The following is a 57,671-nucleotide window of genomic DNA, read 5'->3' on the forward strand; positions in this document are numbered from 1 at the left end:
TAAGAACCAACAGTTGTTGCCATTGTGAGCACGTAGAAAAAATTATAATTCTTTTATAACCGAACTATATTTTGGTGAGTGACTTTCAGAAAAAAACTACATGACTCCGGGGAATCACCAACAGGAATGAAAGAGGTGGAAGACAACAGAAGGCATTTAAGAGAAGACTGAAGCTCGCTCGGAGCGGGACCGGCCTACTTTTTATCGATGGTGAGAGGTGAACCGGAAGCTTAGTGAATCCGGGAAGCTCTGCCGACAGTGGGAGATCACCCGGCTGAACTTAGCTTTCGGAAGCTGACACCTGAGGATAAAAATAAGCCTTGCGTTTTCTGTTTCGTCTTTGGGGCAAGCCAAAGATGAAAACCCGTCCGGTAGGACAAAAGATCCGAATTGCGCAAAAGTAGAAGCGAAAAACACCAAAGGTTGGGGAAAGGGTCACTAACAGGTTTGCTACAAAGTGAGTAGTGGCTCCTGATTCAAGCTCAATCGCAATTCAAGGCATCCCCGATGCGGTTGGAAACCACATCACCCAAAGAGACTTTCACAAAAAAAGCCGAAGAAATCAATCTTCGGCTTTTCTATATTATATCGTTATTGATTTATTTCACAACGAAAGTAGCTCTTCTTGCCAATTGGCGAGCTTGAGCCGAGCTCTTATCAACGGTAGTGTCTTTACCTTTACCTACTGCTGACAAACGAGAACCGTCGATTCCGGCTTCTGTCAACAATTTAACAACGGCATCGGCACGTTTTTGCGACAACTTATCGTTGTACTTGTCAGTACCCAGTTCGTCAGCGTAACCTTGAACTTCAACTTTAGCACCTGCATTTTTAGCCAGGTAAGCTTTCATGAAGTTAATTGCACTTGTTGAAGCACCTTGCACTTTAGAGCTATTGAAATCGAAATAAACATTGATGTAACCATCGTTAACCAATTGTTTCACGAAATCGTCGTAGCTAGCAGGCTCAACATTTTTTAAAGCGTCAACTTCTTTAGCCAATGTTTCAACGTCGCCTTGAGTTTTCTCTACGTCAGCTTTTGTAGCTGCTGAATCTTCCAGGTCTTTCACCCGCGATTCCAATCCGGCGATTTTTGAGTCAAGTGCGTTGAACTTTTGAACGTCTCTCAAGTACCAGTCAGCGTGTGTTTTGTTTTTACCTAAGTAAATTGAAAGACCAACAGTTCCGTTCAGAACCATGCCCGTGCTGTGTCTGTTACCTACGCCACCGTCGAAACCGCCTTGCTGACGGATTGTACCAATTGTTGTACCATCAAGATTCAGCGCAACACGGTCCGATAGTTTAACTTGAAGTGTCAAACCACCCAATACATTACCAACATAGTCATCAGACCAGCCAGTGCGCTTATAATCGAACCAACCGATACCGGCACCCGCGTGCGCCAACAGACCAAATGTGTTGGTCCAGGTTTCGAAGTTCATCACACGACCAAGATTCAATACACCTTCCAGGTTGAAACGGTAAAAACCAGTCTCGAATGGCATACTGTCATCGGCTTCCTGGAATTTGTTATACCCGAAGCCCAATTTCATACCTACGGTTTCACTCATCATGTAACGTACTCCAAGGTCTGTTGACAAGAATCCAACAGTTGGAGCCGAGTAACCGGCACTAAAGTTTTGCCAAGGTTTAGTCAAACCAACGCCTGCGTCGATTGACCATTTATTAAATTTTGCAGTTTCTGCATCTTGACCGTAAGCCCAAGAACATGCAAAACCAATAAGAGCAATTAGTAAAAACTTCTTTTTCATAAACTAATTTTTAGATATTAATTCGAATTAATTTTCCCAAATTATCAAATATCATACCAGCCTTATCAGCTGGTTGATCATTTAATTTTTTCACAAGCAAATTTTCGATATCGTAATGATGAATCATAAACACTCAACAACAGATTCGCTATCATTCCGACCTTGCGAAAATAAAAAATCTTTATTGAGTTTCATCTAAACATTCAATTATAACAATCGTCCAGCATATTTTAGCACTATTTTCGAGCCCTCTCCTCAATGCTTTACAAAAGTAAAAATACTGAATATCCAGAAATTCATTTCATAATTTTCAAAAGAAATTGGCAGAACGTCACATTTTTATTAACAAGATAATCTTAACTAATAACTTTCCAGTCGGTTAAGATTGATTAAACTTAAAAAAAAACATTTAATTCCAGCACATTAAGCGCTTTAAAAAATTCAAGATCTTTATGTTGTTATTTTAATCTTAACTTTTAATGTATGGATGCCACCCTGCGGAATAAAAAGTCGAAAGTTTCCAGTTCCTGCTTTCATGGCAGTCATTCGCTGTCGGCCTACCGAGTGTTCATCAACCAAAGCAGCTAATATTGTGTCACTTACCCCCTAAACGGCCTATACTACCTGCCCCCAAAGCGCCTTTATTCATCGACCCGAACGAGCTTCTCGGCCTTTCCGAATTTGCGTTCCGAAGCGGCAGCGAATCCTCCAATCAGCAGGATAGCCAGTATTGCGAGGTAAATTCCCGATGGCACCGGCGGCGGATCGCCCTGCCCATAGGAGTGCATTCCCGACAGGTAATAGTTGACACCAAAGAAAGTCATCAACACCGAACTAAAGCCAATCACCGCCAAAAAGCTAAGCACATAATTGCTGTATATACCGGGTACCTTTCTCAAGTGAATGATCAGGCTGTAGACCAGGATTGTGACCAGGGCCCATGTTTCCTTCGGGTCCCAGCCCCAGTAGCGTCCCCAGGATTCGTTTGCCCACACTCCCCCGATGAATGCACCGATGGTGAGCAGTATTAGCCCAACAATCAGCGACAGTTCAATAACAATAGCAATTTCGACAATGGTGTACGAAGCTGATTTTAGATTGCGTTGATTTCTAAAAATCATTAAAAGAAGGTTTAGGATCCCCAATAATGCGGCTATGCCCAGAAAGCCGTAACTGGCCGTGATGACTGCCACATGCACAATAAGCCAATAGGATTTAAGGACCGGAACCAGGTTTGTAATTTCCGGATTCAGCCAACTCATTCCGGCCACCATCAGAATCAATGCGGCAAGTATGGATGTTACGGCCAGCGTAATTTGTGACTTTTTCAAAAACACAAAGCCGGATAGCAACGTGGCCCAACCAACATACAAAAGAGTTTCGTAAGAGTTACTCCAGGGGGCATGGCCCGAAATATACCAGCGCACCGCGAGGCCAGCCGTATACACCAGGAAAACGAGAAATATCAACCAGTTCCCGGCTTTCAAAAGTCCGGTCACCCTATACCGACTGCTAAAAATTGTGGTCAGATGAACAAGTAGCAAGACCAGCCCGATCAGCGCACATATTTTTGACAACCAGCCAAAGACATTCAATTTATTATAGAGAATCTCCAGCTTCACCTTTGCAGCCGGTAAAATGAGCTCTGCCCCCTGCTCTCTCTGAAAGTCAATCAGCTTATGCAGCGCCTTGTCCGCAGCCTGAAAATGGCCGTTTTTCATGCCCTGCTGCAAATTTTCCAGGTATTGAGACATCAATGGCGGAGCGAAAGTTCCGGTTTGTGCCAATAGTTCAGCTTCGGTAAACCATGTTTTGTTCGCATCGGCGCTATCGGGAAACACTTTCATAAAAGCTCCGCTATAAACCTGATAGCAAATATTCACGCGCTCATCGACCTGAATGATTTCCTTATCGAATTTTGAACGGTTGTTGGGTGTCTTTTTATAGGCTTGGTCAACCAATGTACGAAGCAAATAGCTTCCCTTTCCCAGATCGACCAGTTGGTTGAAACTGGCATATTTTCCTTTGACATTCAGTTTTTTCGCCAATTCGCCATTGGATATTTTTATAATTGGTTCGTTTTTCCAGTATTCGGGCATCGCACTCATCCCCATAAATACTTCGGTTGCCGACAGGCCTTCAAACGTACTTTGGCGGGTAAGCTTCCTTAATACTTCCGAGGCCAGGGTATTGACAGGCTCTATCCGCCCTTGCCGATCCTGAACGAGTAGCTGATCGAAAAGCGAGAGATGGCTTTTATCGATTTTTAAATTGCCTGTCCCGGCATTTGCCACGTTGGGCACGAACATCAGAAGCATTAATGCGACGGGCAAGCTCTTTCGTTTCATTGCTTTTACCCGCGAGGCTGCCCGCAACAAAAAGCGAAAGCGGCTCTTGCCGTTAAAGAACGAAGCAAGCATACCAATGGTCATCAGGAGATAGCCCAAGTAAGTGATTCTTGTTCCCAAACGATCGAAACTAACCGACAAAATGGTTCCTTTTTCGTCCTGGTCGTAGGATGACTGGAAAAAGCGATAGCCGCCATAGTCCAGTATATTATTCATATAAATCCGAAAAGGCATTTCAACTTGGTTCGTTTTGTCGAGAACCGTCACCTCGCTGGCAAATGACGAGGGGCTCATCGACCCGGGATATCGTTCCAGCTGGAAATCATTCAGCTGCAACGAAAACGGCAGTTCAACAATTTTAGATCCATAGTTTATTTCGTAGCGAACATCGTTCATGATCAAGACATCCGCGGTATTGACAGCCCCTTGCTGACCTGTCAAGATAAAGTCGTTGCTTGTGGCTCCCTGCGTAATGCGACCGAGCAATCCATCCGGAAGATTTACGACATTTTCAGAACGAGATGCCACAAGGACCTTGCGAGCATTGGGCAGATAACGCCGTAGCACAAAAAGAACATCGCCCACTTGAAACATATTTTGTGTGCTCAGTGCGTAAGTATCGCCGGGAGCCACAAGATCGCCGACCGAACCATTCATATTCAAAACACTTAAACTGTCGTTTGCCTGAACAAGCAGGCCTGGGCCGGATCGTTTGACCAAAATGCTGTGCTCTCCCGGGGAGCCTTCAAAGGACAAATGAAAGTCGCTCAACGCTACCGTTTCATGTTGCGCAAGGGTGACTGTTTTGCGAATGCCCCCATCCAGCACGATCAATTCAACAGCCGGACTTCCTGTCTCATCAGCCACAATCTGAGCCTCCCCTCCCGGAATAAAATCCAACAACTCAAGCGTTAATTCACGGCTTCCGAGAGAAAAGGAATGATCGAAATTGAGATGGGCATAAGGAGAAAGCTCAACCGGCCATTCTTCGCGGCTCACTTGCCCCTGCTCATCGGTCGCCGTTAGCTGAATGTAGCTTTGGCGGGTCACCAGCTGATTACTGGCCTCTCCTTCGCGGATGTGCATTGTTCCTTCGTAACTGAAAAAACGGGTAATAGCTGCTCCCAGCAAAATGACCACAAAAGCCAGGTGAAAAAGCACCATGCTCCACCGCTTTAGTTTGAAGGCTTTGTAATAAAATAGCCCGCCAATTAAATTTACCGCGGTTAAAAGGAGCAAGATTTCGAACCAGGTAGCGCTGTAGATAAGAATTTGTGCTGTTTGTGTGCCATAGTCGTTCTCAATGAATGTTGCATAAGCGATGGCGATGGCAAACACCAGCAACAGGCAGGTACTGGTAAGCATGGAAAACAAGAATGTCGATAATTTTTTCATAGTTGTTTGGTTGGTTTCAATTGCTTCAAAAAGCTTGCTAAGCACTAAAAAAAACTCCTTTGCTTATTGGTCAAACAAAGGAATTTTTCAGCTTTTAAGTTCGCATGGACTACTGAAGTGTCGGATTCGGATGAGCAATTTTCTTGGAGTACTCCTCGTAGTTAAAACCTTTAAAGGTCGGGCTTTCAGCGTTGTGGCATTTTTTACACACTTCTTCGGTTGGCATAATCATCCCTTTTGACAGCGCCAGTTTCTGATTCTTCATAATTCCGGCCGACTTGTATATACTTCCGGGGCCATGACACGATTCGCAGGAGACGCCTTCTTCGACCTTAATGGTGGCGACCAAACTTTGATCGACACTCGCCGCTGTTGAGTGACATTTCAAACACTTTGGATTTTCCCGGTCGGCACCTTCCAGGCTTTTCAGCGCATTGGCGTGTGGTCCTGCAGCCCATTTATTGTACTGCTCGCCGGTTGCCGGTTTGTTATGACACATCTTACACTTATCGGCACCAATATATTTATAAGTCTGTGCCGAAGCAAACGAACCGATCATTAACATCAGTCCAAACAAGAACATCATTTTTTTGCAATTCATAACTTTAGATTTAATCGATTCATATTTCAATTCATTTCCTTCATAAACTATACCACGTGTTGATCTGCTGATCAGATCTCTTAAATTTAAAACTTAATGAAGAGCTCACAAAACTTTTTCGTCGGATTATTGATTGATTGATGTCATCAATAAAGCGCCGAATGGCAAGTCGAGCAATTCTCGGTTTTCCAATCTTCGCCAATATCCATCGGGTGAATGAACTCCAACGATTCAAAAGAGGAGGAATAAGTTATATCGCCGGCCATTCCCTGCGCCAGAATATCGTGACACAAGTTGCAATCTTTCGAGATTAACTTTCCGGCCGGGGTTGCATGCCGATCATTATGACATCGGAAACAGCCATCAGCCTCCATGTGCCCGATGTTATTGGCATAGGATTTCCAACTAACCTTCATTTCCGGGAAAATATTGTTTGCGTAGCCTTGCTGAATTGCAGCTATCGCTTGCTCCACTTCGTCTTTTCTACTTGCCAACACATCCGGATCGACCAGTTCGTAGTACTCCTTCACCTGTGCATCGATGGCTAAAAATGCACTATCCCGGCTTGAATAATCCTGATTCATCGCCGTCACGGCCAAGAGCTTTATGCTTGGCAGTGTCTTCGGAATTTTTCCTTCGGCCATCAACTTGTCGATAAAATTCTGCGGAACCTGATAGTCGTGCGATGGTCTGTTGTGGCAATCCAGGCAATCCATCACGCGGGTTTCCATTGAATCCAACAGGCTCTGGCTTACCGGATTTTCATGATCAGTATACACCTCACTCGCACCTGTTTTTGTGTTCGTGTATCTCACCCAGGGAATGACCTGACGTTTGTCATCCAGGGTTTTATATTCAATTTTAACATCGGGGCTAATGTGCTGATGAATTCCTTTTTGGATCCCGTGGGAATTGTTTTTGGAGCTGGTTTTGATCTGAAGATAAACGATATTTTCCGTATTTTGATCATCGGCCAGGAAGGAATGTTGGATACGCAGTTTCCAGTCGTAAAACTTCTCCGGCCAGTGACATTCTTCACAAGTTTCCTGCGCCGGACGCAGGTTCGCAATGGGAGTTGGTATGGGTTTGGGGTACTTGTTAGCCAGTACCGAATACACCTGGTAAAGACCCGACATTTTACTTTTAACATACCAGCTGGCTCCGGAGCCAACGTGACAGGCCACGCAAGCCACGCGTTCGTGCGACGAGCCGTGATATGTTGTATATTCGGGCTCCATCACCTGATGGCATAACTTGCCGCAAAATTCAACCGATTCGGTATAATGGAAGGCCTCGTAACTCCCCACCGACGATATAATTAAAAGAAAAACGGTTCCCACGATAAAGATGATCGATGCATTTCGGACAGCCACATTGTTAAAATCCATCACCGGCCAGGCCAAACGTTTGCCTTCCTGCTCTGCTTTCCGGGCCTTTTTCCGGTATAGTCGCATTCCCACCGGGATCAAGATTAAGCCCAGGATCATGAACACCGGCAGAACAATGTAGATAAACAGGCCGATGTACGAACCGCCGAATCCGAAGAAATAGCTCAACAACATCAGGGACAGTATGGAAGCCAAATTGAAAATTGCCAATACTGCGCCGGTAATCGAAATCCAATTCTTGATTGACGATGGAAGTTTCATAATATTTCGTTCATTGGTTCACGGGCAACAAGCCCACTCTATGCAAAACAGACAGCAGCTGGTCCGAAAACACAGGCTACAATTCAGAACTACCCCTCACTTCATTGGCTCCTTTTCGCCGTGCAAGCTAAACATGATGCCAGCCGGTAAGAATGCTTTTAAAATTATCCAGCGGATTCTTTCCTATTGAGGCGATATACAGGTGAATGATCAGGAAAATTGAAATAAAGAAACCTAAAGCTGAATGAAACACAGCTGTCAGAAAAATACCACTCACGTTGTAGACCTTTTCAATAATAATTTCGGGAAACAAAAGCCCAAAACCGGAAATAATCAGGCAAGGCATCACCAGGTACATCACTACGATGTAGGTATATTTTTGCAGCGGATTAAATTTTCGCTTCTCCGACAAGGGGTAAGGTGGTTTCATTCCCCGAAACATTCCCCAGGCATAATAATAGGCTTGCTTGACCGGTCGTTTAAAAAAAGCCCGGGGTTTCACAATGTAAAACTTGCCATTCGGAGTGACCAGGTTGCCGATAAAATAAACCAGGTAATTGATTGTTACGACAATACCTGCCACATTATGAAGGTCGACTGCCATATTGAATGCTAAAAACTTGCTTGAATAAACACCGGCATTCATACTAATACCGGTCAAAATCAGCAGCAAAATGCCAAGTGCATTGATGCCATGCCAAATACGCAACCAAAGTGGGTAGTAGTATAACTTATTTGCTGTCATCTGATTTTCGGTTTAAAATTCGGAATGCTAAATGAATAAAGATTACCACAAAGACCAGCGCCAGAATGATGTAGCTTAATGTTTGCAGCAACGGAACCTGATGGGTACCGATAACATAAGACTAGTTGGAAATGATATTCCCGAAAGCGCCATCCCGTTTTTGCAAATTCTGATATTTATACAAGGACGCTTTTAGCTTGGAATTGGCAGAGTGGCATTCGACACAATTTCGAACAGCCTGTTCTTTGGGCATAATATTATGCGAAACCATCAAACTATCGGCCACTTCGGTATGACACTCAATACACCGAACATTCTGAAAGTGCAGCTCTTGATTTGGCAGCCAGTTATGCACCTGAACCAGTTCCGGTTTTTCATGGCCGGCAACCATTTCGTAACGACTCATGTTGGCATGGCAGGCTAAACACATCTTATTGCTGTAATCAACAATTTCCTTCACATTGCTGGCCGTGCGGGCAATTGGCCGATAGGTATGCTGGTCGTGGCATTTTGAACAGCTAAAGCTTTCGCCGTACACCTGAAAGTGCACACTTTTTTGCACCTCTTCATCAATACGCTCAAACTGGTACGATGCAAAAGCCTCATCGCCACCATGGCAATCCAGACAAGTAGCCAGGGGCTCCATCTTCAGGTTTGCCTGATGCGGATAAGTGGAATACTCGTACGAGTGACAATCGGTACAGTCGAAAACCTGATGAACACCACGGCGCATAGCCACTGTATCCAATACGTAGTATGGATTCATCAACCTCTTCTCTTCGCGATCCATCAGATCGTTATGGAAGGAGTACGAAGTGGTTGAATGGCACTTTAAGCACTGGTGCTCCCGGGGACTGTCGTAATATTGCGCCTTGGCCGAAATCAAAAGTCCCGAACAAACAGTTAGTAATATCAGAAGTATAATCCTCATTAATTCAGCGTTTTTCAGTTGATACTGTTTTAGTCGTTGGTTTGGTGTCGATGCTGAATTTCAGCTAAAAGTGGTAATACCCGAGCTCCGGATATTACCACTTGTTATTTTCATTTTTAATTCATTTAATACATCCACAAACGGGTGATCGTAAAGCCAAAGGCTAAACCATCGAACGGTTTATTGTAATTGTTCATCATGTCGAATTGCGGCAAAATGGCATTGGCATTTCCCACATAAATTTGAAATGCGTGGGTAAACGTTGAAATTTCAACTCCAAATTTTAAACTCGGTTTCGGATTATAGGGTCCTTTCCAATCGGGATGAGGAGGATTCGCCGCAGTCCAATCGGGATGTTGTTCCGATATTTTGTCAATTCTCAACGGTGCCCCAAAATTGAAAATAAAGGACGATTGACCGGAGAATTTCAGTCGGCCGTCCAGGTGCAGGGCCACCCGATCGTGATCGTGCCAGGCATCCACCAAATTATCATGCGAGAAGCTCACTCCCCCTTGCACCGATAAGGCATTGGTAAATTTACGACCTACAAACACTTGGGCGAAATACGAAAACCGATCACTCAACCGATAATCGAAACGACTTGACGGATTGTCATAATCCATGAGGCTACCCAAATCATCTTTCGACTCGTAAGTAATTGCTGTATTGGCAAAAACAGTAACAAAGAAGGGAATCTTATTATTCTCGGTTTGTTCCAAAATCGTCCATTTTCCGTTAAAATCAACACAATCGCTCGATTTGGTAATCCCCATTCCAATTTGCACGTTACGAGCCGGCACATAGTTTAGTGCCAGCCGGATGTTCGCTCCGGGCGCATAGATGCCAAACAAATCGAAATCAGCATCGCCATTATCAATCGGCCCAAACTTGTGCTGAATAATAAACTCCAACGACTTTACATCCGGGATAAAGGACGTTTGCGCATCGATTAAGGTACCGTTTTCAAAGGCAGGCCCCACCGATACATTCTCTTCAGTGTCCTGAGCAAATACATTAGCGCAAACCAACAGACTTAAAAGGATATATATAATTTTCTTTTTCATATTATCTTTCTTTTGAGTTTACACTAATTGTTTTTCGCGCCCTGTTCAATCCAGAGTCGGATAAACTGTGCTTGTGAGCTTGTATAATGTTTCCAGCTATGCGTTGATGCATCAGGAGCCACAAAAGTGTAGATGAGACTTGCCGCAGGGTCATTGTTCTGCAAATCGATGTATTTGGATGTGTGTATGCTCTGATAAGCGTTCCCCAATGTCAGGTCTGGACTCTGTCCTCCGGAATTGTGGCAACTCGCACATTCAGACGTCAAAACAGGAAGTACATCGGTAGCGAAACTGATTTCTTGATCATCCGGTATTTCCGTCACAATTTCGGGTGCTACAAAATCATACACACAAGCATTCAATACAAAGCCCAGGAACACAACAATCAGATATAGGCTATATTTTTTCATAAGCGTATTATTTAGCTTTTCAATTGATAAGAAAAAAGCTTCCAGAATCAGAAGCTTTCTTCTTCGTAGAATCGTTTAGTCCTTTAGCACTTCAATAGAATTATGCAGCAAAGCTTCAGCATAGGGCGGATTGTGAACTCCGTGGCTCCGATCCTCATAGATTGTTATAAAGTTCCAGAAAGCAGAATATGCGTCGCGGCTAAACTGACCAACAACCGGATGGTAAGCGCCATCTTCTTCATGAATGATCCCTGTTACTGTTCCGGACTCAACAACCCATTGTTCTTCGCCGTCTATCTCAACCTCCTTAATAGGCTGCCCTACTTCATTTTCGAGCAATTCCGCCAACTCAGCCAACAAATCATTAATTATTTTTTGCTTTCCATTATAATCAAAATCATCCGTTTCGTGACATTCCTGACACGACTCCAATGACGGCCAGAAAGTATGACCTCCTTCGTCCCCTGCTTCGCCATCGTACATGTGGCATCCGACACAAGTTCCTTTCTCCGTGTTTGATCCGTGAGGTGAAGGTCCGATAACAGATGCATCGATTGAACCAATCCTGTGATCACCTCCAACTCCCATCATTAAAGAAGCCTGTGGTCCATGGTGCGGACCAGCGTGAGTACTGGTCACCATCACGGAATCCGGATGAGACAGGTCATCATAATCGTCCCAACCTCGACGAGGTTTATGACAGGTTGCACACAAATTACTATTGTTTCCAATATCATAACTTGTCCCAAGAATATCGACTGGCGCTGTTGTGCGAAGAGCAAAATCTTCCTGTTCAAAAGTAGCATGAATCCCATGACAGGTACTACACTGCCATGCGCTGGGATTTGCGATATCTCCATTAACCTTACCAAGTGTCATCGTTTGCACAAATTGTTCATGAGAGTGACAGGGAGCACAACTGGCCCGTCCTCCGGCATAATCGACAGCAATTGCACCTGCACTATGTTCAGATACTGCAAACTCACCTCGTATTTCATTGAGATTGTCACCGCCGTGACACACCAAACATGCAACTTCTCCGTCGGCACCATCCGAACCATTTGTACCATTTGAACCATCGGCACCTGCTAATCCGGGAGGGCCCTCTTTAACACATGAAGGAATAACAAACAGCACCAAGGCTGCAATCGTTAATAAGCGGAATAGTGTCTTGATTTTCATAATATTAGGTTTTAACACTTCAATTAATCAGGTTTCTCAATCATCGGATAAATCCAATGATTTAAAGTTATAAATGAAAATGTTAGAACTAATATACCGGCAAGTGATATAAGAAGGCCCTGAAATTGATATATATCAATCAGCCATTCTTGCTGATCATAACAAGATCTTCTTCGTTGAGAATTTCAATTTCGCGTCGGTTATGCCGCACAATACCCGAAAGCTCCAGTTCCTTCAAACTGCGAATGAAGCTTTCCTTGGTCATACCCGACATTTCGGCCAACTCTTGTTTGTTCAGGTTACACTCAAAAGGATTGGTTTGGTAGATCTTATTTTTGAGGTACAGCAAGGTATCTGCAACGCGCCCGGGCATATACTTTTGCGTGAGGCCAACCAAGCTTTCGAGCATCTGAATATTTTGGCTATTGTTATATTTTAACAACTCGTAGGCAAATTTGCTATTGCGCTCCAGAAGCTTGTGGAGTCGCTCCGAATCAATAAAACAACATTCAACCCGGGTGATTGCCGTTACGGTGAAATGGCGAATATCGTCGCTAACCACGCCCCCGGCCGTAATCAGGCTGTGGCCGGGAAGTATTTTCAGGATGATGTTTTTCCCTCGCGAACTTTCGGCCACCATCTTGGCCATCCCTTGCTTCAGGCAAACAAAATGGGTAGTTGATGTTTTTTGTTTGATGATTGTTTCGCCAGGATTGAAAATGATGTGTTGCTTGCATTGCATCAAATACTCCAGTTCATCCGTCGAAAGCGACTGAAAAATAACCGCCTCGCTTTCGGGAAAGCACTTCACGCAACAATTCTTTTGGCAGCTTACGCAATCTTTTTTTAGTGAGTCATCAAACATAGGCTAACAGGACTTATGTATAAACTTACATTCTTCCATAAATTCATATTAAAATTAGTAGAATTTGAGAAATATCCGATACCGAAACCACTCCTCTCATCCGTACTCCATACGAGCAACCGAAATTAGTGCTGAAACCGAGCAAATTAGCAGATTTCAGCACTAAAGAAATGCTCTATAACACAATAAATATCGGCGAATTACCGAATTTGCTCCTTCATCGAAATATTCCCCGTGTTCACCACCGGCGTAGCCTCCTTATCGCCACAAAGTACGACCATCAGGTTGCTCACCATCGTGGCTTTCTTGTCTTCATCGAGATCGACGATTTCTTTCTTTCGCAGTTCATCCAGTGCCATTTCGACCATACTAACAGCTCCTTCAACAATTTTGAAGCGGGCTGCCACTATTGCCGTTGCCTGCTGGCGTTTCAACATGGCCTGGGCAATTTCCTGGGCATAAGCCAAATAATTTATCCGGGCTTCCATCACTTCTACCCCGGCAATTTTTAAACGTTCAGCAACTTCGCGCTCCAGCTCCTCGTTTACTTCCTCGCCTCCACTGCGCAAGGTGATTTCGGCTTCTTCATCTTCGAAATTATCGTAAGGGTACAATCCGGCGAGTTTGCGAATAGCAGCCTCCGTCTGGATATCGACAAAATGAGAATAATCGTTCACATCAAATGCAGCCTTAAAAGTCTCCTGCACCCGCCAAACCAACACCACTCCGATCATCACCGGGTTGCCAATTTTATCGTTGACCTTAATTGGCTCGCTGTCGAGGTTTCGGGCTCTGAGCGAAATTTTCTTTTTCACAAAAAATGGATTTGTCCAGAAGAAGCCATTGGCGCGAATGGTTCCTTTATAATTTCCGAAGAGCACCAAAACCGCACTCTCGTTGGGATTTACGATAACAAAACCCGGAAGTATAAAGAAAAAAAGAACAATGAGCAATGCTCCCGGCAATACCATTCCCCGGATCAAACCAAATACCACCAACAGAGCAAGCAGTAGCTCGAGACCAGCAACCAGGTAGCCCGAAACGGCAGAATACAATTTTTCCATAGCGTTTAGATTTAGATTATTTCAACATCAACAACTTCAAATAGCGTATTTACGATTCTCCCGAATGACCAACGGAGATGAAAAACTTAAGCGCCTCACAGATGCTGTTGTCCTGTTGATTTCAAATTAACGAGAATCGTTCAGCCTCCGGGGTCAACAGCTCATAGCCTTGCGTTTTGCCTTCATCGACTTGCAGCCATAAAAAAAGCATCTCTGTCAAGATGCTTCTTTATCCGTTTTTAAGATCAATAACTAATTTTTGTAAATTTCAGCCACACCAAAGCTCTTGACTTCAAGTGTTTCATAAACTTCGACAAACTTCAGAATCCTGTTCAGACTGTCTGCCGATGGACTTTGCCATGCTTGTGGCTCGTGGTCTTCAGACAAGTTGTCGAAACAAGCTTCCAGGTCTGCCTGTGATTCATCTAAAAAATCAAACCAAGTAAAAATATTACCCATAAGCATTCGGTTTTAATGTATTACTTACACTTCCCTAACGCTTATTTAATCGGAATATTGCCTGATCTGCTTCTATATTTTTGTCAGTAGCAGGTTATTTTTTTCGATAATCTTCCGCAGATTAATCAAGGCATAGCGCATACGTCCCAGTGCGGTGTTGATGCTCACATCGGTGCGCTCCGCAATTTCTTTAAAGCTTAAACCCAGGTAGTGGCGCATAATGATTACTTGCCGCTGATCCTCGGGCAGTTCATCAATCAGACGGCGGACATCCGCTGTAATTTGTTCAAATACCAGACGTTCTTCGATGTTTTCGTCCGAAAACTTAGCCGAATTAAACAAGTCGAATTCGGAATCCTCGTTCGACAAGGTATTTAGCAGCCGTTCTTTCCGAAAATGATCAATAATCAGGTTGTGCGAAATGCGCAAAACCCAGGAGATAAACTTGCCATTTTCGGTATATTTACCGGTCTTTAACGAGCGAATCACCTTAATGAAGGTATCCTGAAAGATGTCTTCGGCCAATGCCTGGTTCTTCACAATTAAGAATATATAGGTATACACCCGATTCTTATGGCGTTGAATAAGCATCTCGAGAGAAGACTGATCACCTCTAATGAAGTTTTGAACGAGCATATTGTCGTTCTCAGTTTGTGTGCTGAACATTACTTTATAATCTTAGTTAATAAAAGTAAAATTCTTCTATAGGCAATCAGTTTAAAAGGTGAGTAAAAGTATTTATTAAATTTGCGTACTTGTAAAATTCTTGGATTTCTGTTAAAAAAGCAAATTTTTTCTTAATAAAATTTAACACAAAAGAATGACTGACAATAAAAAGGGACAAAATATCCATATAAAAGGTGCTCGTGTACACAATTTAAAGAACGTTGAATTAGAAATTCCCCGCAACAAATTTTTGGTCGTCACCGGGCTTTCCGGATCGGGAAAGTCATCGCTGGCTTTCGACACCTTATATGCCGAAGGCCAAAGGCGCTATGTTGAAAGTTTATCCTCTTATGCCCGTCAGTTCTTAGGCCGGATTAACAAACCGGAGGTTGATTTTATCAAAGGGATTCCGCCCGCCATTGCGATCGAGCAAAAAGTGAACTCCCGAAATCCAAGATCGACGGTTGGCACATCGACCGAAATATACGATTACCTGAAGCTGCTGTATGCCCGCATCGGCAAAACAATATCGCCGGTATCGGGCACCGAGGTTAAGCGACACCAAGTGGAAGATGTGGTGGATTTTATCGGTACTTTTCCGGAGGAAACCAGGCTGCTGATCTGCGCTCCGCTGCGAACAAAAAACGGTCGCACCATGGAAGAAGAAGCCGAACTGCTGCTTCAGCAGGGTTTCTCGAGAATTGAAACCCCCAAAGGCATCCAACGCATTGATGAGCTGATGAAAGAAAATGAACTGTCGGCTTGCAGCGGCCAATGCAAGCTGGTTGTAGACCGTTTGCAAGCCAGGCGCGACGAAGACAACATCAGCCGGATGGCCGATTCGATACAAACCGCCTTTTTCGAAGGGCATGGCGAATGTATTATAAAAGTATACACCGACGCGGGCGATCGCGAAGAGCACTTCTCGAACCGCTTTGAGGCCGACGGTATGGAGTTCGACGAGCCCACTGAGCATACATTCAGCTTTAATAACCCGGTGGGAGCCTGTCCGGCCTGCGAAGGCTACGGTAAAGTGATCGGCATCGACGAAGATCTGGTGATTCCCAACAAAGCCCTGTCGGTTTATCAGGATGCTGTGGCATGCTGGAGGGGCGAAACCATGAAAAGCTACAAAGAGCAACTAATCCGTAATGCCTCGAAGTTCGATTTCCCCATCCACAAACCCTACTATGAACTCACGGCCGACCAGCAACAACTGCTTTGGAGCGGGAACCAATATTTTGAAGGCATCAATGCCTTTTTCAAAATGCTGGAGAGCAATACCTATAAGATTCAGTACCGGGTGATGCTTGCGCGCTACCGCGGCAAAACAAACTGCCCCGAATGTAAAGGCACCAGGCTGAAAAAGTCGGCCGGCTACGTGAAAGTCGGTGGCACATCGATTCAGGAACTGGTGTTGATTCCGGTGAATGAGTTGCGCCCGTTTTTCAGGCAGCTTGAGCTCAGCCAGCACGACGCCCAGGTGGCGAAACGAATTTTGCTGGAAATTACCAGCCGGCTGAACTTCCTGTGCGATGTGGGACTTGGCTATCTGACCTTAAACCGGCTATCGTCCACCCTGTCGGGCGGCGAATCGCAACGCATAAACCTGGCCACCTCGCTGGGATCGAGCCTGGTGGGCTCTTTATATATTCTGGACGAACCCAGCATTGGCTTGCACCCCAAGGACACCGAGCGCCTGATTCAGGTATTGCGCAAATTGCAGCAAATTGGCAACACGGTGCTGGTGGTTGAACATGACGAAGAAATCATCCGCGCGGCTGATCAAATTATCGACATTGGCCCCAAAGCCGGCGTACATGGTGGCGAACTGGTTTTTCAGGGCGATCATGAGGCCCTGCTGAAAGCCACCAACAGCCTGACTGCCGATTATTTAACCGGACGAAAAAAGATCGAAGTCCCCAAAATACGCCGCAAATGGAACGACTTCATCGAAGTGGTGGGTGCCCGCGAGAATAACCTGCAAAATGTTTCGGTTAAGTTTCCGCTCAATACCATTACGGCCGTTACCGGGGTAAGCGGCTCTGGAAAATCGACCCTGGTGAGCCGGATTCTATACCCGGGCGTGGCGAAAATTTTTGGCACCTACACCGAAAAAACCGGTCAGCACGATGCCATAAAAGGCGACTTTAAGCGCCTGACAGCCGTTGAGTTCGTCGATCAAAATCCCATTGGCAAATCGTCGCGGTCGAACCCGGTGACCTATCTGAAAGCCTACGATGAAATCCGCAAGCTCTTTGCCGAGCAAAAAGCCGCGAAACTTCAGGGTTTCAAGCCGGCCCATTTTTCGTTTAATGTTGATGGCGGCCGATGCGAAGAATGCCAGGGTGAAGGCGTGATCAGTGTTGAAATGCAGTTTATGGCCGATGTACAGCTTATTTGCGAAAGCTGCCATGGCAAACGCTTCAAGGACGATGTGCTGGACGTGCAATACCGGGGCCGCAACATACACGATGTGCTGGAAATGACCGTTAATCAGGCGATCGACTTTTTTGGCGAGGGGAAAAGCACCACCGAAAAGAAAATTGCCCACAAGCTGCAACCTTTGCAGGATGTGGGACTGGGATACGTGAAGCTGGGGCAAAGCTCGTCGACCTTATCGGGCGGCGAAAGCCAGCGGGTGAAGCTTGCCGCCTTCCTGGCCAAGGAAAAGGACAGCCCTACCCTGTTTATTTTCGACGAACCCACAACCGGCCTGCATTTTCACGACATCAACATTTTGCTGGTTTCCTTCAACGCGCTGATTGCCCGCGGCCACAGCATTATCATTATCGAGCACAACCTGGATGTGATAAAATCGGCTGACTGGATCATCGATCTGGGCCCCGAAGGCGGAAAAAATGGCGGCAATATCGTGTTTGAAGGCAGCCCGGAAGATCTGGTGAACTGCCAGGCCTCGTTCACCGGCCAAGCCTTGCAGGAAAAGCTGTAAGCACCGGCGCAACTGCCACATCGGCTTAAGCAAAGCGCTGCACCAACTGCAGATAATTGAGCTGCCGCCCCAAACGCTTCAATAATTGACAAAACCGCACGGTTCTGCGAAAAATCCGTGCGGTTCTGTCAGAAGTTTGTGCGGTTCTGTGAATAGCAACAGCGGTTCTCCGAAAAGTGGATGCGGTTCTGGCAAAAGTTGATGCGGTTCTGTGAAAAACAACCGCGGTTCTGTGAATTAACTCCGCCGAGCGCACCCCACACTGCTCTGTATGCCGAGCGGGGACCGATTTGACGCAATCCGCCAGGATGGGTTCAAATCAGGAGGAGAGTTAGCCGAGAGTGCAGAAGTTTTCGATGAACGTTCCTCCACGAACACTTCAGAGCCTATTACTTTCGTTTCAACATTTTGCGCAAAGAGGATTCTTTGTCCTACCCGACGGGTTTTCATTTTTGTACTGACACAAAAACGAAACAATCGGCCCTTCATCCCAAAAAATCATGTAACTTATAGTGCATAAACGCAGATCTATTGCAATTTAGACGCATTCAAATAGGCTTTCCTCCAAAAAAGAATAACTTTGCCCGCTGAACTATGAAATGGGAATAGAAACTCAGGGGAATGCTTTATCGTAAAGTATTATCCTTGGGTCAGAACACGATACAAATGAATATTAAGAAACATTCTTTTCATATCCCGGTCATGGGACTGGGATACACTGTTGACACACCGGTAAAAGTTGCCCACTTGGGCATTTCGTCGGTGATTTCAATTGTCGACGACTTCCTGATTGAAAAAATGAGGGAATTTTACAGTCACAAGTTTAACCTGCCGTTTAACGAAATTTCAACAAAAGCAGAAGACTTTCGCGCCAAACGCATCACCGCTTACCTGAACATGGTTGACAAACTGGTTGGGGATAAGTTTGATGAGATGGTTGAAAATTTCCACCAGAAAAGCAGTGAACTCGAAAAATACTTCGAGCTTTTGCCCGATACCAAAAGCATCCGGGAAAAGTTTCATGCCATGATGGAAAATAAAAGCCTGGCCGACGTGAAAAGCTGGCTGCAAAAAAACCTGTCCAAAGGCGACATCGATGTGAACATCATGACCAAACTGGACAAGGTAAACTACCAGGACGGCGAAGCACTCCCCTCGGAGTTCAACGATGCTCATGCTGCTTTGCGCGGATTTGCAAACAGCACCTTAAGCTCGTCGCTGGTACTCTCGGCCGGGATGAACCCGCGCTTATACAGTTATGTTGAAAATTTCGACGATTTTTACCCCAACGCTCAAGGTGAATTTAAGAAGAAAATCACCCTGAAGGTTAGCGATTACCGCTCGGCATTGATTCAAGGCCGTTTTCTGGCCAAAAAAGGAATCTGGGTGTCGGAATACCGAATCGAGTCGGGGCTGAACTGTGGCGGACACGCTTTTGCCACCCAAGGCTATTTGCTGGGCCCCATTTTGGACGAATTTAAAGCCAAACGCAACGAGCTGGCCGAAGCCGTCTTCGCGGTTTTCCAAAAAGGATTGGAAGATAAAGGAAAAGCAACACTCGAGGCTATCCCGGAGATGAAAATCACGGCGCAGGGCGGTGTTGGCACACACGAGGAACACGCCTTTCTGTTGGACGAGTACCAACTGGACAGCATTGGCTGGGGAAGCCCGTTTATGTTGGTTCCGGAGGCCTGCCAGGTCGATAAATACAGCCAGGAACTACTGCGCAAATCGGGCGAAGATGATTTTTACCTGAGCGATGCATCGCCACTGGGCGTTCACTTTAACAATGTACGGGGCAGCAGCCAGCAAAAAGCAATTGAGCACACCCTGGCCGAAGGAAAAGTCGGCTTTCCGTGTACCAAACGCTACCTGGTGTTTAACACCGAGTTTACCGATCAGCCCATCTGTACGGCCTCACGCCGCTATCAGAACCTGAAAATCGACCAGATTCAGGCCAGCGACCTATCGGCCGAATGCAAACAAATGCAGATTGACAAACTGGCCGAAAAGGAATGTCTGTGCGAAGGCTTGACCAACTCGACCTACCTGGCCAACGAAATTGCGCCCGACAGTCCGCGCCGGGGCGTGAGTATTTGTCCGGGCCCCAATCTGGCTTACTTCGATAAAATAAGCAGTTTGAAGGATATGGTCGGTCATATTTACGGCAAATGCAACCTGCTGGAAGGCGTTAAACGGCCAAACCTATTCGTGAAAGAGCTCCGGATGTATGTCGATTATCTGGAAAACAAACTCGACGAATTGAAGCATACCCCCGACGAGAAGCAGGCTTCGTATTATCGCTCGTTCCGCAAAAACATGCAGGACGGCATTGAATACTACCAGCAGCTTTTCACGAAGTACGACGCCAAAATTCAGGAAATGAAACAAGGCGCGGTTGCCGAGCTGGAAGCTATTAGTAAAAAAATTGCGGCTTTTTCAATTTAAGCCCATTGAACGAAAATAGAAAGCAGGATGAACCAACATCCTGCTTTTTTGTTGAAAGTCTTACTACCCAGAGGCGCTAAGCCGCAATGCCAGTAGCTGGTTTTGATTAGATGTGGATCGACAACCCGACAACAGGATATCAGTAGCACCAAAGGCAACACGAATATTCTCCCGTCCCGTACGGGACGGAATTTCCCTCTGTCGTCGTTAAGCTACCCAAATTGCATCCCTCCGGGATTGCAGGAAGCTTTTCGTTTGATTCCGGCCCCGATAAAACCAGGCCAACCGGTTCCCGACTTTTTGGCATTGATCAGAACTCCTTCTTGCTGGTTAATACTTTTGGAGATGACAACCCAACAACCACGACAACAGGACACCCCGGACAATCCGGATATCCCAAAATCCACGAGGTTCATTGATGTTGGTAATTCCAGGGAAGCACGGTTGTTTTTCTGAATGTTGATGAGAGCACAAAGGCCAGATCGCTACAAACCGGATGGATCTTTATTTTGGTCTAAAGCGATCCGCGCAGAATCAGCTTCGGAGCCAGCACTTCAAAAATCTTCTCTTTCGACACCACAAAGCGGGCGGCTTTGGCTCCCATCTCTGCAAAGTCGGCCGAGATCACGGTGATCCCCGCACCAACCAATTCCTTCAACGGGGTATCGTTGTAGGCGATCAGGCCAAGGTCCGAGCCCGTTTTCACCCCTTGTGCCTTGCAACTTTTGAGCAGATACACCAAGTCTTCTTCCTTAATGGTGAGATAAGCCTGCCCGGGCTGAACCGTCCGTTTCGACAAATCGTCGATCAGCTGGTGCTTTAGCTTATGTTCCTTGCAGAATGCATCGAAAGCCTTTACAAACTCAACCGGATGCGGAGTGCTTGCCGGAAATACCAGGTTAAACTGCCGGTAACTTTGCAGCCGGTCCACAACTTGCTTTAAACAAGCAATCGGTCCGGCCTGAAAATCCTGCGTGATATAGGAAATATCATCCCCATCGGGTGTTCCCATATCCAGAATCAACAGCTTGTTGGGATCAATTTTACGCACTACTTTTTCAAGACGGCTATGCTTAATATTCATCACAACATACATGCTGTAGCGGCCCAGGCTGTTCTGCACCAACTGATCGAACACATCGGGATTGTAATGGTGAAACAGCAAGTCGACGGCATAATTATCGGGCAAATTCGAGCGAAAACTGGTGTATAATTGCTCCTTAAAAGCACTGAAATCGTCCAGTAACATCATCACCCTAAAGGATACCGAATTCACAAAATAGCCTTTGGTTGGCGTCGACGAGATGATGCTGCGTTGTTTCAGAATGCTGTACGCTTTAAACACCGTATCGCGCGACACACCGCCCGACTTGCTCAGCTGATTCACCGACGGCATCAGCTCCCCCTCCTTCAGCACGCCGTTACTGATGGCCTCGGTAATGGCGTGCAACAACTGCTGAATTTTGGTTTGCGGCACCCCTTCGTCGTATTTAAATTGAAAGCCCATATTTCCATTTATAGTAAAAAAAGCCTGAACCGCAGATGCAACTCAGGCCAAAAATCCATCAACTTATCTGAATATAGCCGGCAACCAAAACATCCGGAAACGGATCGCCTTAGCTATTTTCGGAAGGCTGCACAGCGCGTCCTCCCGCCTATTCAGGGCAAAAATACGATTTTCTGCAGAGAACAAAACCGCTTTACCACGCAGGACGCTGGTTTCGGTATTTAGATCTGCTCCGTTTTCAGTCCGCATAATAATGAATGGTAAAGGTGCGATACCCGTAAATGCCAATCACCACAAAACAGATCAGCGGAATCAGGAAGGATACATTTACTGCGGGTAAGCTCAGGATCGTTTCCCGATCGATAATATAAGCCTGAATTTTGGGCAGGAATGTTCCGCCAACGATCGACATGATCAGGCCGGCAGCTCCGAACTTGGCATCCTCGCCCATCCCGCGCAGAGCAATGCCGTAAATTGTTGGAAACATCAGCGACATACAGGCCGATATCCCTACCAGGCAGTACAAGCCGCGGATATCATGCAGGAAGATCGCGCCCAGCGACAAGGCAATTGCACCAACCGATAAAATCATCAGCAGACGTCCCGGGCGGATATACTTCAACAAAAACGTACAAATAAAGCGGAAAACCAGGAAACAAGCCATGGCCACAATATTATAAGCCTGTGCTTTTTGAGCAGCATCGCCGGCAGTCATTCCAAATTGCTCCATAAAAATACGCTGTCCGTATTGCACGATAAACGTCCAACACATAATTTGAGCACCGACATAGAAAAGCTGCGCCACAACCCCTTCGTAATAGCGGGGAACCCGAAGCAAGTTCTTCAATGCTTCCCAGAGGTTTAAGTCGTGCGACGACTCTTCGTTCCGGGGCATTTTAGTCAACAGGATAATTAGAAACACCGCAATAATCACCCCGCCAATTGCCACATAAGGGGAACTCAAAATGTCCAGATCGTGACTTTTTACCGTCTCAAACTGCTCAGGGCTGAGCAATGCCCGTTCTTCGGCTCCCCGCGGATCGAGACGTGCCTGAATGAAAGTTTTGGCCACAAACATTCCGGTTAGCGAGCCCATCGGGTTAAAGGCCTGCGCCAGGTTCAATCGCCGTGTTGCTGTTTTATCGGCTCCCATAAACAAAATGTAGGGATTGGCGCTGGTTTCCAGAAACGACAAACCGCAGGTCATCACAAAATAGGCAATCAAAAAAGGATAATACTGCCCAATAGCATTGGCCGGAATAAACAAAAGGGCACCGGTAGCATAAAGCCCCAAGCCCATCAGGATACCCGATTTATACGAATATTTCCGAATGTAAAAGGCGGCAGGAAACGCCATGGCTCCATAGCCCCCGTAAAACACCACCTGTACCCAGGTTCCGCCTCCTACCCCCATATTAAAGATGCGGGAGAAGGCTTCGACCATCGGGTTGGTAATATCATTGGCAAAGCCCCAAAGGGCAAAGCAACTGGTTATAAGTACAAACGGAAGGATATATTCCGCTTGTACTATTTTTTCTTTGGTTCTCACGTTAGGTTTGTTTTAGTTGTTATTGGTTTAGTGATCAATCAAAAGCATCTTTTAAATCATAAACTGAAACGCCAAGAATCTTCGTTGCAATTTCGTTCAAATCATCTTCACTTCCTTCAAAGTGATAAGTGCGCTGAATGTGAATATGACTTTGGCCCGGCTTAAGCTGAAGGGCCTCGGAGGATGACTCAAGCTCGTAAAAAGGTCCAAGCTGCTGGCCATTTTCCAGGGGACCATCGTTGTAGGCATTGATCAGATCTCCGCCAAACGGTTTTTCCTGCTCTTCGCCCCAGGCTGAATTTACATAGTCGGTGGCCTGCGGGTTAATGGTTGTTTCGAGAATGGTCAGACGATGATTTATCCAATCGTAGCTTCCCAGGTAGCGTTTGGCTATGGAAGGTGGAATACCCAGTTTACTGCGAAAACGCCCGTCAGCCTTAAACAGCAGATAGCCATCGCGAACTTTCAGCCGATCGGCCGGAATTTCGCCAAAATAATCTGTTTTAAGGGCTGCGTCGGCCTCTCCATCTTTAAACGGCACAATAGCCACCACGTCGGGCGACGGATTGTACATCGACAACATCCAGATGGAAGGCAAGCCGGTTGCTTTTTCCCAGGCTGTTTGGCCCGCATTCTGCACCTGATTGAGCGACTCGTAGGCCACAGTCCGCACCGACGGCCCGATTTTACAGTTTAAGACAAAGTCAATTTCATCGGGTAAAATAATGCCCACCCGGCGCGTCACGGCCAGTTCAAATTCCGTTTCGGCATAATTTTTCAGCTTAAACGCTTTATACAAAGTCACCATCTCGGGCATCACTTCCTGAACTTCCCAGGCCATCGTATCCAGTGCTTGCGGCACCCGCCAGTTAGCCATGGTTTGAGCCTTTTCCTTGTCGAAAAAGAATGCAAACGGCCCACCCTCGGGACCAAGCCAAAAGCGTTCTTCGCCACCGAAAGCATTAAACTGTTCCGAGCGTTCTTCTGATGCAAATAGCTCATGGTTAACCCATCCAAACGAGTAGCCGCTTTCTCCGGTAGCAGTGCTGGTCATTACACGTCCCTGCAAGTCAGGAGCAACCAACACGCGCGATGATTCCCCGACGAGTTCAACAACTGTTTGATGTTTTTGGATCCACTCCAAATCGTAACCGTATTGTCCTTTTTGATATGTCATGAAGTAATTTTAATATAGGAATAATGGAAGCCTGCGGCCTGTTGGCCACAAGCTTCAAAACTCGGCTAAAGATAAAACTCCTTCTTCGAATCAGGCAAAAAGAGGCCCGTAAGTTTGACAAGCCTTATAGTCGGCTGCTTCCGGATCCATGCCGAAAGAAGCCCAGGCACTGGGTCGGAAAATGGCTGCGTCGGCCACATTGTGCATACAAACCGGAATCCTTAAAATAGAAGCCAGCGTGATCAGATCGGCTCCAATATGTCCATACGAAATGGCCCCATGATTGGCTCCCCAATTGGCCATCACGCTGTAAACATCTTCGAAAGCTCCCTGCCCGGTTAAACGCGGAACAAACCAGGTTGTCGGCCAGGTGGGGTTTGTGCGTTCATCCAGTACCTGATGCACATCGTCGGGAAGCTCAACAGTCCAACCTTCAGCAATTTGAAGAACGGGACCCAGCCCTTTAACCCAGTTTACCCGCGACATGGTAACCGGCATTTCGCCTGCTGTTTTAAACAGCGAGGAGAAGCCACCACCCCGGAAATAGCCTAAATCGGCGGGGCTCCAAAGGGTATTTTCAAGGCAGGAAGCCGCATCTTCTTCGGTAATATCCCAATAGGGTTTCATCAGCGGATTACCTGCTGAGTCTTTCTGACGCGCTGTGGCATCCAGGGTCGTCGATCCGGAGTTGATCAGGTGAATGATCCCATCTTTGGCCAAGCCAGTCAGCGCTTTCCCGGTGACCCGTTTTACCGACTCGGGGCTCCAGTAGGTCCGAACATCCGAGAAAATCTGGGCCGTGTTTGTCAGCAAGTGGCCAAATAGCATGGGTACGGCATTCAGGCTGTCATTTTCGGTTGCAAAAACAAAAGCCTCCCGAATGCCATTCCAGTCAAACGACGAATTCAACATCGCCTCGGTAAAGTCCGCATTCGGATAGTAATCGGTCCATTGCCGCTGGCCTTGAAAACCTCCGCTGATGGCATTATGCCCCTTGGCTTCCTCGCCATAGCCCATCTCTGCCAACTTGGGATTTCCAACCATCAGGTCGCGGCAAATGAGCGTCATTTTCACAACGGTCTCCCACTCCCAGTCTTTACGTTGCCGGTTACGTTGAGCAGCCGGGTCGTTCCGGTCTTCACCTTCGGCACAGTTTTCTTTCACCCAAGCCAGAGCCTTTTCAAATTCGTCTTTATCGAAAATACCGTGATCGATCCGTCGTTTAACTTCAATCGATTCCACAAATTCGGTCCGCATGCCCAGGTAGTCCTGGAAAAAATCGGGATTGACCATTGAACCGGCAATTCCCATGGATGTGTAGCCAATTGACAGGTACGATTTTCCTTTCATCTGCGCCACCGCCAAGGCAGCACGGGTAAAACGAAGAATTTTTTGTTTCACATCATCGGGAATTGTTTCGTCGCCGGCATCCTGAACGTGGCGTCCGTAAATGCCAAAAGCAGGCATTCCTTTTTGAGTATAACCAGCCAGGGCTGCTGCCAAATAAACCGCTCCGGGGCGCTCGGTACCATTGAATCCCCAAACCGCTTTCGGAATGGTCGGGTCAGCATCCATAACCTCGGTGCCGTAACACCAGCACGGAGTTACCGTTAGCGACACCGCAACCCCTTCCCGATTAAACTTGTCGGCACAGGCTGCGGCATCGGCCACACCGCCAATCGTGGTGTCGGCGATTACACATGCTACTTTTTCGCCGGATGGAAAGCGTAAATTCTCCGATATTAAAGCCGCGGCGGCTCTGGCCATATTCATGGTTTGCTCTTCGAGCGACTCGCGGACTCCGAGTTCTCGCCCATCGATAACCGGTCGGATACCCACCTTGGGCAGACGGCCTATTAAGCGTTTTGTCATCTTGATTTGATTTTATTGGTTTGTTATATTGTGCTGTACTGTGCTGCAATTTAATTCATTTTCTTTTAGCCTGTTTTCTGCTAATAAACATTTTTTATCCTTAGATTTGCGACCATCCCTAAACTTCAAAACGTCATCATTAAGACTGAAAAATGACAATAAGACTGAAATTTTTATTATAAAAAATAAAAATCAACTAAATAAAGCTCTTTTTAATGTTCTTAGTAAAATTGAAATTACACTGGCAAATCCTGATTGCCTTGGTTCTTGCAGTTGTCATCGGTTATTACGGCGGCGAAAATGTGAAGTATGTCGCCTGGATGGGCGATATTTTTCTGCGACTGCTAAAAATGATCATCATTCCACTCATTTTCAGCTCTATTGTTAGCGGTGTCACCAGTATGGGCGGTAGTAAAAACCTGGGGCGTTTAGGGATTAAAACCCTTGGTTATTATTTAACAACATCGCTGCTGGCCATTGTTACCGGTCTGTTTTTGGTCAACCTCATTCAACCCGGGAAAGGTGCCGAGCTGGGGCTGCAACAAAGTGCAACTGCATTTGAGCAACAAGATCCCTCGCAGCTATCGAACATTTTTATGCGCATGATTCCGGAGAATATCTTTCAATCCTTGTTTAAGGGCGATATCCTGTCAATTATATTCTTTGCGGTCATGTTCGGTTTTTTCATCAATGCGGCCAAAACCAAATACCAACAAAGCCTGGTTACTTTTTTCGACAGCATTTTCGAGGTAATGATGAAAATGACCTTGTTCATTATCCGATTTACGCCGCTTGGTATTCTGGGAATTGTTGCCATTGAAGTTTCGAAAAATGCAGATCAGCTCACTGATATTGCCGGAAGTATGGCCATTTATATGCTAACGGTTGTATTGGCCTTATCCATTCATGCCTTTATAACCCTGCCTGTGCTGATGAAGTTCATCGGCAAGGCCAAACCATACAAACATTTAAAAAATATGGTATCGCCCCTGTTAACGGCGTTTTCAACCTCATCGTCGAGTGCGACCTTGCCACTAACCATCGAGGCCGTTGAAAACGACAGTGGTGTTTCCAACAAAATCACAAGCTTCACCTTGCCCCTGGGAGCCACCATCAATATGGACGGAACAGCGCTGTACGAATGTGTGGCAGCCATGTTTATAGCCCAGGTCTATGGCATCGACCTGAGTTTCTCGCAGCAGGTTGTGGTTGTGGTAACTGCTTTGCTGGCATCGATCGGTGCAGCAGGGATCCCCATGGCCGGCCTGGTGATGATTACCATTATTTTATCTGCCGTGCACCTGCCGCTTGAAGGAGTGGGCCTGATTTTGGCCGTAGATCGTATCCTGGATATGTACCGCACGTCGATCAATGTGTGGAGCGATAGCTGCGGCGCTGTAATTATTGCCAAGAGTGAAGGCGAAAAAACCAACATTTAAGCAGTCCTGAGGGACTGGCGGAAACAAAAATTCCCGAATTGCTGCTGAAAGCGATTCGGGAATTTTTGTTTTTATTTTAAATCTGCACCAGTCCTAATTGGCATCCGAGTAAAACTCGTTCAACGAGATAATCTCGCTCAAATTACAAACGGGACAGTTGTTGTCAGTTTCAACAAAGCGGTTAAACTTAGCGTTACAATTATTGCAGTAAAACCAGTTTTCGTCGAAATGAAAGTTTCCACCACGGATCACCAAATCTTTTCCTTCCACCATCGACTGAGCGACCTTATTGCGGGCCGACTCATAAATACGCGTTAATGTAGGACGAGAAACTTCCATACAAACCGCAGCTTCTTCCTGAGTCATATTCTCATAGTCCAGCAACTTAATGGTTTCGTACTCTTCAAAAAACAGAACGACCTGCTCAGATCTGTTCTTGGGTCCGTAAACCGACAAGCCTTTAATGGCAGGCGGAGCTAATAATCGGCGATCTCTTTTTTTACGTGGCATTACAGTTGATTTATCTTGTTTAACAAATAATGATCGGCTAATACCAAAGCGGCCATCGCTTCAACAATGGGCACAGCTCGCGGAAGCACACACGGATCGTGTCGTCCTTTGGGGTTGATAACCGTTTGGTTGGAATCGCGATCAACCGTTTGCTGTTCCTTCAACAAGGTTGCAATCGGTTTAAAGGCGACATTAAAATAGATATCCTCACCATTGGATATTCCTCCCTGTATACCTCCGGAATTGTTCGTTTTTGTGCGTATTCCGTTTTCAGTTTTCACAAAGATATCATTATGATCGGATCCTGAAAGTTTTGTTCCTTCAAAACCGGAGCCATATTCAAATCCTTTAACGGCATTAATGCCCAACATGGCATGGCCCAAATCGGCATGCAGTTTATTAAAGACCGGTTCGCCCAAGCCTGCCGGAACGCCTTGAACAACGCCCTGGATAACGCCTCCAACGGTATCGCGATCTCTTCCGGCTTCTTCAATCCGGGCGATCATTTTATCGGCCACAGCTGGGTCGGGGCACCGTACAATATTGGAGTCAATCTGTGTTAAATCCAGATCCTTATAGCTTTTTTCGAGCTCAACCTCCCCCACTTTTTTCACAAAAGCATCGATACGGATCCCCTGTTGCTTAAGCAGCAGTTTTGCAATAGCTCCGGCAACAACGCGTGCAATTGTTTCGCGAGCCGACGAGCGGCCTCCTCCGCGATGATCACGACTTCCATATTTCTGAATGTAAGTATAATCGGCGTGCGAGGGACGAAATACATCCTTCAGATTGTTGTAATCGTTCGAATGTTGATCTTTGTTCCACACGATAAAGCCAATCGGTGTTCCCTGGGTTTTGCCTTCAAAAATACCTGATAAAAATTCAACCTGGTCGGCTTCTTTGCGCTGAGTGGTAATTTTCGATTGACCGGGTTTGCGTCTGTTTAATTCACGCTGAATGAATTCCATATCAATTTCCAAACCGGCGGGACATCCGTCAATTACGCCGCCGATACCGCGGCCGTGGGACTCACCAAAAGAAGTTAACCTAAAAATTTGTCCGAAGCTATTCATTGTTTAGTTTTAGAACCTTGCCGCCCGAAAGCGGCAAGGTTTATCGAGAATAAATTAGTTGTTCTGCGTTCAATTAGCAGCCGCAACCACAGCCACCGTTTGAGCTTTCTGTAGAGCATGACTCGTCGTCGCATCCGCAACCGCTTCCACAGCTTGACTCGTCGCCGCAACCACAGCCGCTTCCGCAACCGCCTTGTACTGTTGCTGCAATTTCTTCATCGGTTGCCTGGCGTACTTCCAGAATATCGCCGCTGAAGAATAAATCTTCGCCAGCCAAGGGGTGGTTGAAGTCCATTTTCACCGTTTCGTCCGTAATTTCCAGCACTAAACCATTCATGCGCTGACCATTAGAGCTCATCATTGGCACCGTGTTTCCAACTTTAATGATTTCATCGTCGAATTTACCGTCCATGATGAAGATCGTTTTGGGAAGATCTACAATGGCATTTTCGTCAATTTCGCCGTAAGCTTCAGCGCTTTTCAAACTTATATTGAATGCTTTACCTTGTTCCATTCCTTCCAGCAGAGCTTCAAATTTAGGCAACATCAGCCCCGCTCCGAAAACAAAAGTCAATGGTTTCTCGGCAGTAGCCTGTTCAATCATTTCTCCTTCTGCGCTTCCGATTCTCAGATCATAAGTCAGAGAAACCATTTTGTTTTTTGAAATAACCATATCAAATTATTTAGATTGATTTTTAATAATTAAACTGCAAAGAAATAAAATTCACACAGATAATAAAATACGACCTGTGTTCAATTTTTTGTATTTAAAGATAACATCACAAAACGACATTGGTTTAGGATGCGAAAGCTTCATTTTAATTTGCTCGCCAATAAACCGGGAGGAAAGCACTTTAAATAATTTGGACGCTAAAAACACGAAGCCGGTTTAGTTATCATACCAGCTTCTGTTCTTATTGATTTTCAAATCTTTCAACATCGACGACGAAGCATTGAGCGAGAAGCTGTAGCTACGACGCTGACCAAAGGGCACAAAGTTGAAGCTCATACTGAAACAGTGCAGCGACCGGGACACATTGAAGGTGGTAAATGAGAACTCTCCGGCCTGAATATCGAAGTTGGTAGTCATCGACATATTCCACTTTTCAGTCAGGCTCAGACGACCGTTAAAGTTCACACTTTGGTTGATCGTTGACTCCCGGAACGGATTGGGTTTAGAGTAGCTCATCGAATAGTTCATGCTAAACTCCCAGGGAATACTGAAATCGTAGTACTGCGGGCCAAACTGCGTCATAACCGGCATCTCATCTTGCTCATCGTCAAAGAAATCATCGTCCCCGGCTGGCTTTTGTCCGCCTTGCGCACCCTTGCTCCCGCTATTGCTGTCCTTTTTATTTTTAGATTTAAAATTCAGGCCAAACGATAGGTTTGCATTGGTCAGCCTCCCCAGTTTCCCTAAGCCGGAACGTTGATTCCACGCGAACTGGTTGATCCGACTTGTTCCAGCAGCATTGGTCATATAGGGGTCTACCGTGCCACCGAAGTTGATACTTACGCCCTTAATGGTCGTTCGCCCGCGGATACTGATTGTACTCAGATTCAGCGAGTCGGCAATCAGGTTGTAAGATCCGCTGAAGCTTAAATTATCCAGGATCTTTAATTTCTGATATTTATCTTTTTCATCCGAGTCATCAACGCTGGCTGTGTCGCTCTTAGCCGCAACTTTGGCTTCAATATTATTGGCTAAGCTGAAGTTTATAGATCCGCTTTTCCCGCGTCCGGCATTGCCGTAGACACTGTTCGAAAAACGGTCAAAATATTTCATTTCTCCCTTTTCGTTATAATAAGTATCCCAAAAACCGTACTTGGCGGCCGAAAAATCCGGACGATAGCTAAACGATACCGATGGCGTAACTTTGTGACGAATAGCCTTTAACCGCGAATTCGGATTCTTCATAATGTACATCCCATAGATGGTCGTGGATGCACTCAGGGCATACGAATAATCGTAGTTTCGTTTTAAGCCATACACGGTATCAACCAACAGTTCTTCCTGCATGGTGGAATGGTTAAACACATAGTGTGATTTCAGTTTGCTGGTAGCCCAGCGCTCTTTATAACTAAACGAAGGGCTGAAATTGATAAACTTCAGCAGGCTAAAACTCGGCAAAGTAATCGGAATAGAGTGTTGCCAACCATTTTGCCAGTCTTTCACCAAATCCTGCTGTAAAATTTCATCTTCCTTAGCCTTCACATAGTTTTTAATGTTACCGGTATAGCCAACGCTGATTTTCTCCCAAAACTTGAGTTTACCGCTTCTGTTTTTAGCGCGAAACGGATATTGCTTGGTCATGTTAAACGTCATGATCGGCAGGCTGAGCGCCATGGTTGAATCGGACGAATTTTGCGTATGGGTAATGTTTGCCGACATACTAAACGGGCTGTTTTCCCATTTTTTGCTATATGAAATACTCGACGACTTGGTTGAACTCAGGTACGAATACACATCGGTCGAGTTCTCCTTGTCGTAACTGCTGGTCGATAGGTTTACACTTGCCGAAAAACTCTGGTTCGGGTTGGCTTTACTGTCCTGTGAATGCGACCATTTTACGCTGAAACCTTTTGTTTTCGAATAGTCGGGCAGCCCTTCCTCGCTGTATTTATTAATATTATAGGCGGCACTAAAGTTTCCGGAGAATTTGTAGCGCTTTTTATAGTTACTGCTGATATAAGTTGCCCACGAACCTTTGCTGTAAATGTCTCCCTTCATGGTCAGGTCGAAGTACTGGCTGGCAGCCCAATAATATCCCCCGTCGCGCAAAAAGAACCCACGGTTGTTTTCCTCACCATAAGTAGGAATAATAATACCCGACGAATAACTTGGCGAATTGGGAAAAAATCCAAACGGCAAAATCGGAAAGTAAATCGGAAAATCTTCCAGCACCATATAAGCCGGGCCGGTAATAATTTTCTTATTCGAAATCACCTTTGCCTTGGTCATTTTCAGGTAAAAGTGCGGATGATCGGCATCACAAGTGGTATACTTCCCATTCTTCAGAATGAAGGCATCCTTATCCACCTTTTTGGTTCGTTCGCTGTGTACATAGCCTTCGCCCTGCTCGGTCTTCACATCTTCAATAATCCCTTTTTGCGACTTGAAGTTATAGCGCAGGTTTTTACATTCAAACTCATCGGTACCATCCTTAAAGATGGGCGCTCCCTGCACGACTCCGGCAGTATCGGCCAAGCCCTCGGCATACACCTCTTTGGTATTCAGATCCAATATGATGTAATCGGCCGTAAGCTCAATATTTTCATAGGTTACTTTTCCTTCCTTATACAAATACACCTTTTGACCATCGAGCGACACAATGATTGAGTCGGTTGCATTATAATTGATTGTTGCTTCGAGCACCGGTTTCTCATCGTTGGCTTCAACCGCCAGGGAGTCGGCAGCTAAGGTGTCGACCGGCAAAGCGGCAACATTGGTCAGGGGTTGCATCAAGCTTGTGTCGGGCGCTATACTAACCAGAGAATCGTGAAAGTCAAGTTCTTCGAAAATCAGTTGAGGCTTTTCCTGTGCTTGCAAACCTATGCTGGTGATAATAAAAAGATATATAAGCAGTTTCTGTTTCAAAATACCCTATTTAGTTGCCTTGTTTGGCTGATCGGATTGCAAAAATAAAAATTCATCGCCTAGATTAAGGTTAACGATTAAAAAATAATATGAATATTTCTATTTTTACCTAAGCTAATCAATAATTGACAGATGAGAAACGCTGCTTACTTTTTAGCATTTATAGTTGTCATCCTCGTGGCCGCACCAGTAAAGATACAGGCTAAAAGTATTTCAAAAAAGAAATTTACCATTGTAATCGACCCCGGACATGGCGGCCACGATCCGGGGGCCATGTACCAAAGGATCAAAGAAAAGAACATTGTCCTGAACCTGGCCATCAAACTGGGACGTTACATCGATCAGGAAATGCCGGATGCGGCAGTCATCTACACCCGCAACAGCGATGTGTTTATTCCGCTCCACAAACGGGCCGAAAAGGCCATCAGTTCCAAAGCCGATCTGTTTTTGTCCATCCACGCCAATTCGTGTGCCAGCCCGTCGGTTAGCGGCACCGAAACCTTTGTGCTGGGGATGCACCGAACAAAAGAAAACCTGGAGGTGGCCAAAAAGGAAAATGCGGTGATCTTAATTGAAGATGACTATTCAACCCGCTACCAGGGCTTCGACCCGAACTCATCCGAGTCGTATATCATCTTCGACCTGGTACAGGAAGAATACTTTGCCCAAAGCCTGAGTGCTGCAGCACTTGTCCAGAATCAGTTCAAAAACCAAGCCCGCCGAACCGATCGCGGGGTTAAACAAGCAGGATTCCTGGTATTGCGCGAAACCAGCACGCCGAGCATCTTAATTGAGGTGGGCTACTTAAGCAATAAGCAAGAAGCAGCCTACCTGAACTCTGAAAAAGGTCAGAGTGAATTAGCCAAAGCCATTTGCCAGGCTGTAAAAACATACAAAACCAACTACGAGCAAAAAAGCGACATTGCGCTTGTCCCTCTGGTTGAAAACGAGACTGCTATCGGTAAAGCCATGAATCCGGACCAGCCCACCAGCAAGCCGGAAAAGCATCAGAGCAACAAACAGACTTCGACCTCGGCCAAAGCTCCGCCACAAGCCCTTTACTACGCGGTGCAGATTGCCGTCACCCACCAAAAGCTGGCACTTCGCCCCGACAACTTCAAGGGATTAGAAAATATTCACATTCAGCATGCAAACGGGCTATATAAATACTATTACTGCAAGGAAACCGATTGGGCCCAAATCGAGGTCCGGAAAAATGAAGCCCGAAAGGCCTACAAGGATGCCTTCATCACAGCCTTTTTCGATGGCAAACAAATTTCGCTGGACCAGGCCCGAAAGCTGACAGAACGCTAGTTTCGGAGCCGTTTCTTGTTTTCTAAAGCAAGGCTTACTAATATTGCATAATATACACCGGCTAATTTCGACAGCCCAAACCAAGCCAAAACGCAAAAATCATCAACATGAAAATTTCAAAATACACCAAACTAGGCGCTTTAATCATTTTCAGTATTGCCGTATTTTTATGGGGAATAAACTACCTGAAAGGAGTCGACTACCTGAATACCAATACGACTTATTACGCCACGTACGATCATGTTGACGGATTATTAAAATCCAGCGCAGTAACCCTGAGTGGTTTCCAGGTTGGCCAGGTAAAGGACATTCATTTTTCCGATCAGAATGACGGATCACTGATTGTCGCGTTTTCAATTGAAGGCGATCTGAAAATCCCCAAGGGAACCGAAGCTCGCATTATTTCGAGCGACTTGATGGGCACCCGGTCAATCAAGCTGCTTTTTAGCGGGAACAACCAATTTTATTCCGAATCGGACACCATCCCCTCGAGCATAGAAGGAGATTTAAAAGAACAAGTCAGTATGCAAGTGCTGCCACTAAAAAACAAAGCCGAGCAACTTCTGGCTTCGCTCGACTCGGCCATCACGGTAATCACCTATGTGTTTAACCCGGAGGCGCGCCAAAACCTGTCCGAAAGTTTCGCTCATATCAACCAAACCATCATTAACCTGGAAAGCGCATCGGCACAACTGGACTTTTTGCTGCATTCGGGAACAACCGACATACAGGCAACCATGACCAACTTTAATAAGCTAAGCACAAGCCTGGCCGCCAGCTCGGATGATTTTTCGGCCATTGCCGGGAATTTGGCCAATATTACCGACAGCATTTCCTCGGTTAACCTGAAAGAGATGTTTACCAATATGGCTGAAAGCTCAACGGGAATCAATGAAATAATCGCCAAGGTCAATTCGGGTGAAGGATCTGCGGGATTACTGATGAACGATCCGGAATTATATCAGAATTTGACCCAACTAAGCCTAAGCCTGGATTATTTGCTAAAAGATATACGCAACAATCCCAAGCGCTATGTGCACTTTTCGGCGCTCGACTTTGGCCGGAATGTCTATATCAACTCCGATGAATCGGACGCTGCCGGAAATTCGCCATACACCTTTAAAGTACATCTAATATCGAGCCCCGACCGATTAAATGTGAACAGTCCGCTCTTTGCCGGCTTTTCGCAAGTTGAAGAAAGCGAGATCTCGGGAGTTTATAATTATTCAATCGGAAATACCTCGGATATTACCAAAACTTATCAACTATTGGAAAAAGCGCAGGCTAACTTTCCCGATGCAAGCATCATTGCCTTGAAAAACGGGCATCGTGTCAAATTGGACAAAGCACTACGCAAGGCGTCGAAATAACTCATAGTCATAACATATATTTAACCGAACCTTTCTAAACTCCTTAATCCACGGGAGTTAGAGAATACCGCAATGATAACATACTGACTATCAGGTTGTTGCATAGCATGATTTTTTTTACACTTTTTAAGTAGTTGAGTTTTATACCCTTTATGGTTATTCATAAAAAGTCAATAGGAAATTCATTTTTTTTATACTTTTTTTTTGAACACTTTTGTTGACGGGAAAAAAATAAAGGGAAAATTTTTGTCGAACTCAATATAAATCCTGCTATTCAAAATGACTAGTACTCATCTTGGTATATGGGATCGTTGTCTAAGTGTGATTCGTGATAACGTCCCATCGATTAGTTTTAAAACCTGGTTTGAACCGATTGTTCCGTTAAAGATCGACAATCAGGTATTGACCATTCAGGTACCCAGTCCGTTTTTCTACGAGTACCTGGAAGAACAATACATTGACCTGTTGCGCAAAACATTGCGCAAGGAAGTTGGTCAGGATGCTAAACTGGAATATGTAGTGGTTATGGGCAACCAAACAAATGCTCAGCCTTACACCGTTAAGTATCCAACAACCAACAACTCGAAAATACAGAACAAACCGCTGAATGTACCTTTAAAGACGGAGGGGAAACCGTCGATAAAGAATCCATTCATCATTCCGGGCATTCAGAAGCTACATGTTGACCCTCAGCTCAAATCGGATAACACATTCGAAAACTTTGTTGAGGGTGAATGTAACAGTTTAGCACGGGCTGCAGGATATGCTGTAGCTCAGAATCCGGGAGGAACAGCTTTTAATCCGCTGATGATTTTCGGAGCCTCGGGGCTAGGGAAAACCCACTTGGCTCACGCCATCGGTATCGAAGTAAAAGAGCGCTTTCCGGACAAAGTGGTACTTTACGTGAATGCGAACAAGTTTCAAACGCAATTCACCGAAGCTACCCGGAATAATAACCGCAACGACTTTCTGCATTTTTATCAGATGATCGATGTGTTGATCTTGGACGACGTTCAGGAGTTTGCCGGGAAAGAAAAGACTCAGGAAACCTTCTTCCACATCTTCAACCACCTGCACCAAAGCGGTAAGCAGCTGATTCTGACATCAGATAAGCCGCCCATCGAGTTGAAGGGAATGGAACAGCGTCTGTTATCTCGTTTTAAATGGGGATTAACAGCCGAGCTTCAGGTACCCGACTTCGAAACCCGTATCGAAATCCTAAAACGTAAAACCTACAAAGACGGGATTGAAATTTCGGACGAAGTGTTGGAGTACATTGCCTCGCACATCAGTAATAATGTGCGCGAGCTCGAGGGAGCTTTGGTTTCCCTGCTAGCTCAGTCGACACTGAACAAGAAAGAAATCACCATCGAGTTGGCCAGCGACATGGTCAACAAACTGGTAAAAAGCTCGAAACGCGAACTGTCGATCGACTACATTTCAAAAGTTGTATGCGATTATTTCAACCTTACGGTCGACAACCTTCAGGCCAAGACCCGCAAACGCGAGATTGTTCAGGCCCGCCAGTTAGCTATGTATTTCTCGAAAAGCATGACCAAATCCTCGTTGGCATCCATTGGATCGCAGATTGGAAATAAGGACCATGCCACAGTGCTCCATGCCTGCAAAACGGTCAACAACCTGATGGAAACCGACAAGAATTTCCGGAACTTTGTCGACGAGATTGAAAAGAAACTGAAAATGTAAAACAGATTAAGGCAGATCATTTGATCTGCCTTTTTTATCTTCGCAAAATGAGTGACTCTTATTTGACCATAGCAGCTCCAACCGAAGGAATCTTTAAAGACAAAGGCAGTAAATTTTTGGCCTATGCCTACCCGGTTGAGAGCGAAGATGAAATAAAAGAACTTGTTCAGCTATTAAAAAAGGAACACTACTCAGCCCGTCACCACTGTTATGCCTGGCGTCTGGGGGCCGACAAAACGCATTTCCGCGCCAACGACGACGGAGAACCTTCGTCAACCGCCGGGCGCCCCATATTGGGGCAAATACAGCGGCTCGATCTTACAAACGTACTGATTGTTGTGGTTCGCTACTTCGGCGGCACCTTACTCGGCGTTAGCGGCCTGATCAATGCCTATCGCGAAGCGGCAGTTGCTGCGCTGGAACAGGCCGAAATTGTGGAAAAATTGGTGGAGGAAAATTTTTGGGTTGAATTTGACTACCTGAATATGAACAGTGTGATGAAAGTTTTTAAAGATGAGAACCTGCCTCAAAAGAAGACTGATTTCGATTTACGTTGCAAAATAAAATCGGCCATTCGCCAAAACGAAGCAGAACGAATCTTCAGCCTACTGAATAATATTGAAGGAGTTCGGATAAACATCCTGTAGCTTTCCGATCGAATGTTAGTAAATAGGTAATAAATAGTGGCTCAAATTGTGGGGAAATAAAGAAATACACCATACTTTTGGATTTTAATGAATAGTACAGTTAATCGATATGATTTTTTCTTGAATGGGAACTACCACTCATGCATTATATCTCGGTTTCATCACTGTTCGTTTCAACTCAGCAAATACATTAAGCACATAGCTATATTTAAATATTTTACGACATTTAGAAAACCAACGGTGACTTTTGGTCCTGTTGGTTTTTTTATGTCTGGGTGTCACCTTATAAATGAAAATTATTGATGAAGAGAGATTTAATTTCCATCACAGATTATTCGAAGGAGGATTATCTTCGAATCATGGAATTGGCAGCGGATTTTGAGCGGAATCCGAACCAACGCCTGCTGGAAGGCAAAGTTGTTGCCTCGCTTTTCTTTGAACCTTCTACCCGCACCCGCTTGAGTTTCGAAACGGCAATCAATCGTCTGGGGGGACGAATCATCGGTTTTACCGATTCCAATTCATCCAGTGTTACCAAGGGCGAAACATTGCATGATACCATCAAGATGGTTTCGAACTATGCCGATTTAATCGTCATGCGACACCCACTGGAGGGCAGCGCCCGTTATGCGGCAGAGGTTTCGACCATACCGATTATTAATGCCGGCGACGGAGCAAACCAACACCCCACGCAAACCTTGCTCGATATGTATTCCATCCAGAAGACCCAGGGGCGGCTGGACAATATCAACATCTTCATGGTTGGCGACCTCAAGTACGGGCGTACGGTTCACTCCCTGCTAATGGCCATGTCGGAATTTGAAAACCCGATTTTTAATTTCATCGCACCGGAAGAACTGGAGATGCCCGAAGAATACAAAATCTTTTTACGCGACAAAGGAATTCGTTATTTCGAGCATCGCGAGTTCACCGACATCATCTCCGAGGCCGACATCGTTTATATGACCCGGGTGCAAAAAGAACGTTTTTCCGACCCGATCGAATACGAGCAGGTAAAGAATGTTTACATTCTTCGAAACAGCATGCTGGCCAATACCAAGCCGACCATGCGGATCTTACATCCCCTGCCGCGTGTAAACGAAATCCACACCGATGTCGACAGCAGCGAAAAAGCATACTACTTCCAACAGGCCCTAAACGGCATGTATACCCGAGAAGCAATTATTGCTCATACTTTGAACTTAAAATAAGCAGCCATGAGCGACAAAATAACCAAGAAATTAAAGTTAAAAGTAAGTGCCATCAGCGAAGGCACTGTGATTGATCATATCCCCTCGGAAAACCTGTTTAAAGTGATCTCCATCCTGGAGCTTGACAAAACCCCGAACATGATCACCTTTGGTGCAAACCTGGATAGTGGGAAACTGGATAAAAAAGCGATTATTAAAGTATCGCACCAGTTTTTTGCCGACGACGACATTAACCGGATTGCCCTGATTGCCCCCAATGCAAAACTCAACATTATTAAAGATTACGAAGTTGTTGAGAAGAAAATTGTGGAGGTTCCCGACCGGGTTGTGGGCATTGTCAAATGTTTCAACCCGAAATGTATTACGAACAACGAGCCGGTCACAACCTCGTTTAAAGTAATCGGCAAAGAACCACTGGCGCTGAAATGTAAGTACTGCGAAAAGATTACGCACGAACACCAGATGGTAATTAAGTAAGGACAAACAAAGAGCAGATGAAGAAAGAATTTAGCGATTGCCTGGCAACAATTAAACAACTCGTAGCGTCGAATCCCGAAGACCTACTACAAAAGATTTGTGAACTTTTGAAGGAACAGATTTACCACTACGATTGGGTTGGTTTTTACATGCTGGACAACCAGCAATTGGTACTGGGTCCTTTTGCCGGCAAACCAACCGAGCACACCCACATTGCCATTGGTAAGGGAGTTTGCGGGCAGGTAGCCCAACGCGAAGAAGCGATGATTGTGCAAGATGTCAGCCAGCTTGACAACTACATCTCCTGCGGACTGGAGGTTCAATCGGAGATTGTAGTGCCGGTTATGCGAAACGGCAAATTTGTGGCCGAACTGGATATCGACAGCCACTCTCCCGCCCCGTTTCAGCACGACGACCAACACTTTTTGGAACAAGTTTGTGAGCTGGTTGCTGCAAAGTTTGAAGCATAAAAAAAGATCGCCGGAATATCCGGCGATCTTTTCTCTTCTTATATAATTACCAATTAGTAACGTTCACGTCTTTGTGGACGACCACCGCCATCGTAATTATTGTTTCTTCTGAAACGGTCGCCACCGCCACCTTCGCGACGTTGGAAACCACCTTCGCGGCGTGGTCTGAAGCCTGTGTTTTCTCTTGGCTTAGCTTCGTTCACTTTGATGTTTCTGCCTTGTACATCGGCTCCGTCCAAACGAGAAACTGCTTCTGCACCTTCCTGGTCGTCTGCCATTTCAACAAAGCCAAAACCTTTAGCTCTACCGGTTTCCTTGTCTGTAATCAGTTTCACGGAAACAACTTCTCCGAATTGTGAAAATAATTCCGCAACTTCTTCTTCTGAAAGATTGTAGTTTAAATTACCTACGTAAATGTTCATAATTTGAAAAATAAAAAATTAAAATAAAAAATACATGCGGTAAAATCACGGAATTTTCGGAACGGAGATTGATCTTTTTGAAGGAAATAATATCACTGGAACCTAAAAAGCGAGACCCTACCTTAATTAATACAAATAAATAGTTCAAAGAAAATGGCTTTGCCGTAATTTGTACAGGAAGGTAGGTACTTTCCTTGTTCATTGATTACAAGTCATTTCACCATAGTTGATTACAAATATATGGATAGTTTTGACTTGGCAAGCAACTGCAACAGTTTTTTTATTGAAATTTACCGGAATAAGTATCTTTTTTTAATCCACATACAGCACCAGCCCCTTTAAGTACTCGCCTTCAGGGTGATAGATATTAACCGGATGATCGGCTGGTTGTGTTAACTGATGAAGAATTCGCACTTTTCGGCCCGAAATAGCTGCTCCGGAGAACACTGCTTCGCGAAATTTCTCCTTGCTCACCACCTGCGAACAGCTAAAAGTGAACACAATTCCGCCAGGGCGGATCTGTTCGAAGGCTTTTGCATTTAATCGCTTATAAGCCTGTAAGGCTTGATGAAGTGCATTGCGGTGCTTGGCAAATGCCGGCGGATCCAGAATTATCAGATCGTATTTATCCTTAATGTCGCGCATAAAATCGAAGGCATCAGCAACGTATGCCTGGTGACGCGAATCTTCGGGGAAGTTAATTTCAACATTGGCTCGTGTAAGGTCGATGGCTTTGGCCGATGCATCAACCGAATGCACCATTCGCGCATCTCCCTGCATGGCATAAAACGAAAAGCCTCCGCTGTAACAAAACATGTTCAGCACATCGCGCCCCTTGGAGAACTCCTTCACCAGCCGCCGGTTTTCGCGCTGATCGACAAAAAATCCGGTTTTCTGTCCTTCCACCCAATCCACATGAAAAGCATTATCGTACTCTTTGACGATTGTTGCTCCCGAATTGCCCAGCAAATAGCCATTTACCGGTTCAATGTCGGCTTTGTAAGGAAGCGTTTTATCGCTTTTATCGTAAACAGCCTTTAACTGCTCGCCCAGCAATTCTTTCAAAATTTCGGACAGCTCGTTCCGCTGATGGTACATACCAACCGAATGGGCCTGATAAACAGCCGTTCCGTTGTAAAAGTCGACAATCAGACCGGGCATTCCGTCGCCTTCGCCATGAACCAAGCGAAAAACATTGGTGTGTGTGTTATTCAGCAAGCCCAGCGAGGCCCGCAGCTGAATAGCTTCCTGCAAGCGGCTTTTCCAGAAATCGCGGTTAATCACTTCATCCTTAAAAGTCAGGATGCGCACAGCTATCGAGCCAATCTGATAATGGCCGATACCCAAAAATTCGTTCGAGTTGGAGACAACGCGCACCAAATCGCCTTCGTTAACCTCGGCTGTAATTTTTTTGATAGCTCCCGAGAATACCCAGGGGTGAAAACGCTTTAATGATTGTTCTTTGCCTTTGTTCAGAACAACGGTAACCAAATTTTGTGTCATGCTTAAGCTTCAGATAACGATTGGAATATTTCGTGTGCAATCCAGGCATCGGTTGCGGCGTAGGCCTGCTGCCCTTCGGTTAGTACCGGGGATTCCCAGTTGGTCAGGCGCTGCGATTTCGAAATCCGCACACCCAGCACGATACCTGCAATTTTTTTCAAGCTGAAATCGTGAATCCCAAAATCTTTCACTTGTTCCTGCAGCTCTACAAAGCCTCCCGGCTTAAAAAAGCTCAGCTTTTGCAAGGCTTTGATGTCGTCGCGAATAGCAACACCGACCTTGGTAATTTCGGGATTCGCAAGAATGGATTTAATTTCGGGACGTAGCCCGGTTTTGTGAAGTTGAAACAGAAAAGCACGGTCGGCCGTTGACAGCTGCAACAAGGCAACTTTATTGATCTGACCCCGCTTAAACGAGGGTTTTGTTTCGGTATCAAAACCCAACAATGCGGCGCGCTGCAAATATTCGACTGCCTCCAAAACCAATTCATAAGAATCGACCACCGTTATTTCGCCACTAAACGATTTTAACGGTAAAACTTCTAACTCTTCTTTTGTAATACTTTCCTGAAACATTCAACAAAAATAATTATAATACAGAACGATCACACATTTTCGAGCTTTTATGATTCGAGCGGATCATTAAACAGGTTGTTTAGCCAATCCGGCTTCGTATCCTCGAGCGACTCCTCATCGTTCTGAATGGTAACTTCGGTCTCAAAATCAATGGAGCTGTACACCAACGCGTGGATGGCACGCATGGCATTTACCAGCTTCTGGCCCCAGTAATTTTTAAAGTTGTCGATACATTCCCAGAGGGCTTCCTGCATGACAAACTCATCACCGGTGCGGTAACACAGCGCAAAGTCTTTCAGATCCTGATAAATATCGGCCAAATTTTCGGAGATACTGGCTGTTAACGGAACTTCGCTAAACTGCATATCCCGATCGAAAACCTCCTGGTAATCATCGTGCTCTCCCAGCATGTTCATCATACGTTGCTGCAGATAGCTGTAATCAACCTCGCTCACAAATTTCTCGAGCACCACTTCTTCGGTGCTTTCAAAGTTGGGCAACATGCTGGTTTTTAAATAAACCAGTGGTAAAATCTTTTGAATCTTGCTCAGGAAATCGCGTGTTTTGAGACTACCGGCATTTTCAACAAATTTACAATACTCGTTGGCCAGGGTGACAAATTCAATCACTTCCTTCGAGTATACCAACTGATTTAATTGATCTTCTGACATAATTTTGCTGTATCTGTGCGGCAAAAGTAATAAGTTTTACCGTGAAAACCCGAAATTAAATGAGCTGAATCCGGATTTTGCCCGTCAGCCGGATCGGGTACCGGAGGCTGGCCGGGCTATAGCGGAGCATTTCGGGAATACCCCGCCAAACCATTCAACCAAATGAGTAGAGCGGCACTTATCGGCGTTCGTCAAGTGCCGCCTTGTACACGCTTATTGCCCTTTCGCGCGCCTTTTTATGGTCCACGATGGGTGGCGGATAAGCCGAGCTACCGAACTCGGGCACCCATTTTTTAATGTATGCAAAATCGGGGTCGAACTTTTGCTGTTGCAGCGCCGGATTAAAAACCCGGAAGTAAGGTGCGGCATCGCAACCGCAGCCGGCCGCCCACTGCCAGCCACCGTTGTTGGAAGCCAGCTCAAAATCGAGCAGCTTTTCAGCAAACCAGGCTTCCCCCCAATGCCAGTCAATCAGCAAATGTTTGCACAAAAAGCTGGCGGTGACCATACGCACCCGGTTGTGCATATAGCCCGTTGCCTTCAACTCGCGCATACCGGCATCAACCAGCGGATAACCGGTTGTTCCCTCGCACCAGCGGGCAAAATCTTTCTCCGAGTTTTGCCAGGCTATAAAGTTGTATGCCGGTTTGAAGCAGGAGTCGGCAACATGGGGGAAATGCCACAAAATATCCATATAGAAATTTCGCCATATCAGCTCGTTCAAAAAGGTTGACGAATGTTTCAATGCCAAGGCCGTGAGTTGGCGGATGCTAAGCGTTCCAAAGCGCAGATGCACGCCCAGGCGCGAGGTTCCCCCGACAGCCGGAAAATCACGATTGTCGGCATAGGCCTCCAGCAACGCGCTATCGATCGTCATCGGCGGAACTTCATAAGGGCCGTGCTTAAACCCCAGATCCGAATGGTGATACGCTTTCAGCGGCCGGGTTTGCAACAGGTTGCCCAGTAGCTCTTCCGACCGAAAGGCTTGGCAATGCTTTTCGGTTAAGTTTGAAAGCCACTTCTTACTGTAAGGTGTAAAAACGGTGTAGGGAGTTCCATCCGCCTTCAGAATATCGTTTTTGTGAAAAATAACCTGATCCTTGAATGCCCGCAGACGGATGCCATCAGTCTCCAGCAATTGAAAAACAGCTTTGTCGCGTTCGCGGGCATAGGGTTCATAATCCTGATTCGTAAACACCTCAGCAACGGCGTATTCCTTCATCAATCGTTTAAAGGCCTCCACCGGCTTTCCATGATAAATCCACAGCGTACTCCCCTGCTCTTCGAAAAAAGCGTGCAGCTTTTGTACTTCATGCAAGATAAAGCTCACCCGCGAATCTTCCTGCTCGAGATTATTCAGAATATTGCTGTCGAAAATAAAGATTGGCAAAACCGGCTTGCCCGATTTCAGCGCCTGAAACAAACCATGATTATCGGCAACTCGCAGGTCGCGCCGAAACCAAAATACCGCAATTTCTTGTTTATCCATTCGTTGTAAGTTTGTTTGATTATTGAGCGATTTTAAAGATAACCAAACAACTGATATGGCAAACACCAGTTCCAACTCGCCATGGTCAAACACCGATGGAAATTACCCCCTGACAACCGGACAAGGCAAGCACGGATGGAAAAAGCTTCCCGAACGGTCGGTTGAGCCAAGCACGGATGGAAATTGCTTCCCGAACGGTCGGTGGAGGCAAGCACGGATGGAAATTGCTTCCCGAACGGTCGGTGGAGGCAAGCACGGATGGAAATTGCTCCCCGGAACGTCGGTCGAGGCAAGCACGGATGGAAACGCCTTCCTAAAATTGAAACCCAATTTCCAAATGTCCATGCTTCAACTTTCTGTATTCGTTAAAATGAGGCTTCCTTTTTACCCCATTCCCCCAAACCTTCCGATATGAACAGAACAGGATTCCATCAGCGCTATCAATTTTGCATCCATTTTTATAAGTTTGATGTTTCAAAACAGATGATAATTTAACCTGAAAGACATCCCAAAATGACAAAAAGAGGATTTGCAAGCGACAACAATGCCGGTATTCATCCGGCAATTTTAGAAGCTATTGCAAAAGTAAACGAAGGCCATGCTGTTGGCTATGGCGACGATCCGGTAACCCGACAGGCGGTCGAGCGATTTAAACAGGAGTTTGGCGACGACATCGAAGTTTTCTTCACCTTTAACGGCACCGGAGCCAACGTGCTTTCGCTGGCAAGCCTCACGCAAAGTTTCAATTCGATCATCTGTGCCGACACCGCCCACATTCAGGTTGACGAGTGTGGTGCTCCGGAAAAACTCACCGGCTGCAAGCTGATTACCGTTCCCAACCGCCTGGGCAAAATTCACCCCGATGATATCAAAGCTCATCTGCATGGCTTTGGTTTCGAACATCACGCACAGCCGGGGGTCATTTCCATCTCGCAGGTCACCGAGCTGGGGACAATTTACACGGTTGACGAAATTAAAGCAATCGCCGATCTGGCTCACCAACATGGCCTGTTCGTGCATCTGGATGGCGCACGGATTGCCAATGCTGCGGCTGCACTAAATCGGCCCTTCCGCAGTTTTACCCGCGATGCCGGCGTTGATGTACTCTCGTTTGGCGGCACAAAAAACGGGATGATGATGGGCGAAGCTGTTATCTTTTTCAATGCTGAGCAAGCCACGATGACGAAGTATATCCGCAAACAAAGTATGCAGTTGTTTTCGAAAATGCGCTTCATCAGTGCTCAGTTTCTGGCCTATTTCGACGACCAACTGTGGAAAAAAAATGCGGAACATGCCAACCGGATGGCTCGGCTGCTGGAACAGGAAATTGCTAAAGTTGAAGGTGTAACCTTAACACAAAAAACACAGGCCAACGGCGTGTTCGCCATCGTTCCGCCGGCAATTATCGAACCGCTGCAAGAACAATACTTCTTCTACATCTGGGATGAATCGCGCTCAGAAGTACGCTGGATGACCTCTTTTGACACCACGGAAGAGGACATATACGGATTTGTAAACGCGTTAAAATCGTTATTATAGATGCCACTTTTCAACTACTACCCCAATCAACACAAGCCAGACCACGAGCTGGACAAGAAGATTTTCCGCTACAGCATGGTCTTTCCGGCCTTATTTTTATTGGGATTTTGGTTGGTTTTTCTGGTCGAAAACATCCTGGGCGACGATTTTGCGCGGCTGGGCATCTTTCCGCGCACCCTGGAGGGTTTAACCGGTATTCTTTTATCGCCCTTCATTCATGCCAGTTTAAAACACATCGTGGCCAACTCCATTCCCTTTTTCGTGCTCGCCGTTGCGCTGTTTTACTTTTACCGCAGCCTGGCCTGGCGGATTTTCCTGTTAATTTATCTTTTCTCGGGAATTTGCGTGTGGATTGGTGCCCGCGAAGCCTGGCATATTGGCGCCAGCGGCTTAATCTACGGATTGGGGTCATTTCTGTTTTTCAGCGGCCTGCTGCGCAACGATGTCAAGCTGCTAACCATCTCAATTGTTGTGGTATTCCTGTATGGTGGCATGTTTTGGGGAATCTTCCCCATTGAACCGGGCATATCGTGGGAAAGCCATCTGTGGGGCGGGATTAGCGGCCTGGTATTGAGTGTTTTTTATCGCAAACAAGGCCCCCAGCGAAGCCGTTACGAGTGGGAAGATGAACCCGAGGACGATGCAACCGATCTTTCGGAAGAGCCAGCCGGAGAACAAACTGATTCACTGCACCATTCATCGGAAAGTGAAGAAATTGAAAAAAGCTAATTCAATGCTCATTGCCAGTCGGGAAATTTTTTAACTTTGCCCCCTCTTAAAAAAGAAATTAGTTCTATACAAAATGATTAGCAGAAGAATTATCCGCACCAAAGTATTACAGGTTTTATACGCCTTCTATACCTCTCCGGAGAGATCGATTAACCAGAGCGAAAAAGAACTCTTTTTCAGCATGCAGAAAACTTACGACCTTTACCATCATTTATTTCAGCTGGTAGTCGAAATTGCGGATCAGGCAAACTCGATCATCGAGCTTCGTAAGAAAAAGCACTTTCCGACCGAAGAAGATTTAAATCCAAACACCCGGTTTATCAGCAACCACCTTATTCATCAGCTAAGAACCAACAAGGCCTTACTGAAGAGCCTGGAGCAATCCAAATTAAGCTGGTCGAACGAACCCGAGCTCATTAAAAAGCTTTACAATACCCTGGTTAGCTCCGATTTCTACATCGACTACATGAGCAAGCCAGAGCGTAACTTTGCCGACGACAAAAAAGTTATTGAGCTGATTTTTGCTGAAATAATCCTTCAATCGGACGATTTGTTCGATATCCTGGAAGAACAAAGCATTTACTGGAACGACGACATCGATTTTGTCATCAGCATGATCATTAAAACCATCCGTAAATTCAAGGAGTTCTTCAACGAGAACAGTGCATTGATGCCAATTTTCAAGGATGACGAAGACGAAAAATTCACCAAAGACCTCTTCCGAAAATGCATTGTCAACCACGACGAGTTAAAGAAAATTGTGGAGCAATACACCGAAAACTGGGATGTTGAGCGCATTGCCTTTATCGACAAGCTGATTATGGAAATGGCCATTGCCGAATTTCTGTATTTTCCCTCGGTACCAACCAAGGTTAGTTTGAACGAATACATCGAACTGTCGAAATATTACAGTACCGAAAAGAGCCGCAACTTTATCAATGGTATTTTGGACAAAGCACTCAAGGCCTTGAAAAAAGACGAGCGCATTCAGAAAGCCGGCCGCGGACTAATCGGAGAAATGGACTAAGCGCGATGAGACTGCCCTTCCTGTTGATTTTAATTCTGGCTGTAGTAGCCTGCCAACCGGCAAGCAAACCGGCCAAAAACGAAGCAGCCGCCAAAGGCGAACCAAAATTTGGCATTCAGAAAGAAATCCATAATTTTGGAACCATTCAGGCCGGAGAGCTTCTTTCGTTCAGCTTTCAATTTAGCAACGAAGGCACGGGCGAATTAATAATCGACAGCATCACGGCCGATTGTGGTTGTATCGAAATTAATTTTCCGAAGCAAGCCATCACAGCCGGAGAACACCAGTACATCGAAGTGCTGTTTAACTCGGCTGGCGAAGTGGGCAATGTGCTGAAACAAATCCGGGTTTATACCAACGCGGATAAAACGGCACAGGAATTGCTGATTACGGCCACAGTCGAAAACGACTTGTTAAACATTTATAACTAAATAAAAGACACAAATGAATTACTTATTGATGGCTCCGCAACAAGGAGCTGAACAGAATCCGCTGATGACTTTCCTGCCAATGATTTTGGTAATCGTGGTATTCTATTTTTTCATGATCAGACCGCAGATGAAAAAGCAAAAGGAACTGCGGAAATTCCGCGAGAGTCTGGCCAAAGGCGACAAAGTGGTTACAACCGGCGGCATCTACGGTAAAGTTGCCGACATCAAAGAAAACTATGTGCTGTTGCAGGTTGACGACAATGTTAAGTTACGTGTCGATAAGTCGGCTGTTGTAAAAGACATGTCAGACGTACCACAGCAAAAATAAATTGACATTATCCGAAATACGAGAGGGCCGACATTTTAGTCTGCCCTTTTTTTTATCTTTGAAATCGTGAAAAAGATCTGGCTCAACATACACCTGCTTTACCGCAAGCTAACGGCGAAAGACGATCGGCGCCTGATGGTTTTCCTGATTTGTCTGGTCATTGCAACGGTGTTTTGGTTCTTAAATGCCCTGAACAAGCAATACACGGTCGACTTGCGCTTTCCGGTGAAGTACACCAATCTGCCTAAAAATAAAATTTTAGCCAACTCACCTCCCGATGAATTCACGCTGAAAGTTAATTCATGGGGATTCACCATCCTGCGTCATAAGCTGAGCATGGCTTTTTCGCCCCTGGTATTCAACGTAAACGAATTTACCGCCGGACAGATGGAAAACTCCCCCAACTCGCAGTTTCGGGTGGCAACCCGGCAATATATTAACCGCCTGTCGAGTCAGGTAAGTAACGAGCTAAAAATCATCGACATTCAACCCGATTCGCTACATTTCAATTTCGACCGGTTAGTCAGCAAAAAGGTAAAAGTAAAGCCGGTGGTTAGCTATACGTTAAAAAAGCAATATTATGTAGAAGGGCCCATTACGACCGAGCCCGACTCGGTGCTGATATCCGGAGCCGAATCCATTCTGGACACAATTCAATTTGTACAAACCAAGGCACAACAGTTTAAAGAGCTCGATAAGAACGTCCTGCGCAATGTGCCGCTGGAAAGCTCCGACGCCTACCAGACCGAGCCGGGCCGCGTCATGCTCCAAATCCCGCTCGAAGAATTTACCGAGAAACAAGTAATTGTGCCAATCCGGGTTACCGACGTGCCCGAACAAGTAAACGTGAAGCTTTTTCCGGACAAAGCCAAGATCAGCTTCATGGTTGGTCTGAGCCACTTTTCAACCATTACAGCCAACGATTTTAGCCTCTCGGTCTCCTATGCCGACATTGAAGCTAAAAAGGAGATATTAACCATCAGCCTGAATGCTGAACCACTCAACATCCTGTCGGTTACGGTTAGTCCCGAGCAGGTGGAGTATTTAATTGAGATGAAGTAACAATGATAAAAGTTGGAGTTACCGGAGGAATTGGCAGCGGAAAATCAACCATCTGCCATTTTTTCAGGACAATTGGCATCCCTGTTTTCGAAGCTGACACCGAAGCCAAAAAATTAATCAACAATTCGGAAACCATCCGATATCAGCTCAAAGCCTTGTTTGGCCCCGAGATTTACCTGCCCAATCAAAGCATTGACCGAAAAAAGTTAGCCTCGCTGATTTTTAATTCACCATCTTTGCTGCAAAAGGTCAATGGCGTTGTCCACCCCGAGGTGCGCAACTACTTCTTTCAGTGGTGCGAGCAGCAAACATCAGCTTACATCATTCACGAAGCGGCGATCATGTTCGAGAGTGGCTTTTATGAAATGATGGACTACACGCTTCTGGTTACTGCCCCCGAAGAAATGCGCATACAGCGGGTTATAAAGCGGGAAAACACCGATGCGCAAAGCGTCCGTGCGCGGATGGAAAAACAATGGACAGATGAACAAAAAGCGGCACTGGCCGATTTCATTATTCAGAATGATGGCACAAAATTGGTAGTTCCGCAGCTTATTGAATTGGATAAAAAATTTAGAACGAATGGGTAAATTTGCAAAATGGGTCGCCGGCGGTTTAGGCTGGGCATTTCTTGGCCCGATTGGAGGAATAATCGGATTTGTAGTCGGCTCGATGCTTGAAAACGAAAATCAACCGCCGAATGGGCACAGCTATCAACCGCATGGTTCGGCCAGCGGACAAGCAACGCAAACAACAACCGGTGGCTATGTGATGAGCCTGCTGGTGCTGGTTGCCGCCGTGATGAAAGCCGACGGTAAAGTGCTGAAATCGGAACTAAACTACGTGAAAGACTTTTTCGTCCGCTCGTTTGGAGCCGACTCAGCGCAGGAAGCCGTTCAGCTGCTGCGTGACTTGCTGAACCAAAACATCCCGGTTCAGGATGTATGCCGGCAGATTGAGAAAAATATGGACTACTCGGCGCGCTTGCAGCTGTTGCACTTTTTGTTTGGCATTGCCCAGGCCGATGGACAGGTAGATGTTACTGAAGCCAACTTAATTACTCAGATAGCGCAGCAGATGGGCATCACCGGTAAAGATTTCGAATCGATTAAATCGATGTTTATTGCCAATACCGAGGCTGCCTACAAAATTTTGGAGATCGAATCGACAGCCACCAACGAAGAAATTAAAAAGGCCTACCGCAAAATGGCCATGAAATACCATCCCGATAAAGTGAGCTACCTGGGCGAAGACTTCCAGAATGCCGCTAAAGAGAAATTCCAGAAAGTGAACGAAGCCTACGAACAACTCAAAAAAGAACGTAGCTTCGCCTAATAAATTCGAAAAACAACAGATGCAATACATTAAAGCAACTTTTACGTTGGATCCCGACAACGAAGTCAATCGGGAAATACTGACAGCTTACCTGTCGGAACTGGACTTTGAAAGTTTCGATGAGAGCGACGAAAAGCTGAATGCCTTCTACCCCGTTGGCAAGGTTTCGGGACAAGCCATCGGACAAATACTGGAGCAACTGCCCTTCGAGGTATCGGTTACCGAAGAAGAAATGCCCGACATTAACTGGAACGAAGAATGGGAAAAAAATTACTTTCAGCCCTTGCTCATTGGCAACGACTGTTTGATTCGAGCGCCCTTTCATACGGAATACCCCAAGGTGGATTACGAAATTGTTATTGAGCCCAACATGGCCTTCGGCACGGGCAATCACGAAACCACCTCGCTGATGATTGAACACATCCGCGAACTGAATATGGAAGGCGAAACCGTGCTCGACATGGGCTGCGGAACCGGCATACTGGGCATCTTCGCATCGATGCGCGGCTGCCAGTCGGTAACAGCCATCGATATTGACGCCTGGGCTTTTGAGAGCGTGGTTGAAAACTGCCGCCTCAACAATATCAACAACATGGAAGCTTTTATTGGCGATGCCTCCTTGCTGGGCAACAAACAATACGATGTTATTTTGGCCAATATCCAGAAAAACATCATCATGCAGGATATCGAAAAATACAACAGCGTACTGAAAGATGGTGGTATTCTCATAGTCAGTGGTTTTTACAAGGACGACCTGGAAGATATTCTCGCCCGGGCTTCGGAGCTTTTCCTTCGCAAACTCGAAATCAAAGAAAAAAACAACTGGATAGCCTGCGCGTTCGAAAAATAGACACACCACATTCATTAAAATATGCCCAAAAGGAAGAGCTTGAAACCAAACTCTTCCTTTTTTATTTTGGTCATAATTTTCCGGCAAGCCCGCGCCATCCGCTACCTTTTACCTATATTTGAAGTTTGGCTACTGCAAAGCATCGAAAATGCTGAAGCCCGAAATCGATATTGAGTTTTAAGAAGTTGTGCACCTATGTCCCAGGAATTGATTATCGGATTAACCGAACACCGAACCTTCGGCTATTTATTTCAAGCCTTTTTAATCGAACAGAAGCGATCGTTTTACACCATCACCAAGATGGTGAAACAGCGCGATATTGAAGTGCTGCAACTCAACAACGAGCAAGCCGAGCTGGTAAAACTGGTGGAGCAATACAGCGACGAGAAATTGGTTCAGAAGTTTTCGAAGAAGAAAGAATCGAGCAAATTTTTCCACCAGATGGATCCCGCTTTGTTCGAACAACAGATCAGTCCCTACATCGATAAATACCTGGTTCGCATCATCCGGCTTTTGATGCGGGGCAATACCCGCCTATTTCTGAAACAAGCCAAATACTCGAACCTCTACGATGAAGACCTGATTGTTGTTCAACCGCAGTATACCGACTGTTGCTTTTGCTTCAACCGCACGCCCGAAGGTACCCACTACAGCCTTGAAATTTCGTATGATGGAGCACCCATTAGGCTATTCCATAAGTCTATCACAATGGTTAGCAACGAGCCGGGAGCCTTCATCTACCAAGGCCGGTTGTATGCCTTCGAAAAACTAAGTGTGAAGAAATTGCTGCCTTTTCTCGACAAGGAAAGCATTTTCATCGCCTCTCAGGTCGAGGAGAAATACTACAAGAGTTTTGTGCATAATTGCCTGTTGGAATATCCGGTGCGGGCGCAAGGTTTTACTATCATTGATGGCGATGTCGACCAACAAGTCAGCCTGTCGCTGGAACCCAACCTGCAGATGGACGCCGTGCTTATTCCACGCTTCCGTTACGGGCAAAACGAATATCTGGCCAACAATAAAACAGAGCTGGTCATCGATTTTAGTGTACAGGCCAATCAATACCAATTCACAAAAATCAACCGTGACAGATCGTGGGAAGAAACCCAGCTGGCCTATCTGAGCAAACTGGGTCTTCGCGAAGAAAACGGCAGTTTCGTTCCGCTGAAAGCGCAGCTGTTAAGCGGCCAGGATCGGCTGTATGAAATTATAAACTGGCTGAACCGCCACAAACAAGAATTGCAGGAAAGCGGATTCACGTTCACCCAAAACCGATTGGATAAAGTTTACTCAACCGAACATCAGGAGCTGGAGCTGGAAGTAAAGGAGGGCGAAGACTGGTTCGACATTTATGCCTACGTACAGTTTGGCGAGTTTCGGATTCCGTTTATCAAGTTGAAACGACACATTCTGGGGGGCATCCGCGAGTTTGAGTTGCCCAACGGCGAGCATGCCATTCTGCCCAAGGAATGGTTCTCGGACTACGCCGACCTGCTTCCCTTTACCAAACAGGAAGGGAATAACCTGCGCCTGAAAAAGCACCATTTTCAACTGCTTCAACAAAAGCTGAAAGGTCTGGATAAAAGCTTCTTCAACCGGCTGCAGGATGTGGCAACAAAGGCCGGAAAACCCGTTGCCGTACCACGCAACCTGCAAGCCACACTCCGTTCGTACCAGCACCAGGGCTTTTCGTGGATGTATAACCTTTTTGAAAACCAGCTGGGCGGATGCCTGGCCGACGATATGGGACTGGGTAAAACCCTGCAAACGCTCACACTGCTGCTCAAGCTAAAGCGGTTGAAAAGCACAATGGAGATCCCGGAATTTGAGCCAAACAGCGATCAGGGCGACCTGTTTGCCAAGCCCCCGAGAACGGAGACAACTGAGCCTGCGGAAACACCGAAGATACAAGCAGCAAGCCTCATTGTGATGCCAACATCCCTGTTGCATAACTGGCACAACGAAATCCAAAAGTTCACGCCATCGCTAAAAGTATACCGCCACTTTGGCGTATCGCGCAAACGAACCGGGAACTTCAGAACGCAGGCAAATTATTACGATGTGATCCTGACGAGCTACGGAACCATTCGCAACGACTTCGAGATGCTCCGGGATATCGAGTTTTTCTACGTCATTTTGGATGAAAGTCAGTATATCAAGAATCCGGGATCGAAAACCTACCAGACTATTTCGCAGCTAAAAGCCAAACACCGCCTGGTATTAACAGGTACTCCGATCGAAAACTCGCTGTCGGATCTTTGGGCTCAGATGAATTTCGTCAACAAAGGATTGCTGGGCAACCTGGCCTTCTTTAAGCGCGAATTTATTACGCCAATCGAGAAGAAGAGCGACCCGGAGAAACAGCAAAAGCTGCAAACGCTCATCCGCCCCTTCATACTGCGGCGCACCAAAGAACAAGTTGCCGGCGACTTGCCGCCGGTGACTGAGCAAATTCGCTATTGCGCCATGGCCAGCGAGCAAAAGCGGATTTACGAACTCGAAAAGTCGGCCATCCGCAACAGCATTCTGGAGAATATCGATCAGGAAGGCGTTGAAAAATCAGCTTTTGTGGTGCTGCAAGGCCTAACCAAGCTACGCCAACTGGCCAACCACCCGTCGATGTTGCAAGGTGCCGACGAAACCGAGTCCGGTAAGTTTGAACAGATTCTGGACACACTCGAAAGTCTGCTTGCAGAGAAACACAAGGTACTGATATTTTCATCCTTTGTAAAACACCTGGAGTTGGTTAAACAGCAACTGGAAAACCGAAAGTGGAAATATTCGCTGCTCACCGGGCAAACAGCCAACCGCGCCGACGTGATTCAAAGCTTTCAGGACGATCCGGAAAACCGCGTCTTTCTGATCTCGCTCAAAGCCGGCGGTGTGGGCCTGAATCTCACATCGGCCGACTACGTCTTCATCATCGATCCGTGGTGGAACCCCGCAGCCGAGATGCAAGCCATTGCCCGCGCACACCGCATCGGTCAAAATAAGAAGGTAATCGTATATCGTTTTATTACTGAAGGAAGTATCGAAGAAAAAATCCTTGCCCTGCAGGATCGTAAATCGTCGCTAGCCGAAAAATTCATCAATTCAAACAATCCGTTTAAGGCCATCAGCCGCGAAGAAATCATAAACTTATTCAGCTAAAAACGTAATGTATAACCCTTTTTGCGACTAATATGCGCGAAGCTAATATAAGCCTCCGGATCCGCAAATTCAATATTTCAAATTTAGATAGAACAATGAAAAAGATTTATCTCATTTTAGGCGCATTTCTGTTCACACTAACAGCTATGGCCCAAAAACAAATGAGCCTCGAAGACGCTGTTTTGGGACGCTATTCGTACCTCTACCCTCGCCAGATAAGCCAGCTCCAGTGGCGAAACAATCAAAGCCTGGTGTACTTGCAAACCGACACCATCTGGGAAACCGGAGTCGCAGACCAACAAAGCCATGCTTTGCTAACCACCACCGATTTGAGCAAGATCGCACAAGGGCAACAAATCGACTTCGCACATATCGGGGCATTCCGCTTTCATACGGAAGACGAAATCATCTTCAACAACGGCAACCAGATTTCATTTTTCAACCTGAATAGCAAGCAATTTACCGGCAAGCTTGAAACACCGCAAGATGGCGAGGCGAGCGATTTGAGCCCCCAGGCACGGGCTGTTGCTTATGTGAAGGGGCAAAACCTGTTCATTCAAAAGGACGGGCAGGACATACAAGTCACTCACGAAACCCAGCCAGGTGTTGTATGCGGTCGCTATGTACACCGCCGTGAATTTGGCATCGAAAAAGGAACCTTTTGGTCGCCATCCGGCAAATACCTGGCTTTTTACCGCAAGGATGAAAGCATGGTAAAAGATTATCCGCTGGTTGATTTTATGACGCGCCAGGCCGAAGCAACACCCGTAAAATATCCAATGGCCGGAATGACCAGCCACCAGGTAACCATTGGCATTTACAATGTTGAAGAGGGCACAACAAGCTACCTGAAAACCGCCGGCCCCGACGATCACTATCTGACCAACCTCAGCTGGGGCCCTGACGAAAAGTATATTTACCTGGCCGAGCTAAACCGCGATCAAAACCAGATGCAGCTGAATCAGTATCTGGTGGCCGAAGGCAAAAAGGTGAAAACCATTCTGGAGGAAAGCCGATCGACTTATGTGGAGCCTCAACACTCCCTTGTATTTTCGAAGACCAACAACGACCAATTTTACTACTGGACGCGTAACGATGGCTGGTTTCATCTGTATTTGTACAACACCCAAGGAGAACTCATTCGTCAGCTCACCAAAGGCAACTGGGAGGTAACCGAATTTTACGGAACCGATGCCAACGAAAAATATGCCTACATCCAGGCAACCAAGGAAAGTCCGCTCGACCGGCACATTTACCGGGTAAACCTGAAGAACGGAGAGATGACCAAACTGGATGATCAGGCCGGAACGCACAAGGCCAATTTCTCGCCGTCGTTCAACTATATGACTGACAACTGGTCGGCTTGTGCCAACCCGGGGCAAACAGATCTTCGTAAAACAAACGGCAAGCTGCTGCGCACTCTTTCGAAAGCCGACAACACCCTGGCGGACTACCAACTGGGCGAAAACAAAATTGTGAACCTCAAAGCTGCTGATGACTCCACAGAACTGTACGGAAGGATGATCCTGCCCACCAACTTCGATCCGAATAAGAAATATCCGGCAATTGTTTATGTATACGGCGGGCCACATGCCCAGCTGGTCAACAACACCTGGCACAACGACGCAAACTGGTGGTTTTATTATATGGCCTCCAAGGGCTACCTGATGTTCACCGTCGACAGCCGCGGGTCGGCCAACCGCGGGCAGGCCTTCGAAGAAGTTATCCACCGCCAGCTGGGTGTTGAAGAAACCAAAGACCAGATGAAAGGCATCGATTATCTGAAAAGCCTGCCCTACGTCGACCAAAACCGCATTGGTGTACACGGATGGAGCTTTGGAGGTTTTATGACACTAAACCTGATGCTGCGCCAGCCCGAGACCTTCAAAGTAGGGGTTGCCGGCGGTCCGGTAGTTGATTGGGAGATGTATGAGGTGATGTACGGCGAACGCTATATGGACAGGCCGCAGGAAAATCCGGACGGTTACAGCGAGTGCAACATGGTCAACCACGTTAGCACGCTGCAAGGGAAACTAATGCTGATCCACGGTGTACAGGACGACACGGTGGTTATGCAGCATAGCATG

47 protein-coding genes (1 of these 47 running past the window's edge) are annotated in these 57,671 nt (G+C 46.0%); 21 read left to right on the forward strand and 26 right to left on the reverse strand.

Annotation, left to right across the window (positions count from 1 at the left end):
- Positions 1-599: 599 nt before the first annotated feature.
- The 13 genes from C8N47_RS12630 to C8N47_RS12690 form a co-directional block, all read right to left on the reverse strand.
- Positions 600-1,772, reverse strand: a complete 1,173-nt coding sequence (locus tag C8N47_RS12630) for an OmpA family protein (RefSeq protein ID WP_107822933.1) — start codon at positions 1,770-1,772, stop codon at positions 600-602.
- Positions 1,773-2,413: 641 nt separating this feature from the next.
- Positions 2,414-5,515 (reverse strand): cytochrome c biogenesis protein CcsA, encoded by a 3,102-nt coding sequence (locus C8N47_RS12635; RefSeq protein ID WP_146161523.1) that lies wholly within the window; start codon positions 5,513-5,515, stop codon positions 2,414-2,416.
- A gap of 109 nt (positions 5,516-5,624) precedes the next feature.
- Positions 5,625-6,116 (reverse strand): cytochrome c family protein, encoded by a 492-nt coding sequence (locus tag C8N47_RS12640; protein ID WP_107822935.1) that lies wholly within the window; start codon positions 6,114-6,116, stop codon positions 5,625-5,627.
- Positions 6,117-6,262: 146 nt separating this feature from the next.
- Positions 6,263-7,765: a NapC/NirT family cytochrome c gene (locus tag C8N47_RS12645; protein WP_107822936.1), complete on the reverse strand. Its 1,503-nt coding sequence runs from the start codon at positions 7,763-7,765 to the stop codon at positions 6,263-6,265.
- Positions 7,766-7,892: 127 nt separating this feature from the next.
- Positions 7,893-8,510, reverse strand: a complete 618-nt coding sequence (locus C8N47_RS12650; protein ID WP_107822937.1) for a cytochrome b/b6 domain-containing protein — start codon at positions 8,508-8,510, stop codon at positions 7,893-7,895.
- Positions 8,511-8,631: 121 nt separating this feature from the next.
- Positions 8,632-9,441 carry a cytochrome c3 family protein gene (locus C8N47_RS12655; RefSeq protein WP_107822938.1) on the reverse strand — a complete coding sequence of 270 codons (810 nt, stop codon included), beginning with the start codon at positions 9,439-9,441 and terminating at the stop codon, positions 8,632-8,634.
- 125 nt (positions 9,442-9,566) lie between these two features.
- Positions 9,567-10,505 (reverse strand): DUF5777 family beta-barrel protein, encoded by a 939-nt coding sequence (locus tag C8N47_RS12660; RefSeq protein WP_107822939.1) that lies wholly within the window; start codon positions 10,503-10,505, stop codon positions 9,567-9,569.
- A gap of 23 nt (positions 10,506-10,528) precedes the next feature.
- Positions 10,529-10,915, reverse strand: a complete 387-nt coding sequence (locus tag C8N47_RS12665) for a hypothetical protein (RefSeq protein ID WP_107822940.1) — start codon at positions 10,913-10,915, stop codon at positions 10,529-10,531.
- Positions 10,916-10,990: 75 nt separating this feature from the next.
- A complete protein-coding gene (locus C8N47_RS12670) occupies positions 10,991-12,097 on the reverse strand; it encodes a hypothetical protein (RefSeq protein WP_107822941.1) in 1,107 nt (368 codons plus the stop codon).
- 139 nt (positions 12,098-12,236) lie between these two features.
- Positions 12,237-12,908 carry a Crp/Fnr family transcriptional regulator gene (locus C8N47_RS12675; protein WP_170111387.1) on the reverse strand — a complete coding sequence of 224 codons (672 nt, stop codon included), beginning with the start codon at positions 12,906-12,908 and terminating at the stop codon, positions 12,237-12,239.
- A gap of 254 nt (positions 12,909-13,162) precedes the next feature.
- Positions 13,163-14,026, reverse strand: a complete 864-nt coding sequence (locus C8N47_RS12680; protein WP_107822943.1) for an SPFH domain-containing protein — start codon at positions 14,024-14,026, stop codon at positions 13,163-13,165.
- Between the two features lie 252 nt (positions 14,027-14,278).
- Complete coding sequence (locus C8N47_RS12685) at positions 14,279-14,485, reverse strand: hypothetical protein (protein ID WP_107822944.1); 207 nt, start codon at positions 14,483-14,485, stop codon at positions 14,279-14,281.
- Positions 14,486-14,557: 72 nt separating this feature from the next.
- Positions 14,558-15,151, reverse strand: a complete 594-nt coding sequence (locus tag C8N47_RS12690; protein ID WP_107822945.1) for an RNA polymerase sigma factor — start codon at positions 15,149-15,151, stop codon at positions 14,558-14,560.
- A 154-nt stretch (positions 15,152-15,305) separates the two neighbouring features.
- Here C8N47_RS12690 and uvrA point away from each other — a divergent pair, with 154 nt between their 5' ends.
- Entirely contained in the window at positions 15,306-18,104 is a 2,799-nt protein-coding gene (gene uvrA, locus C8N47_RS12695; protein WP_107822946.1) for an excinuclease ABC subunit UvrA, read from the forward strand.
- A gap of 666 nt (positions 18,105-18,770) precedes the next feature.
- Positions 18,771-20,552 carry a hypothetical protein gene (locus C8N47_RS12700; RefSeq protein ID WP_107822947.1) on the forward strand — a complete coding sequence of 594 codons (1,782 nt, stop codon included), beginning with the start codon at positions 18,771-18,773 and terminating at the stop codon, positions 20,550-20,552.
- 514 nt (positions 20,553-21,066) lie between these two features.
- Here the strand turns inward: C8N47_RS12700 and C8N47_RS12705 are convergent.
- The 4 genes from C8N47_RS12705 to C8N47_RS12725 form a co-directional block, all read right to left on the reverse strand.
- Positions 21,067-22,059 (reverse strand): GntR family transcriptional regulator, encoded by a 993-nt coding sequence (locus C8N47_RS12705; protein WP_107822948.1) that lies wholly within the window; start codon positions 22,057-22,059, stop codon positions 21,067-21,069.
- 238 nt (positions 22,060-22,297) lie between these two features.
- Positions 22,298-23,608, reverse strand: coding sequence for an L-fucose:H+ symporter permease (gene fucP / locus C8N47_RS12715; protein ID WP_107822950.1), 1,311 nt, complete (start codon positions 23,606-23,608; stop codon positions 22,298-22,300).
- 34 nt (positions 23,609-23,642) lie between these two features.
- Positions 23,643-24,785 (reverse strand): DUF6786 family protein, encoded by a 1,143-nt coding sequence (locus tag C8N47_RS12720; protein WP_107822951.1) that lies wholly within the window; start codon positions 24,783-24,785, stop codon positions 23,643-23,645.
- 90 nt (positions 24,786-24,875) lie between these two features.
- A complete protein-coding gene (locus tag C8N47_RS12725) occupies positions 24,876-26,657 on the reverse strand; it encodes an L-fucose isomerase (RefSeq protein WP_211316132.1) in 1,782 nt (593 codons plus the stop codon).
- 215 nt (positions 26,658-26,872) lie between these two features.
- Between C8N47_RS12725 and C8N47_RS12730 the strand changes: the two genes are divergently transcribed.
- Entirely contained in the window at positions 26,873-28,096 is a 1,224-nt protein-coding gene (locus C8N47_RS12730; protein WP_107822952.1) for a dicarboxylate/amino acid:cation symporter, read from the forward strand.
- Between the two features lie 93 nt (positions 28,097-28,189).
- On the opposite strand, the gene C8N47_RS12735 is transcribed toward C8N47_RS12730, so the two are convergent.
- The 4 genes from C8N47_RS12735 to C8N47_RS12750 all read right to left on the reverse strand — a co-directional run bounded on the left by C8N47_RS12735 (position 28,190) and on the right by C8N47_RS12750 (position 33,277).
- Entirely contained in the window at positions 28,190-28,606 is a 417-nt protein-coding gene (locus tag C8N47_RS12735) for a DUF134 domain-containing protein (RefSeq protein ID WP_107822953.1), read from the reverse strand.
- The gene (aroC, locus tag C8N47_RS12740; protein WP_107822954.1) at positions 28,606-29,679 is read right to left on the reverse strand and encodes a chorismate synthase; all 1,074 of its coding nucleotides are present in this window, start codon (positions 29,677-29,679) and stop codon (positions 28,606-28,608) included. The genes C8N47_RS12735 and aroC overlap by 1 nt, the downstream gene beginning before the upstream one ends.
- 73 nt (positions 29,680-29,752) lie before the next feature.
- Entirely contained in the window at positions 29,753-30,352 is a 600-nt protein-coding gene (locus C8N47_RS12745) for an FKBP-type peptidyl-prolyl cis-trans isomerase (protein ID WP_107822955.1), read from the reverse strand.
- A gap of 216 nt (positions 30,353-30,568) precedes the next feature.
- Positions 30,569-33,277, reverse strand: coding sequence for a putative LPS assembly protein LptD (locus C8N47_RS12750; RefSeq protein WP_146161524.1), 2,709 nt, complete (start codon positions 33,275-33,277; stop codon positions 30,569-30,571).
- A gap of 132 nt (positions 33,278-33,409) precedes the next feature.
- Here C8N47_RS12750 and C8N47_RS12755 point away from each other — a divergent pair, with 132 nt between their 5' ends.
- The 7 genes from C8N47_RS12755 to C8N47_RS12785 all read left to right on the forward strand — a co-directional run bounded on the left by C8N47_RS12755 (position 33,410) and on the right by C8N47_RS12785 (position 40,473).
- On the forward strand, positions 33,410-34,591 hold the full coding sequence (locus C8N47_RS12755; protein ID WP_107822957.1) for an N-acetylmuramoyl-L-alanine amidase family protein: 1,182 nt from the start codon (positions 33,410-33,412) through the stop codon (positions 34,589-34,591).
- Positions 34,592-34,698: 107 nt separating this feature from the next.
- Positions 34,699-35,961: an MlaD family protein gene (locus C8N47_RS12760; RefSeq protein ID WP_107822958.1), complete on the forward strand. Its 1,263-nt coding sequence runs from the start codon at positions 34,699-34,701 to the stop codon at positions 35,959-35,961.
- A gap of 279 nt (positions 35,962-36,240) precedes the next feature.
- Positions 36,241-37,668 (forward strand): chromosomal replication initiator protein DnaA, encoded by a 1,428-nt coding sequence (gene dnaA, locus C8N47_RS12765; RefSeq protein ID WP_107822959.1) that lies wholly within the window; start codon positions 36,241-36,243, stop codon positions 37,666-37,668.
- Positions 37,669-37,715: 47 nt separating this feature from the next.
- A complete protein-coding gene (locus C8N47_RS12770) occupies positions 37,716-38,315 on the forward strand; it encodes an IMPACT family protein (RefSeq protein WP_107822960.1) in 600 nt (199 codons plus the stop codon).
- 302 nt (positions 38,316-38,617) lie between these two features.
- Positions 38,618-39,526, forward strand: a complete 909-nt coding sequence (gene pyrB, locus C8N47_RS12775) for an aspartate carbamoyltransferase (protein WP_107822961.1) — start codon at positions 38,618-38,620, stop codon at positions 39,524-39,526.
- A gap of 6 nt (positions 39,527-39,532) precedes the next feature.
- A complete protein-coding gene (pyrI, locus tag C8N47_RS12780; protein ID WP_107822962.1) occupies positions 39,533-40,003 on the forward strand; it encodes an aspartate carbamoyltransferase regulatory subunit in 471 nt (156 codons plus the stop codon).
- Positions 40,004-40,020: 17 nt separating this feature from the next.
- On the forward strand, positions 40,021-40,473 hold the full coding sequence (locus tag C8N47_RS12785; RefSeq protein WP_107822963.1) for a GAF domain-containing protein: 453 nt from the start codon (positions 40,021-40,023) through the stop codon (positions 40,471-40,473).
- Between the two features lie 53 nt (positions 40,474-40,526).
- Here the strand turns inward: C8N47_RS12785 and C8N47_RS12790 are convergent, their stop codons facing one another.
- From C8N47_RS12790 to C8N47_RS12810, 5 genes are all read right to left on the reverse strand, one after another.
- Positions 40,527-40,895: an RNA recognition motif domain-containing protein gene (locus C8N47_RS12790; RefSeq protein WP_107822964.1), complete on the reverse strand. Its 369-nt coding sequence runs from the start codon at positions 40,893-40,895 to the stop codon at positions 40,527-40,529.
- A gap of 312 nt (positions 40,896-41,207) precedes the next feature.
- A complete protein-coding gene (locus C8N47_RS12795; RefSeq protein WP_107822965.1) occupies positions 41,208-42,398 on the reverse strand; it encodes a class I SAM-dependent rRNA methyltransferase in 1,191 nt (396 codons plus the stop codon).
- Between the two features lie 2 nt (positions 42,399-42,400).
- Positions 42,401-42,973, reverse strand: a complete 573-nt coding sequence (locus tag C8N47_RS12800; RefSeq protein WP_107822966.1) for a 3'-5' exonuclease — start codon at positions 42,971-42,973, stop codon at positions 42,401-42,403.
- A gap of 47 nt (positions 42,974-43,020) precedes the next feature.
- On the reverse strand, positions 43,021-43,644 hold the full coding sequence (locus C8N47_RS12805) for a DUF5063 domain-containing protein (protein ID WP_107822967.1): 624 nt from the start codon (positions 43,642-43,644) through the stop codon (positions 43,021-43,023).
- A gap of 178 nt (positions 43,645-43,822) precedes the next feature.
- Positions 43,823-45,133, reverse strand: a complete 1,311-nt coding sequence (locus tag C8N47_RS12810) for a cryptochrome/photolyase family protein (protein WP_107822968.1) — start codon at positions 45,131-45,133, stop codon at positions 43,823-43,825.
- Between the two features lie 513 nt (positions 45,134-45,646).
- Between C8N47_RS12810 and C8N47_RS12820 the strand changes: the two genes are divergently transcribed.
- The 11 genes from C8N47_RS12820 to C8N47_RS12870 all read left to right on the forward strand — a co-directional run.
- On the forward strand, positions 45,647-46,672 hold the full coding sequence (locus C8N47_RS12820) for a threonine aldolase family protein (protein WP_107822970.1): 1,026 nt from the start codon (positions 45,647-45,649) through the stop codon (positions 46,670-46,672).
- Entirely contained in the window at positions 46,673-47,401 is a 729-nt protein-coding gene (locus tag C8N47_RS12825; protein ID WP_107822971.1) for a rhomboid family intramembrane serine protease, read from the forward strand.
- A 73-nt stretch (positions 47,402-47,474) separates the two neighbouring features.
- Positions 47,475-48,428: a transcription antitermination factor NusB gene (gene nusB / locus C8N47_RS12830; RefSeq protein WP_107822972.1), complete on the forward strand. Its 954-nt coding sequence runs from the start codon at positions 47,475-47,477 to the stop codon at positions 48,426-48,428.
- A 5-nt stretch (positions 48,429-48,433) separates the two neighbouring features.
- The gene (locus tag C8N47_RS12835; protein ID WP_107822973.1) at positions 48,434-48,859 is read left to right on the forward strand and encodes a DUF1573 domain-containing protein; all 426 of its coding nucleotides are present in this window, start codon (positions 48,434-48,436) and stop codon (positions 48,857-48,859) included.
- Positions 48,860-48,872: 13 nt separating this feature from the next.
- Positions 48,873-49,187, forward strand: coding sequence for a preprotein translocase subunit YajC (yajC, locus tag C8N47_RS12840; RefSeq protein ID WP_107822974.1), 315 nt, complete (start codon positions 48,873-48,875; stop codon positions 49,185-49,187).
- A 66-nt stretch (positions 49,188-49,253) separates the two neighbouring features.
- On the forward strand, positions 49,254-50,249 hold the full coding sequence (locus C8N47_RS12845; protein ID WP_107822975.1) for a CdaR family protein: 996 nt from the start codon (positions 49,254-49,256) through the stop codon (positions 50,247-50,249).
- 2 nt (positions 50,250-50,251) lie between these two features.
- Positions 50,252-50,839 carry a dephospho-CoA kinase gene (gene coaE, locus C8N47_RS12850; protein ID WP_107822976.1) on the forward strand — a complete coding sequence of 196 codons (588 nt, stop codon included), beginning with the start codon at positions 50,252-50,254 and terminating at the stop codon, positions 50,837-50,839.
- Positions 50,832-51,584, forward strand: coding sequence for a TerB family tellurite resistance protein (locus C8N47_RS12855; protein ID WP_107822977.1), 753 nt, complete (start codon positions 50,832-50,834; stop codon positions 51,582-51,584). The genes coaE and C8N47_RS12855 overlap by 8 nt, the downstream gene beginning before the upstream one ends.
- Before the next feature lie 19 nt (positions 51,585-51,603).
- Complete coding sequence (gene prmA, locus C8N47_RS12860; RefSeq protein ID WP_107822978.1) at positions 51,604-52,434, forward strand: 50S ribosomal protein L11 methyltransferase; 831 nt, start codon at positions 51,604-51,606, stop codon at positions 52,432-52,434.
- Between the two features lie 195 nt (positions 52,435-52,629).
- Positions 52,630-55,584, forward strand: a complete 2,955-nt coding sequence (locus tag C8N47_RS12865; protein WP_107822979.1) for a DEAD/DEAH box helicase — start codon at positions 52,630-52,632, stop codon at positions 55,582-55,584.
- Positions 55,585-55,679: 95 nt separating this feature from the next.
- On the forward strand, positions 55,680-57,671 hold the 5' portion of the coding sequence (locus C8N47_RS12870) for a S9 family peptidase (RefSeq protein ID WP_170111388.1). It continues 138 nt past the right edge of the window; only the first 1,992 of its 2,130 coding nucleotides appear in the window; its start codon is at positions 55,680-55,682; its stop codon lies beyond the right edge, outside the window.

The sequence above is a fragment of the Mangrovibacterium marinum genome (assembly GCF_003046625.1).
In the GTDB taxonomy this organism is placed as follows: Bacteria; Bacteroidota; Bacteroidia; order Bacteroidales; family Prolixibacteraceae; genus Mangrovibacterium; species Mangrovibacterium marinum.

What these genes read in the sequence shown, in the direction of transcription:
- C8N47_RS12630 (WP_107822933.1), bottom strand. Translation starts at nt 1,772, where the DNA reads ATGAAAAAGAAGTTTTTACTAATTGCTCTTATTGGTTTTGCATGTTCT.
- C8N47_RS12635 (WP_146161523.1), bottom strand. Translation starts at nt 5,515, where the DNA reads ATGAAAAAATTATCGACATTCTTGTTTTCCATGCTTACCAGTACCTGC.
- C8N47_RS12640 (WP_107822935.1), bottom strand. Translation starts at nt 6,116, where the DNA reads ATGAATTGCAAAAAAATGATGTTCTTGTTTGGACTGATGTTAATGATC.
- C8N47_RS12645 (WP_107822936.1), bottom strand. Translation starts at nt 7,765, where the DNA reads ATGAAACTTCCATCGTCAATCAAGAATTGGATTTCGATTACCGGCGCA.
- C8N47_RS12650 (WP_107822937.1), bottom strand. Translation starts at nt 8,510, where the DNA reads ATGACAGCAAATAAGTTATACTACTACCCACTTTGGTTGCGTATTTGG.
- C8N47_RS12655 (WP_107822938.1), bottom strand. Translation starts at nt 9,441, where the DNA reads ATGAGGATTATACTTCTGATATTACTAACTGTTTGTTCGGGACTTTTG.
- C8N47_RS12660 (WP_107822939.1), bottom strand. Translation starts at nt 10,505, where the DNA reads ATGAAAAAGAAAATTATATATATCCTTTTAAGTCTGTTGGTTTGCGCT.
- C8N47_RS12665 (WP_107822940.1), bottom strand. Translation starts at nt 10,915, where the DNA reads ATGAAAAAATATAGCCTATATCTGATTGTTGTGTTCCTGGGCTTTGTA.
- C8N47_RS12670 (WP_107822941.1), bottom strand. Translation starts at nt 12,097, where the DNA reads ATGAAAATCAAGACACTATTCCGCTTATTAACGATTGCAGCCTTGGTG.
- C8N47_RS12680 (WP_107822943.1), bottom strand. Translation starts at nt 14,026, where the DNA reads ATGGAAAAATTGTATTCTGCCGTTTCGGGCTACCTGGTTGCTGGTCTC.
- C8N47_RS12685 (WP_107822944.1), bottom strand. Translation starts at nt 14,485, where the DNA reads ATGGGTAATATTTTTACTTGGTTTGATTTTTTAGATGAATCACAGGCA.
- C8N47_RS12690 (WP_107822945.1), bottom strand. Translation starts at nt 15,151, where the DNA reads ATGTTCAGCACACAAACTGAGAACGACAATATGCTCGTTCAAAACTTC.
- uvrA (WP_107822946.1), top strand. Translation starts at nt 15,306, where the DNA reads ATGACTGACAATAAAAAGGGACAAAATATCCATATAAAAGGTGCTCGT.
- C8N47_RS12700 (WP_107822947.1), top strand. Translation starts at nt 18,771, where the DNA reads ATGAATATTAAGAAACATTCTTTTCATATCCCGGTCATGGGACTGGGA.
- C8N47_RS12705 (WP_107822948.1), bottom strand. Translation starts at nt 22,059, where the DNA reads ATGGGCTTTCAATTTAAATACGACGAAGGGGTGCCGCAAACCAAAATT.
- C8N47_RS12720 (WP_107822951.1), bottom strand. Translation starts at nt 24,785, where the DNA reads ATGACATATCAAAAAGGACAATACGGTTACGATTTGGAGTGGATCCAA.
- C8N47_RS12725 (WP_211316132.1), bottom strand. Translation starts at nt 26,657, where the DNA reads ATGACAAAACGCTTAATAGGCCGTCTGCCCAAGGTGGGTATCCGACCG.
- C8N47_RS12730 (WP_107822952.1), top strand. Translation starts at nt 26,873, where the DNA reads ATGTTCTTAGTAAAATTGAAATTACACTGGCAAATCCTGATTGCCTTG.
- C8N47_RS12735 (WP_107822953.1), bottom strand. Translation starts at nt 28,606, where the DNA reads ATGCCACGTAAAAAAAGAGATCGCCGATTATTAGCTCCGCCTGCCATT.
- aroC (WP_107822954.1), bottom strand. Translation starts at nt 29,679, where the DNA reads ATGAATAGCTTCGGACAAATTTTTAGGTTAACTTCTTTTGGTGAGTCC.
- C8N47_RS12745 (WP_107822955.1), bottom strand. Translation starts at nt 30,352, where the DNA reads ATGGTTATTTCAAAAAACAAAATGGTTTCTCTGACTTATGATCTGAGA.
- C8N47_RS12755 (WP_107822957.1), top strand. Translation starts at nt 33,410, where the DNA reads ATGAGAAACGCTGCTTACTTTTTAGCATTTATAGTTGTCATCCTCGTG.
- C8N47_RS12760 (WP_107822958.1), top strand. Translation starts at nt 34,699, where the DNA reads ATGAAAATTTCAAAATACACCAAACTAGGCGCTTTAATCATTTTCAGT.
- dnaA (WP_107822959.1), top strand. Translation starts at nt 36,241, where the DNA reads ATGACTAGTACTCATCTTGGTATATGGGATCGTTGTCTAAGTGTGATT.
- C8N47_RS12770 (WP_107822960.1), top strand. Translation starts at nt 37,716, where the DNA reads ATGAGTGACTCTTATTTGACCATAGCAGCTCCAACCGAAGGAATCTTT.
- pyrB (WP_107822961.1), top strand. Translation starts at nt 38,618, where the DNA reads ATGAAGAGAGATTTAATTTCCATCACAGATTATTCGAAGGAGGATTAT.
- pyrI (WP_107822962.1), top strand. Translation starts at nt 39,533, where the DNA reads ATGAGCGACAAAATAACCAAGAAATTAAAGTTAAAAGTAAGTGCCATC.
- C8N47_RS12785 (WP_107822963.1), top strand. Translation starts at nt 40,021, where the DNA reads ATGAAGAAAGAATTTAGCGATTGCCTGGCAACAATTAAACAACTCGTA.
- C8N47_RS12790 (WP_107822964.1), bottom strand. Translation starts at nt 40,895, where the DNA reads ATGAACATTTACGTAGGTAATTTAAACTACAATCTTTCAGAAGAAGAA.
- C8N47_RS12795 (WP_107822965.1), bottom strand. Translation starts at nt 42,398, where the DNA reads ATGACACAAAATTTGGTTACCGTTGTTCTGAACAAAGGCAAAGAACAA.
- C8N47_RS12800 (WP_107822966.1), bottom strand. Translation starts at nt 42,973, where the DNA reads ATGTTTCAGGAAAGTATTACAAAAGAAGAGTTAGAAGTTTTACCGTTA.
- C8N47_RS12805 (WP_107822967.1), bottom strand. Translation starts at nt 43,644, where the DNA reads ATGTCAGAAGATCAATTAAATCAGTTGGTATACTCGAAGGAAGTGATT.
- C8N47_RS12810 (WP_107822968.1), bottom strand. Translation starts at nt 45,133, where the DNA reads ATGGATAAACAAGAAATTGCGGTATTTTGGTTTCGGCGCGACCTGCGA.
- C8N47_RS12820 (WP_107822970.1), top strand. Translation starts at nt 45,647, where the DNA reads ATGACAAAAAGAGGATTTGCAAGCGACAACAATGCCGGTATTCATCCG.
- C8N47_RS12825 (WP_107822971.1), top strand. Translation starts at nt 46,673, where the DNA reads ATGCCACTTTTCAACTACTACCCCAATCAACACAAGCCAGACCACGAG.
- nusB (WP_107822972.1), top strand. Translation starts at nt 47,475, where the DNA reads ATGATTAGCAGAAGAATTATCCGCACCAAAGTATTACAGGTTTTATAC.
- C8N47_RS12835 (WP_107822973.1), top strand. Translation starts at nt 48,434, where the DNA reads ATGAGACTGCCCTTCCTGTTGATTTTAATTCTGGCTGTAGTAGCCTGC.
- yajC (WP_107822974.1), top strand. Translation starts at nt 48,873, where the DNA reads ATGAATTACTTATTGATGGCTCCGCAACAAGGAGCTGAACAGAATCCG.
- coaE (WP_107822976.1), top strand. Translation starts at nt 50,252, where the DNA reads ATGATAAAAGTTGGAGTTACCGGAGGAATTGGCAGCGGAAAATCAACC.
- C8N47_RS12855 (WP_107822977.1), top strand. Translation starts at nt 50,832, where the DNA reads ATGGGTAAATTTGCAAAATGGGTCGCCGGCGGTTTAGGCTGGGCATTT.
- prmA (WP_107822978.1), top strand. Translation starts at nt 51,604, where the DNA reads ATGCAATACATTAAAGCAACTTTTACGTTGGATCCCGACAACGAAGTC.
- C8N47_RS12865 (WP_107822979.1), top strand. Translation starts at nt 52,630, where the DNA reads ATGTCCCAGGAATTGATTATCGGATTAACCGAACACCGAACCTTCGGC.